This window comes from Streptomyces sp. NPDC048734, from assembly GCF_043198675.1.
In the GTDB taxonomy this organism is placed as follows: domain Bacteria; phylum Actinomycetota; class Actinomycetes; order Streptomycetales; family Streptomycetaceae; genus Streptomyces.
Genome location: NZ_JBICUZ010000012.1, coordinates 1 through 56570 on the forward strand (window position 1 = coordinate 1; position 56570 = coordinate 56570).

The following is a 56570-nucleotide window of genomic DNA, read 5'->3' on the forward strand; positions in this document are numbered from 1 at the left end:
GCCCCTCCCAATCGTCCACTGCGTCACCGGCCCAGCACTCGCCGGCCCGTCTTCCCCGCAAGGGCGCGCCTACCCCCGACCACGCCGACCATTCCTCGAAATTTCCGCGGGATGGCTCACAGAAATTTCCACCGCGCCCCGCCGACCACCGCGGCCACCGCTTCTTGCCGACCACCGCGTCCGGCCGGGCGCGCGGGAGCGGCGGACGAGTGGCGGACCGATACCCGCCCAGCTCGTCCCGATATGATCGAATTCATGATCAGATCAGTACGGCCCGGACGCCGCCACCGTCCTCCCCACGGCGGGCAACGGCAGGCCGTGCTGCTGTCCCCGGTCCTCGTCACCGTCCTGATCGCCGGTCTGGCGTTCTCCACTCCCCGGGAGATCGCCTTCAGCCGCCTCCTGCCCGCGGCGCCCGCCCTCGCGGCAGCGGTGTGGCCGGTTCTCCCGACGGTCCTGCTGGGGGCTTCATGCCTTCTGATCATGATCGGCCTCAGCTTCGTCCACTCCGATCTGGGGACGCCGTACACGGTTGCCGCGATCGCCGCCGTCACCCTCGCCGCCGCCTACGCGAGTCATCTGCGACTCCAGCGGGAGGAGACGCTCTTCCAGGTCCGGCTCGTCGCCGACGCGGCGCAGAAGGTGCTGCTGCGCCCGCTGCCGCACCGCCTCCACGACATCGAGATCGAGTCGCTGTACCGGGCGGCCCAGGAACAGGCCCGGATCGGGGGCGACTTCTACGAGGTCGCCGACACTCCGTACGGGGTCCGCCTGCTCATCGGCGACGTGCGCGGCAAGGGCCTGTCAGCGGTGGGGGCGGCCGCGGCGGTGATCAACTGCTTCCGGGAGAACGCCCACGACCAGCCCGACCTGAGGGGCCTGGTGCGCCGCCTGCAGATCACCATGTCCCGCTACAGCGCCGCGATCCCCGCCGACGACGAGCCGGAGCACTTCGCCACCGCGCTGATCGCCGAGATCCCGAACGACGGCGGGCACGTCAAGATCCTCAACTGCGGGCATCCACCACCGGTGTTCGTACGCGGCGGGCGGATCGACGTCCTCGAGCCCACCCGCCCCTCCACGCCCCTCAATCTCTCGGGACTCCTCGGGGACCACTATCACGTCGACACCGCGCCCTTCTCCCCCGGCGATCAGATGCTGCTCTACACCGACGGGGTCACGGAAACCCGGGACCGCGCCGGCGAGTTCTTCCCGCTGCCGGACTGGGTGGGCCGGCACGACGCGGCCCCGCCCCGTGAGCTGCTGGACGAGCTGCACGCGGACCTGCTCCGCTACGGCGGCGGCAGACTCGATGACGACGTCGCGGCCCTCGCCGTACGCTGCCGCCCGCGCGCCGCGACCCACGCACGCTGACGCGCTGTCCGGGCACGGGGCGCCCCGGGCGGGTGTGCGTGGCACCGCCGCCCATGAGGACGACGCCGAGGTCTTCGCCGTGCTCCGTCGGCGTCGCCTCGGCACGCTCACGCGCGGCGGCGACGGCGCCGGACGGGCCCTCGCCTCGCGCGGAACCGGCGACCGTCGGGGCGTACAGTGTCAACGACCCGAACACGGACGGGACTTGACCCGCACGCCGACCGGCTGCCGCTCTCAGCGCCGCCAGGGCACCGGCCGGCCCAGGAACGCGGCGAGCCGGTCGATGGCCGGAGCCGTCTCCGCGACGGGTTGCGGCTCGGCGAAACGACCCGTTCGCGACGAGGAGGGGAGCCGGTCCCGGGCGAACGCCAGGGACTCCTCCGCCAGGTCTTCGGGCAGCCGGGCCGGGATCCCGGTGGCCTGGGCGAGGTCCCATCCGTGAGCGAGCAGGTCGTACAGGCGGATCTGCAGGCGCTCCGCGCCGGTGGCACTCCCCAGGGGACCGTGGAAACCGCGCTCGAGCACTCCGTTCCCGGCGAAGGCGGCCCGCAGGGCGGCACCGGAGGCCCGGTAGGCCGCCACGGGGTCGTCACCGAGGGGGTCCGCCCCTCGCTCGGGCATCGGGCCGCCCTCGATCATGGCGGCGAACACCAGGTCCATGCCGACCAGATGGCGGACCACGTCGCGCACGTTCCATTCGGTGCACGGCGTCGGTGCCTCCCACTGCTCGGGGCGGATCCCGGCGATCAGGTCGCCGACGGGGGTGTACGCACGCGCGAGACGGTCCACGGAGACGGTAGTCATCCGCGCAGACTACGGCGTCAACGGCCCGTCCACCCAGGGGTTTCGCGCGGGTCCGCCCGAGGGCTTCGTGGCGCTCCGCGAAGGCTTCCGGGTCGGCCACCGAGCCGGTCACTCGCCGAGCCGGTCACTCGCCGAGCCGGTCGGTCACCGGGCCGGGAGGACACCCGCGAACGCCTCGTCCCCGGCGGGTGCCGGGGACGGGCGTGTCGAGCGCGGTCCGCTTCACGAGCGGCCGTCGACGAACGGGGGCTCGGTCGCTCGGTGCGTCAGGACGCGACGAAGCGGGCGATCTGGCCGAGCACACTCGTGTCCGCGAGGAACCCGATGTGGGTCGTGCAGAGCACGTTGTTGTTGGCCGCGCCGTCCAGCCGGGTGCTGGTGTACGGCAGGATGATGCCGTCGCACGCCGAGTACCACGTGGCGTACCTGGTGGTGCCCGGCGTCTCGTCGCCCGAGGTGATCTGGGAGATGAACGAGGAGCCCGGGTACATCTGCTGGCACGTCGTGTAGATCAGGCAGGCGCCGGCGAACGTGGTCCCGTGGTTGGCGCCGGCGATCGAGGCGAGGTGGCTGACGCTGGTGTTGCCGCCCAGCACCTTCAGGTAGTACTGGCTGACCAGGCCGCCCATCGAGTGGTTGACGATCGCGACCTTGCTCGCTCCGGTCCGCGCCTTCACGTTGTTGACGAAGGCGGCGAGGCCCTGGGCGTTGGTGATGTTGTTGCCGTAGGAGTCGTACTCGTAGGCGAAGAGGTTGGAGCCGGCCCAGCCGTTGAGCCGGAAGACGCTCATGGCGGTGACCCAGTTGGACGCGTCGCCGGTGTATCCGTGCACGAAGACGACGGGCGTGCTGGTCGACAGCACTCCGGCGGTCGTGTCCGACGACTGCGCCACGACGGCGGTGCGGGCCGCCGCGGTCGCGGAATCGGCGGCGCCGGCCGTCGAGGCCGAGGAGAACAGGGTGAGTGCGGCCGTGGCGGCGGCGAGAACGCCGAGAAGCCGATGTGGGGAACGACGACGCATGGGGTCTCCTGACAGGGGTGCGGGGTTGTGGGTGCCTGACCCGACCAGAGTCATGGGGAGGGACGCGGGCGCCATCGGCTGAATCACCAGTGGCCCGGTGAGCGTCCGCAAGGTCGCCTGTCGGCCACCGGTCACCAGTCACCGGTCACCGGTCACCGGCCCGACACCGTCGCCGACGGCGTGGTTCGTCCCCGAGACCGTCCGGGAGCCCGGCGGAGCGCGCCGGATCCCGGCGGTGGAGCCCCGCGGTGGAGCCCCGCGGTGGAGCCCGCTGTCCGGCCCGAGCGGTCGGCCGCGTCACCGCGTGGTCACCGGCGGTCCGGCATCGCCGTCGTCACCTCGCCGCGGCCTTCGCCGCACTGCGGCCGGTCCCGTCCGCGCGGCACACCACCGGGCCGGACACCCACACCGCCGAGCCGGCACACCACCGGGCCGGACGCCCGCGCCACCGGGCCGGCACTCCACGGTCCCGTCACGGCCCCCTGACGGACCGGCCTGCGGCAGCCTCGTGGCGCCGGGCCGCCCGGGGCCGCCGCGCACCCGGGCCCGATGCGCGGGTGGGCACGGCTCGCACGGCGGAGTCCGGGCGTTCGCGCTGCTCGGCGGTCAGCTCGCAGGACACCCCCGCGATCGCCTCGTCCAGTTGCTCGACCGTGCTGACGCCGACGACCGGCGTGGCGGCCGGGTTCCCTCCGGCCAGCCACGCCGGCACCACCCGGTTGCGGTTCGTGCCGGTCTCGGCGGCGGTCTCGTCGAGCGCCGCGAGGCGGCGGACGGTGCCGGGGTGGTCGTACTCCGCCGGCAGCGGCCTGTCCGCGCGGGTGTAATACCCGCCCAAAAACCTGCCCGCGGCGCCGCAGGCCCCTCCCGCCGCGGCCTCGTCGGCGCCCCCGGCGCTCCGGCGGGGCCTGGGACCACCGTCTCCCCCACCGCCGTACGACCGCGAGGCGTGGGTATCGTGACGCGCGTCCCGGCCGTACGGCCGTCCGGCAGCCGACGTCAGGATCCACGTGACCGAGACCCGCGCACCCGCCCCGCCCCGTCCCCTGCTGCTGGCCGACGGCCGGGACGCCGCGTCGGCCTGGACCCTCGATCCCGGGATGCGGCACCTCAACCACGGCTCGTTCGGGGCGGTCCCCCGCGTGGCGCAGGAGCGGCAGAGCGCGCTGCGGGACGAGATGGAGCGGGCCCCGGTCGTCTGGTTCCCGCGGCTGCCCGGCCGGATCGCCGCCGCCCGGACAGCGCTCGCCGGCCACCTGCGGGTACCGGCGCGGGACCTGGCGGTCGTGCCCAACGCGAGCGCCGGCGCGAGCGTCGTGTACGCCGCGCTCACCGCGCGTCCGGGCGGCGACGTCGTGGTCACCGACCACGGCTACGGCGCCGTCACCATGGGCGCCGCGCGGCTCGCCCGGCGCTGGGGCGGACGGGTGCGCACCGCCCGCGTACCGCTCGACGCCGACGCCGGGCAGGCGTGCGCGGCGGTGCTGTCGGAGGTGGACGAGCGGGTCGCGCTCATCGTCCTGGACCAGATCACCTCGGCCACGGCACGGCTGTTGCCGGCCGGCCGTGTCGGCGAGGAGGCGGCCCGGCGCGGCATCCCGCTGCTCGTGGACGGCGCGCACGCCCCCGGCCTGCTGGCCGCGCCGCTGGAGGGCCTGGTCTGCGACGTCTGGGTCGGCAACCTCCACAAGTGGGGGTGCGCGCCGCGGGGCACCGCCGCTCTCGTGGCCCGCGGTCCGCTGCGCGGGGAACTGCGTCCGCTGATCGACTCCTGGAGCGCCGCCGAACCCTTCCCGGACCGTTTCGACCAGCAGGGCACGCTCGACGCGACCGGCTGCCTCGCGGCTCCGGCGGCACTGGACTTCATCGACGGCACCTGGGGCTGGGACGCCGCCCGCCGGTACATGGACGAGCTGGCGGAGTACGGCGCCCGGGTGGTGGCGGACGCGTTCGAGGCGTCGGGCGGCCCGGCGGGGCCGGTCGACGTCGGGATGCCCGTGCCGGGGATGCGTCTGGTCCGGCTGCCGGAGGGGCTGGGAACCAGCCGGGTCGAGGCCGACGCCCTGCGCGACCGGGCGGCCGCGGAGCTGGGCGTCGAGGCCGCCTTCACCAGCTTCGGGGGAACCGGTTACCTGCGCCTGTCCGCCCACGTCTACAACACTCCGGGCGACTACGAGTACTTCGCCGACGCCTGTGTGCCCGTCGTCGGGAAGTGGGCGCAGGAGGCCCGCGGCCGGCGCTGACCCCCGCCGCCGGGCGGGCGGCGGGGCGGCCGGTGCGCGGGCGGAGGGCCGGCCGGTGGCGGACGTCCGAGGAGCCGAGGGATGTCCCGGCGCGGCTTTGCCGGGACGCCCGGCCCGTTCCGGCGGGCGGGTCGCGGTCGTTGTCCCGTGTGAGGGTGTGCGGAACACTCGACGACCGAAGGAGCCAAGGTGACGCTTCGCGCTGCTGCCTCTGTCGAATCGATGGAGCAACTCGCCATTGTCTGGCGGGCCATGGTGCTCGACCGGGACGCGGACGCCGACGTGCGGGATCTTCCGGGGATCGCCGTCCGCTGGGCCGACTGCCGCTTCGCGTTCTGGAACTGCGTCACGTTGACCGAGGTGGGGGTCGGTGCCGCGCTCCTGGAACGGCGTCTGGCGGAGGCGGCGGACATCATGCGCTCGAAGGAGCACCCGGGCTTTCTGTGGCTCTTCGAGGACCTCGTCGACGCCGGGGCGCGCGCGGACCTCGCGGCCGCGGCCGAGCGGGCGGGACTCGTGCACGCCTTCCCCGGCACCGGCATGGCCGCGGACCTGCTCCCCCTTCCCGAGCCGGCCCATCCGGAACTCACGTTCGTCCGTGTCCGCACCGACGAACAACTGCGCTCCTACGCGGACCTCAACTCGCGTGCCTACGGCTTCCCCCTGGCACACGGCCGCGACGGGCTCGCCGGCTCCGTGCTGTGGAAGGAGAAGGTGCACGCGTACCTGGGGCTGCGCGGCGACGTCCCGGTCACGTGCGCCGGGGCGGTGGAGGCCGACGGCCGCCTCTTCGTGATCCTCGTCGCGACGGACCCGCGGTGGGAGCGCAGGGGCTACGGGGAGGCCGTGACGCGCAAGGCGCTCCACGAAGGCGGCCGGGCCACCGGACTGACCCGCGCCACCCTGCACGCGACCGTCGCCGGCGCTCCCGTGTACCCGCGCATCGGCTTCGAACCGAACTCGCCCCTGCACTTCTACAGCCTGCGGTGAGGGGTCCCTGCCGTGTCCCGGTGCGCGCGGCTCCGGCGGCGCCCGGCACGCCCGGGAGAGGACGAGCGCCCTCCCGCCACGGGGTGCCGGTGGCCGCCGGGCGCGGCGTGGGCGGGCAGGCCGGTCAGGGGCGGCCGTGTCGCCCTCGCGGGGTCTCCTCGGTCCGCTCCGGCGTGCCGTCTTCGCTCGGCTCTCGAAGTCCGTCGGCGTCACCCGCGCTCCGGGCGGTTTCCCGCGACGCCGCATCGCGGGCGGTCGAGGATGCGGCGCCGGCGGCGAGTTCCGCCCGGACGACGTCGTCGCAGGCCGGGTCGTACACGGCGTTCGGGGCGGCGGCGGCGAGCAGCCGCTCGAGGCGTTCCCACTCCGCCAGCTCCGCCCGGCCGCGCTCGTCGTCGGCCACGGGCTCGTGCCCGGACTCCTGGCGGGCGAGGAACCGGGCGTCCTCGAGGGCTCGCGCGACTTCCACCGCGGTCATCCCCTCCGCACGCCGGCGTACCGAGCGCCGGCCGATGCGGGTCGGGTCGGCCATCTCGCGGAACGCGGCCGCGCGAGCGGCGAGGGGACGGCGGGGAGTGGTCATCGGGGCCTCGTCTTCATGGAGCGGGAGGAAAGCGGCCACCGCCGGGCCGCGGTACGACGGCCCGCCGGACACGGCCTGCGGCAGACCCGCATTCTCGCGTGGCCGGAGCCGGAACTCCACCGGCCGGACGAGGCGGCCGGCGGCCGCTCCGGTGACGGCGCCTGCCCGTCAGTCCGGTGCGCCGGCGCACCGGCGATGCCGCATCCCCCGTTCCCGGTCCCCGGCGACCGCGGTCGGCGGCGGTTCCCGCCGTCGCCGACCGCGGTGGTGCCGGGGACCGGCGTCGGGTCAGGTCAGCGGCTGGATGCGGATGTTGCGGAACCGGACCTTGTTGCCGTGGTCCTGCAACCGGATCGCTCCCGCCGCGGCGGTCTCCGGCCGGCCCGAGGCGGTGGGGCCGTCGAGGGTGATGTCGTCGTGCACCTTCGTGCCGTTCCACACCACCGTCACCCGGGCGTCGGCGGTCTTGCGGCCCTCGGCGTCGTGGCGGGCGGCGCGGAAGACGATGTCGTACGTCTGCCAGGTCTCCGGCGCGGTCGCCGCGTTGGTGTCGGGTGGCTTCTTCAGGTAGATCGCCCCGGCCTCGTTGCTGTCCGGGGAGGTGTCCCCGAAGGAGTCGAGGATCTGCAGTTCGTACCGGTCCTGGAGGAAGACGCCGCTGTTGCCGCGGTCCTGGCCGGTCACGTCCGGGGGCAGGAGCGGGACGCGGAACTCCAGGTGCAGGGCGAAGTCCTGGTAGGCGTCCTTGGTCCGGATGTCGCCGCAGCACACCTCCATCGACGCCTCCCCGGCGAGCGGCCAGGCCGTTTGCCGCCCGTCCGTGTGCTGCCACCGGTCCTGCGAGGCGGCGGTGCCGTCGAAGAGGGTGACGGCGGCGCCCTGGGGGTGCACGGTGATGAGGTCGAGGTTGACGTGTCCGGTGTCGCCGGGGTCGTACCGGTAGGAGACGGTGTTGGATCCGGCTCTCAGGGTCAGGGGCTCGGTCCGGGTGGACCAGGTGTCCCAGTCCCCGGTGGAGGGCAGTGGCGTCTGCCGCACCTTCTCCCCGTTGGCGTACAGCGAGAGGGTCTTGGTGCCCTGGAAGGGGTTCGGGCCGTTGGAGTAGCGCAGGTTCACGTCGTAGGTGCCGGCCTTCGGGACCGTGACGTCGAACGTCGTGGCCACCTCGCCCTCGGTGGCGTAACGGTCGACGAAGCCGCTGCCGGAGTAGCCGGCGTGGTCGGTGTTGATGCCCGCCCTGCCGGTGAGCCGGGCCTCCTCGGCCTCGTACAGGGTGGCGGGAGGGGGCTGCGCCCCGGGCATCGCGTTGAGCGTGTACCAGGCTTCGGTGCTCCACAGCGTCTCACCGGAGGCGGAGGCGAAGGGGCGCGGGGAGCGCACGTGCACCACGTGGCCGGGCTTGAGGCCGTCCAGCAGCAGCCGGACGGTGCGGCCGTCGCGCGAGAGGGTCGCCGAGCGTACGGACAGGCGTCGTTCGGCGATCTTCGGCCCGCCGTAGTCGGCCGTCGGCGTGTAGCGCCACTGCTCGGCCCGGTAGCGGGCGGCGAGGTCCGCGGCGGTCTCGGCGGACAGCGGCTGGGTGTACGTCAGGTCGAAGCCGCCCGGTACGGCCCGCATGGTGCGGATGTCGAAGGTGTTGCCGCCGTTGGGGGTCAGTTTCTGCAGGCCGAACCTGAGTTTGCCCTCCTGGCCCCAGTTGCCGTCGGCGCCCAGGCCGCCGGCGTAGACCGCTCCGTCGGGGCCCGTGGTGATGCGGTTGACCCCGGCCTCCAGGCCCTGCGTGTAGCGGAAGACGGCGCCCTGGTAGGCGCCCTTGACCTTCTCCAGGTAGGCCCGCTGCAGGCCTCCGTAGGTGACGTCGCCGATGAGCATCTGCCCGGCGAACGGACCCTTGGTCACGTACAGGGGTGTGGAAGGGGAGTTGGCGATCTCGTTCTGCGGCAGCCACAGCACCGGCTGGGTGACGGGGGAATCCTCGAAGGGGCCGACGGGCTCGGTGTGGTGGTTGAAGAAGCGGTCCTGCCCGATCTGGACCAGCTTCGACGAGGGCAGCCATCCGCCCTGGTTGTCGGTGGCGAACAGGCCCCCGCCCGGGCCCCATCCGATCCCGTTGGGGGTGCGCAGCCCGCCCGCGACGGGGCTGGTCCGGCCCGTCCTGGCGTTCACCTTGTACGTGGTTCCGCGGCCGGGCGCCGGCTGCGGGGTGGTGGTCGCGCCGCCGAGGTCGATGGCGACGGAGAGGTTGACGTAGAAGAAGCCGTCGCGGTACAGCAGACCGAACGCGAACTCGTGGAAGTTCCCCCCGTACGGCCAGGTGGCGACCGTACGGTACTCGTCGGTCACCTCGTCGCCGTCCCGGTCGACCAGCCGGGTCAGTTCGTGCTTCTGCGAGACGTACAGCGCGCCCTCGGCGTACTTGATGCCCATGGGCTCGCGCAGCCCGCTCGCCACCTTCTTCACGGTGACCTTGTCGCGGCTCGTCGCGCCGGTGACGTGGTCGAGCAGGTACACCTCTCCGGCGGCGTTGCCGCTGCCGCCCCACGTGCTGATGGCCAGGCGCCCGTCGGGCAGCCAGTCCATGCCGCTGACCTGCGGCTGGAAACCCTCGGGGCGCAGGTCGGTCAGTGTGAGGTCCGGCCGCACCGAGGTGAGCGGCAGGCCGTCGCCCGGGGAGTCGCCGCTCGCCTCGCACTCCTTGCGTCCCGGTGCCGTCACGCGGACGACACCGGCGTCGGTGCTCAGCGCCTCGGGCGGTACGACGGTGAAGTCGTCGGCGCCCGGCGGTTTCCAGGCGAGCCGCAGCTGCTGCCCGCCGTCCCGCTCGAAGTGGTCGATCCGCAGGGGGTGCGGCCCGGCGGTGAGGTGGACGGTGCCGTCCTTGGGTTCGGCGCCGTGGAGTCCGTCGTGGTCGATCACGGTGGCGTCGTCGAGGGCCAGCCGTGAGCCGTCGTCGCTGGTGAGCCGGAACGTGTACGACCCCTCGCGCGGGGCGACCAGGTAGCCGGTGGCCTCCGTGACGAAGTGGTCGTCGAAGCCTCCGAAGTCGGCGGTCGTGGACCAGTCGATCGTCGGCATGAGCTTGTCGTGGTTGGGGGTCTGCCCCGGTTTGAGGGTGCAGATCTCGTTCAGCGGGGTCTGCACGTCGTACACGCGGAGCGTGACTCCGGGCTCCTGCTGCGGGATGTCGGCGGGCGCGGCGGCGGCGGTCGGGACGCCCAGGGCGCCGCCGGCGAGGACGGCCGACGTCAGCAGCGGAATGAGGAGTCTTCGGGCCCGGGGGAACAGGCGTTGGCGCATTGGTCCTCCTGAACTGGGGACCGGACCGTGCCGGATGTCGCTCCGGTCTACCGCGGTAGGGGCTGCGGGTTCCGCCGCAAAGCTAAGGGACTTCCGCTTGTCATGTCCATACTTTGTCATCGATGCGGTCAAAGTCCTCCGCTCCACCGGCGCCACGTCCGGCCTCTCGTCCGGAGGGTGGCCCGACGGGTGCGGCCCCACGGGTGCGGAGCCGCTGAACTCGCCGTGCCGTGAAGCCGGTTGCCCGGACATCGGGCCGGCGCCGGCGTCACCCGCCCTGTCGGCGGGCCGGCTGCCGGGGGTCGGGGGTCGGGGGCGGAGAAGACCCCGCCCCGGCCACCGTGGTCACGGACCGGTTCGCGCGGCCGGGCCCGGGTTCCGATTCGCAGGCCCCGGTGCACCTGCGAGCCCGTCCGGACGAGGTCCGGCAGTGGGTGGGGTTCCTTCAGGTCCTCGCTCTCACGGTGGCAGGAGCAGGCGTCGCCGCGGTGCGGGAGCCGTCGGTCGCCGTCGGGGACGGCGACTCCCGCGCGTGCGGCGGTGCGACCGCCGAGGGGCACGAGCCGGATCCGCGGCGGCAGCCACCTCGCCCGCGGTGCGGCGAAGCCGGACCACTGCTCGCCGGGCCCGCCGTCGCAGGTGGTCTCGATGGTGCGCACGGAGCCGCGGTCGAGGTGACGGGTCTCCACGAGGACCGGGCCGCGGCGTGAACCGCGATTCGGGTCGAGGAGGAGCCGGTGACCGATTCGCTGCCGGACGCCGCCGAGGTCGCGGGGCGGACCGGGTCGGCGCCCCCGGCGTCGCGGTTCCACGAGAAGAAGGGCCTGATCGCCGGCGGGGGACGCGACGGCCTGCGCCGTGCCCACCACCCGGACGCGCTGGAGCGCCTGGCGCTGATCGTGTGCGCGCGCGGCGCCGGCTTCTCGGTGGCCGGGATCGGCCGGTTCCTCGTGGCGCGGCCGTCCGACGCGGATCTGCGCACGGGCACGGCGGCCAGGACCCGCGACCTCGACGAGCGGATCGGCCGGCTCACGCGACTGCGCGACAGCCTGCGGCACGCGGCCGCCTGCGGCCACGAACCGGTCGTCGACCGCCCCGACTTCAAGCGGGCCGTCGGCGAGGTGCCCCCGCCGAGGTGGTCAGCGGGCGCCTCCGTCGTTCCGCTCCGACGCCGCCCGGTCCCCGTCGCGGCTGACCGAGACCCGTCCTCCCGTGCTGGTCTCGGGCTTCAGCTCGACCTGGACCTGATGGGTCGTCTGACGGTCTACCGATCCGCCGAGTTCGGCCGTCACCACGCCGATGCGCACTCCGCCGCGGCCCGTTCCGGAGTGGTGTACCTGCACGGTGAACGTCAGGCTCACCTTCTCCACGGTGAATCCCAGGGCCCGGCCCTGCGCCTCGTCGCGGGCCCGCTCCAGTTCGCCCCGGATCTGGCGAATCACCTCGGTCAGCCCCACGAATCCCGGCCCGTCCGTCAACTCGCCACCCCCATAAGCTCGTTGATCTCGTGTCACCCCAGTATGCGACAGGACCGAGCGCTCGTATAGTCGTGGTATGGCGGCCGACGGGGGTGTCGATGATGGTTCGTCACTTGAGACGCCTTGCTGGGCGGTGCGCATCCGGCGGGCGGACGGGAGGATCGCGGGCGCCGGCATCCTGCTGAGCCCGGACCGGGTCCTCACCTGTGCGCACGTGGTCGAGGACAGGAGGGCGCGGTACACCGCGGAGTTCGTCGGAGCGGCGCCCGGCCGCGCCGTGCCCTCGGTGACGGCGTGGGTCGACGGGGACGCGTACGTGCCGAACACCCGGGACGCCGACGGGGATCCCAGCGGTGACGTGGCGCTGCTGCGGCTGGAGCGTCCGAGGTCCCCCGGCGAGACGACACCGCTGTACCGGCTCTCCGCGCCCGACCGCGCGGTGCAGATGTACGGCTTCCCCTACGACCACAACGGCGGCATCTGGTTCCGGGCCAGCATCGTCGGCGGTTGCGGCCGCGACGGGCAGGTCCAGCTCAGTCCGACCAGCCCCGGCGAGCTCGCCAGTCCGGGATGCAGCGGCTCGGGCGTGATGGACACCCTGACCGGAAAGGTCATCGGGATGCTCCTCAGCGGGATCGGCGACCGGCACGGGAACCTGTTCTCCTTCATGAGCCCGGCCGAGACCATCGTCCGGCACCTGCCCCAGACCGACCGGTGGACCCGGGGAAGGACGGCCGTCGACGACCGGCTCAGGTCCACGCGCAAGGACGCGGCGGAGGCCCTGCTCGACGAGCCGTTCGCCCAGCGCCTCGCCGACTGGCTCCAGAACGACGGACAGCAGGTGAAGATCAGCCTCGTGCCGGCCGGCGACGCGGTGCGGGCCGCCACCCTGCGCCGCGCCATCACCCTGGCCGACCGGGAGTTGCGCACCGCGGCCTCGGTGAACCGGGCTTCCCTCGACCCGCCCGGCACCGTCCCGTCGGCCGGCGGTCACGACCTGGCGGTGGACGCGGCGGGGCTCACCTCGGCCCGGATCGGGGAGCGGATCGCCGAGCGCATGGGGCTCTGGCAGCATCCGGCCGACCCGGTGGCCGATCGCATCAGGGCCGCGGACGTCACCCTCACCCTGGTCGTCGTCGGAGTCGACGAGGCCGCCGACCCGCCGGCCCTCCTGGACCTCCTCAAGACGCTGCGGGCCAAGGGCAGCCGCCTGCTGCTGGTCTTCCGCACCGCCGACGCGACCTACCACCGGGCCCGGCACGAACTGGTCGTCGAACCGGAACGGGAACGCCGCGCGCGTCTCGTCGAGCGGCTGGAACAGATCACCGGCCCCCTGGCACGGACCCTGCGCCGGCGCATGGCGGCCGTACGGGACGAGGGCGTCCGGCCCGCCGACGCGGACCTGGTGAGGGCCCATGCCGCACTGGCGGCGCTCAGGCGCGCGCAGGACGGCGACGCCGTACCGCACCAGGACCTGGTCCGGTACGAGCGGCTCGCCGACCGGGTCGCCGCGCGGATGGCCACGGCCATCGGCACCCTCGACCGGCTCCGCGAGCGGCGGGCGGAACTGGACGGCAGGCTGCGCGGCTACCACGTCCTGCACCTGGACTCCGTGCAGGGCGAGGAGGAGGACCTGGCCCTGGACGCCCTCCGGCTCCGCGCGCACGAGCTGCTGCAGGCCAGGCCGTGCGACGTGCGGGCCGCCGAGGCCGCCGTTGCGGCCTACACCCGCCACGTCGACCGCGGGACCTCCGGCGGACCGGGCCGCAAACAGGGACAGGAACAGGAACAGGGAGGTGCCTCCGCGTCATGACATCCCCACCGGCGCCGTGCCCGAGACCCGACTGCGCGGGCGGCGTCATCATGGTGACCGGCTTCTGCGACACCTGCCACCGCCGGACGCCCGGCAGGACCCGGGTGGTCCCGGCGCGGCCCGCCGCCGCCCCCGAGGCGCCCGCGCGCCCGCCGGCCGATCCGGCCGCCGACGCGCTCGACAACGACGGCCTGCTGATCCTGCCGTACGTCCCCTCCCCGGATCCGTCCGAGGCCGCGCCCGCCACCGCCAGCCCGCCCACCGGAGGCCGGCGCTGCGGCGTCGACAACTGCGCCGGCACCATCGGCGTCGCCTACGCCGGCGGCCCCGCCCTCACCCGCGGCTACTGCCCCCAGTGCGGCCGGGAGTACTCCTTCGAACCGAGGCTGAAGCCCGGCGACCGGGTCGGCGGACACTACCGGGTGCTCGGCTACCTCGACGTGGGCGGCATCGGCTGGGTCTACCTGGCGGAGGACACCAGGGTGCCGGACCTGCACGTCGTCCTCAAAGGGCTGATCAACACCGGTGACGCCGTCGCCCGGCGGTCGGCCGTCGAGGAGCGCCGCTCGCTCACCACGCTCCACCACCGGGACATCGTGCGCATCGTGACGTACGTGCGGCACCAGGAGCCCGGCGAGACGGAACCCACCGGTTACCTCGTGATGGAGTACGTGGGCGGCCGCTCGCTCGACTGGATCCGGCGCGCCCCCGAAGAGGAGCTGGCGCACCTGTTCGGCGGCTCCTTCGGCATCGGCCACGTCATCACCTACGGCTGCAAGATCCTCGGCGCCCTGGAGTACCTGCACGCCCAAGGGCTGCTGTACTGCGACATGAAGCCCGACAACGTCATCCACTACGGGCGCGACATCAAGGTCATCGACCTCGGCGCCATCCGGCGGACCGACGACCGCACCTCCAGCCTCGTCTACACGTCGGGGTACGCGCCGGCGAAGCCGGAACGCGACGAGCGCGGCTTCCACATCGACACCGACCTGTACACCGTCGGCAAGACGCTGGAGACCCTCGCCGCCCGCGCCGAGCCGGCCGCCGGGCTGGCCGCCCGTTCGTTCGACGCGCTCATCAGACGCGCCACCCACCCCGAGTGGGCGGCCCGGTTCGGTTCCGCCGCCGAGATGTCCCGCCAGTTGTGGGAGGTGCTGCGCGAGCACCGGGCGCTCAGCGGGCACGAGCCGTACCCGGAACGCTCCACCCGGTTCGAGCCGACGGCGGCGGTCTTCGGCGCGGCGCTCGGCACGGTCCCCGCGCCGGCCCACTGGACCGGGCGCTCCGGCCCCGGGGTGCCGGAGCTGCCGGTCGGCGCGCCGGATCCCGTGGACACCGCGCGGGCCCTGCCCGTGCCGATTCCCGACCCGCACGACGCGGCCGCGGTGCTGCTCGGCGGTCTCGTGTCCGGCAGCCCGGAGCGCATCGCGGAACGGGCCGAACAGGACCCGGCGCTCGACACGGTGGAGACCTCGCTGTGGCTGTGCCGTGCCCATCTCGACGCCGGGGACACGGACCTGGCGGGGCGGTGGCTCGACCGGGCCGGCCGGCAGAGCGGTGCCTACGACTGGCGGATCTACTGGCACCGGGGCCTGCGATGGCTGACGATCGGTCAGGTCCAGCGGGCGGAGGGCGAGTTCGCCGCCGTCTACGCCTCACTGCCCGGCGAGTCGGCGCCGAAACTGGCCCTCGGTTTCTGCGCGGAGCACCTCTCGGCCGCGGAACGTCAGACCGAGGCCTACTACGAGGCCGTGTGGCGGCGGGACCGCACGCAGGGCAGCGCGGCGTTCGGGCTCGCCCGGCTCCATCTGCGCCGCGGGGACCGGGCCCGGGCCGTCGCGGTCCTCGACGAGGTGCCGACCACCTCGCGGCACTACGACGCCGCGCGCGTCGCCGCGATCCGGGTGCTCACCGGCCGGCTGGACGCCTCCGGGCCCACGGTGGACCAGTTGGGCGACGCGGACCGGCGGCTGGCCCTGCTCGAGGAGCACCTGTCCGGCAGCGGGACATGGCACCGGCTGCTCGCCGAGGTCCGCGGCAGCGCCTTGGCATGCCGGCCGCCCGACGGCTGGGGGCCCGGCTTCCCGGCCGGTGACCGGTTCGGTCCGGTGGACACACCGCGGGCTCTGAGCGCGCTGCTCTCCCGCTCGCTGAAGAGACTCGCGGACCAGGCGGGTGACGCCGCCGAGCGCGGTGACCTGCTCGACCGGGCGTACGCGGTCCTGCCGCGGGCCGCCGGCCTGCGGGAGGTGCTGCACGGATGGCGGCGGACGCCGTGAAGGAGCAAGGCCCGCGGGCGGCGCGCCGGCGGGTCCGGAGCGGGCCCACGGCCCGTCGACGAGAGCGAGGAGCACGGACACCGTGAACACAGGGGCATCCGCGAACAGAGACCCGGACGGCGCGGGGGCGGCCGGCGCGGGAGCGGCCGGCACGGGAGCGGCCGGCACGGGAGCGGCCGGCACGGGAGCGGCCGGCACGGGAGCGGCCGGCACGGGAGCGGCCGGCACGGGAGCGGCGAGGAGTGCCTCGGCCGGCCTCGACATCAGCCAGTGGAAGTACCTGTCCGGCCAGGCGCGCGAACCGCAGATGCACGCCATCGTGACCGTCCGGGCGGACGGCACCGGGAACGGCGGCGGCGCCTCGGGTCCCGTGCTGGCACAGGTGCTGGCGGTGGACTGTTCCGGTTCGATGGCCTATCCGCAGGAGAAGCTGCGCGCGGCCCACCAGGCCGCCGTGGCGGCACTGCGGCTGCTCCCCGACGGCACCCCCTTCGCCGTGGTCCGGGGCACCCAGTCGGCGAGCATGGTGTATCCGCCGACGGAGACCATGGCCCGGGCGGACGCCCGGCACCGTGCGGAGGCGGAGCGGGCCGTGCACCGCCTGGTCGCGGGCGGGGGCACCTGCATCGGCAGCTGGCTCGACCTGTCGCGCCGGCTGCTGACGGAGGCGGACGCACCCATCGGACACGTCCTGCTGCTGACCGACGGCAAGAACCAGCACGACGACCTGATGCCGCTGGCGGACGTCCTGGAGGCCTGCGCGGGGCGCTTCGTGTGCGACGCCTGGGGCATCGGCGACGGCTGGGACGGCCGGGAACTGCTGCGTATCACCAGCCGTCTGCACGGCCGGAGCTCCTCCGTGCAGGACGAGGCGGCGCTCGCGCGCGAGTACGAGCAACTGATGCACCGGCTGCTCGCCAAGAGCGTTCCCGAGCTGGTGATCTCGGTGACCCCCATGGCCGGGGCCGGGGTGCGCTACCTCAAGCAGGTCTTCCCCACCGAGGTGGAACTCGATCCCGTCGGCACGGGCGACGACGGGACGCGGCGGTTCGTCACGCGGGCGTGGGGCGACGAGACCCGCCGCTACCAGCTGTGCCTGTCCGCCGATCCCACCGGGCGGCCCCGCGGGGAGGACCTCCAGCTCGCGGTGGTGTCCCTCGACGTTCCCGGCGCTGACGGGGTGGAGCTGACGCCGCCCCGGCCGTGCCTGGTGCACTGGACCGACGACGCGGCGCTGTCCGGGCACAGCGACATCCACGTCGAGCACTTCGAGCAGCACCAGCGGCTCGGCGAGGCCGTCGCAGCCGCCACCGACGCCCACCGCAACGGTGAGCGTGACGCGGCACAGCAGCACCTGGGCAGGGCCGTGCGGCTCGCCCACGTCATCGGCGCCGACCAGTCGCTCGGCCGACTGGAACGGCTCGTGGAGATCGACGACCCCGCGGCGGGGCGGGTCCGGCTGCGTCCCGGCGTGGCGGCCGTCGACTTCGAGCACCTGATCACCGCCAGCAGTCACAGCACGTACGGCCCCGCGTCGGGCACCGCCGACCCGGTGGTCGCCGGCGGACCGGGAGCGGCGATGCTGCGGTGCCCGGCCTGCGAGGGGGAGGTGCCCGCGGCGGCACGTTTCTGTCCGCTGTGCGGGCACGGACTCCAGGGGCGGCCGTGAGCACCACCGGGCGGGACCTGACCCGCAGGCTCCGGCTGCTGCTGGCCCTCGGGGCCCTCACCACCCTCGCCCTGTTCGCCGCCTACCGGGGCGTGCACGACGACACGGTGCCGCTGGCGTCGTCGAGCACCCCGGGGATCCTGGCCGTGGACACCACGAGGACCGCGCTGCAGCGGGCGCACGCGGCCGTCGACGGGCGCGGGGCGGCGGGTGACACGACCGGTGAGTTCCACACGCAGCTGTCGGTCGCCCATCAGAGCATCGCCGTCGCGGCCTCGGAGAACGTCACCGGCCCGGCGGACCGGCACACCCTGCAGACCGTCACCGGGCTGATCACCGTCTACTCGGCCTGGGTGGAGCGGGCCGGCAAGGAGACGGATGCGTCGCTGCGCGCCGCCTACCTGCACTACGCCGAACAGGGCCGGAACGACATCGTCGACCGCCTCGGCGAGCTGCGCGCCGAGCAGGTGCGGGTCGCCCGGGAACAGGCCTCCTTCCCCTGGCCGTTGTGGCTGGGCTGGGCAGCGGTCCTGGTGCTGTGCCTCGTGCTGTGCGCGGCCCTGGTGGAGGCGCAGCGGTTCGCGCGGCTCCGCTTCCGCAGCGCGGTGCACCCGCCCCTGCTCGCCGCCACGGTGCTGTGCGCGAGCGGGGTGGCGGTCCTCGGCTGGTTCACCGTACGGGCGCACGCGGCGATGCGTGACTCCCTCGCGGAGCTGGACACGACCCGGTCCGCGGACGAGATCCCCGAGACCGGTGCGGACGTGGGGCGGTACCTGGCGGATGCCGGTCTGTGGGCGTCCCTGTCCGAATGGATCCTCGTGGGAGGGGCGTTGCTGATGGCGCTGATATGGGTGGGGCTGTGGCCGCGCGTCGCCGAGTACCGGTTCCGGGTGCCGCGATGAGACGCCTTCGGCCCCGGACGCTCGGCATCGTCTGCGTCTGCCTGGTCCTGCTCGCGGCCGGGGTGGTCACGGGGGTGCGGTGGGCGCGCGGCTGGACGGGTTCGGTGACCGTGCTCGCCAACTGGAGCGGTGACGAGAGGGACCAGTTCGAGCGGGCCATGCGGCGGTTCGAGGACGAGTACCGCATCGACGTCGTCTACCAGGGCAGCTCCGCGCTGAGCCAGGTGCTGGCCGCCGACCTGGCTGCCGGGACCCAGCCCGACGTGGCCGTGCTGCCCGGCCCGGGCGAGCTGGTGGCCTACGCGGCCGAGGGCCGGCTGGAGCCGCTGGACGGCCTGTTCGAGGCCGGCGCCTACGACCGTGTGTGGATGCCGAAGGTGGCGGGCGAGGACGGCCGGGAACGCACCTACTGGCTGCCGGTCAAGACCGGTCTGAAGAGCATGGTCTGGCACGCGGGCGGCCTGTCGGCGGACCGGATCGCCCGGATCGCCGCCGACCCCGGCGGCTGGTGCCTCGCCATGGGGTCCGGCGCGACCTCCGGCTGGCCGGGCACCGACTGGGTGGAGGACGTCCTGCTCCAGCAGTCCGGCCCGCGGGTCTACGAGCAGTGGGCGACCGGCGGCATCGCGTGGACGGACCCCCGGGTGCGCAGGGCCTGGCAGACGTGGGGCGACATGGTGGGCGCGGGCGACAGGACCCGCGTCGGCCGGATGCTCCAGGACGACTTCGCCCAGGACTGCCCGCGGCAGCGCCTGGAGCACCAGGGGTCGTTCCGGGACACCCACTGGAAGCGCGTCGGGGGCGACTTCGTCCACTCCGCCGAGGTCATCCCCGGCGCGGGGGGCGGTGCGGGCCGGTGGGAGGTCTCCGGCGACCTCGCGGCCCTGCTGAACGCGACCGACGAGGCCCGGCAGCTGATCCGCTTCCTGGCCGACCCCGGCACCGCGCTGCCCGACTTCTCGGCCAACCGGAAGGCCGCGTCGCCGGACGATGGGCAAGATCCCCTGGAGCGGAAGGTCAGCTCGATCCTGCGCGGCTTTGAGCACCGTCTGTGCTGGGACGCCTCCGACACCATGCCCCCCGCCCTGCGCGACGCCTTCCACCAGGCGGTCCTGCGCTTCCTCGCCGCACCCGACCGCCTGGAGGACCAACTGCGAGCCCTGCAGGCCCTGAACGGCGGCCCGCGCCCGACGCTGCCGGTGTGCGGCACCGGCCCGGCGACGAACTGACGGCGCTGTGGCACGATTTCCCCTCAGCCACACCGTTTTGGGGGGACATCATGCGCACTCGCGCCTCGATCATCGTCGCCGCGGGGCTTCTCGCCCTCACGGCCTGCTCGTCCGGCGAGGACGACGGCCCGTCGGCGAGCGACTCCGGTCCGGCCGACGCCGAGCAGACCGTCGCCGTCCCGCAGGAGCACGAGGGAGACGACCTGGAGGCCGCCGCGGCCGTCTACACCTCGGCCTACTTCGCGGCCGACACCGACACCGCGTACGGCATGCTCTCCGCACGCTGCCGCGAGGAGATCGGCGCGGACACGTACGCCGCCGTCGTGAAGCGGGCGAAGGCCGACCACGGGCCGGACCACCCGGCGACCGACGTGCGGGCCGAGGTGTCCGGCAAGCTCGGCCGCGTCAGCTACAAGGTCCAGGGCCTGCCCGGGTTCGACCAGCGGGCGCAGCCGTGGGCGCTGGAGGACGGCGGCTGGAAGTACGACGCCTGCTGACCTCCTGCCGCGCGGGCTCTCCGTCGCGCGGCGGTCGGCCCCGTTCCCGTGCGACGGGACCGACCGGGGCGGGGTCAGGCGCCGGGGAGCACGCCGGTGCGGGCCACTTCGGAGTACCAGCGGGCGCTGGCCTTGGGGATGCGGGTGCCGGTCGGGTAGTCGACGTAGACGGCGCCGAAACGCTTGCTGTAGCCGTATCCCCACTCGAAGTTGTCCAGCAGCGACCAGAGGAAGTAGCCGCGCACGTCCGCGCCGTCCGCGATGGCCTGGTGGACGGCGGCCAGGTGGCCGCGCAGGTAGGAGATGCGGGCGGGGTCGTTGACGTTGCCGGAGGGGTCGGCGTAGTCGTCGAACGCGGCACCGTTCTCGGTGATGACGAGCGGCAGTTCGGGGAAGTCCGACGCCAGCCTGCCCAGCAGTTCGTGCAGGCCGCTCGGGTCGACGGCCCAACCCATGGCGGTGGTCTCGCCCGGGGGCTGGTGGAAGGCGACGTCGTCGGCGGCCGGCCACGGACTGTGGGCGCTCCTGCCGTGCCCGTCCGAGGTGTGGGTGCCGCTGCCGTCGGCCCGGGAGACCACGGTGGGCGTGTAGTAGTTGACGCCGAGGAAGTCCAGCGGCTGATGGATCTCCCGCAGGTCGCCGTCGCGGACGAAGGACCAGTCGGTCAGCGCCGCGGTGTCCTTGAGCAGGTCCTCCGGGTAGGCGCCCCGCAGCATCGGTCCGGTGAAGACCCGGTTGGCAAGCGCGTCGATACGGCGGACGGCGTCGACGTCGGCGTCGGCGCCGGTGAGCGGGCGGAGATGGTGGAGGTTGAGCGTGACCGAGCACTGGGCGTCGGCGGGGATGCGGCCGCGCAGTGCCTGGACGGCCAGGCCGTGGGCCAGGTTGAGGTGGTGGGCGGCGCGCAGGGCGTCGACCGGGTCGGTGCGGCCGGGGGCGTGCACGCCGGAGCCGTAGCCGAGGAAGGCGCTGCACCAGGGTTCGTTGAGCGTGGTCCAGGTCTTCACCCGGTCCCCGAGTGCGTCGGCGGCCAGGGCCGCGTACTCGGCGAACCGCTCGGCGGTGGCGCGCTCCGGCCAGCCGCCGGCGTCCTCCAGCTCCTGCGGCAGGTCCCAGTGGTAGAGGGTGGCGACGGGCTGGATGCCCTTGTCCAGCAGCTCGTCGACGAGACGCCGGTAGAAGTCCAGGCCCTGCTGCCCGGCGGGACCGCGGCCGGTGGGCTGGATCCGGGGCCAGGCGAGGGAGAAGCGGTAGGCGCCGATGCCGAGGTCGGCCATCAGGGCGACGTCCTCGCGCCAGCGGTGGTAGTGGTCGGTGGCGATGTCACCGGTGTCGCCGTTGCGGACCCGGCCCGGGGTGCGGGCGTAGGTGTCCCAGATGGACGGCGTGCGGCCGTCCTCCGCGGCGGCCCCCTCGATCTGGTAGGAGGCGGTCGCGGAACCCCAGAGGAAGCCCTCGGGGAAGGTGCGGGGGGCCTGCGGGCCGGAAGCGGTGTGCTGTTGTGCTGCGGTGACCACGTGGGTCCTTTCCAGGTGGGTGGCTGGGTGGGTGACTGGATGGGTGGATGGGTGGCGTGGACGGGCGTGCGGGACGGGACCGGTGGCCGGGCCGGCGGACCAGTGGGTCGGCGGACCGGGTCAGCCCTTGACGGCGCCCGCCATGATGCCGCTGACGATCTGACGGCCGAAGACGACGAACATCGCCAGCAGCGGCAGCGTGCCGAGCAGCGCGCCCGCCATGATCAGGGACTGGTCCCGGATGTATCCGGCACTGAGCTGGGTGAGGGCGACGGGGACCGTCGGGTTGGTCATGTCGAGCACCACGAAGGGCCAGAAGAAGTCGTTCCAGGCGTGCACGAACGTGATCATGAACAGGACGGCCATCGCGGGGCGCGCCACGGGCAGCACGATGCTCCAGAAGATCCGCAGGGAGTGCGCGCCGTCCACGCGGGCGGCCTCGACCAGCTCGTCCGGCAGCGCCTCCGACAGGTACTGCCGCATGAAGAAGACGCCGACCGCGCTCACCAGGGTGGGGAAGATGACGGCGGGCAGCTCCTGCGACCAGCCCAGCTCGGACATCATCATGAACAGCGGTACGACACCGAGTTGCGGCGGCACCATCATGGTGCCGATCACCAGCATGAGCAGCACGTTGCGGCCCTTGAACCGCAGCTTGGCGAAGGCGAAGCCGGCCAGCGTCGCGAACATGACGGTGGACAGGGCGATGGCGCCGGCCACGATCAGGCTGTTGACCATGGCCTTGCCCATCGCCGCCTCGTCCCAGGCGCGGGCGAGGTTGCCGAAGAGGTTCGGGCCGGGCAGGAACGGCGGCGGCGTCTGGCTGACGCGGGTGTTGTCGGTCGAGGCGGCCACCATGGTCCAGTACAGCGGGAAGATCGACACGACGGCCGTGATCGCGAGCAGGACGTAGGCGAGCGGGCCCGCGTGGTGCTGGCGGCCGGCGCGCGGGCCCAGCAGCCGGCGGCCGCCGCGGGCGGCGGGCTTCTTCGGAGCGGTCCGGGCCGGAGCGTCCGCCCGGACCGGGAGGCTTTCTGTGGTCATGGGGACTCCTGGTCAGGGCGTGCGGGAGCGCAGGCGCTCGATCAGGCGCTGCGTGACGAAGACGAGGACGAGCAGCAGGAACATCGCCCAGGCGACGGTGGCCGAGCGGCCCATCTGGTAGTTCTTCCAGCCCTCCTCGTACAGCAGCAGGCCCAGCGTCTGGTACTGGTTGTCCGCGCCGCCCGTCACGCCGTTGGGCCCCTGGCCGAAGATCAGCGGTTCGCCGAACAGCTGCGTCGCGCCGATGGTGGAGAGCACGATGGTGAAGACGATGGTGGAGCGGATCCCGGGCACGGTGACGTTGGTGAACTGCCTCCAGCGGGAGGCCCCGTCGATGGCGGCGGCCTCGTAGCGGTCGGCCGGGATGGCCTGCATGGCCGCCAGGTACAGCAGCGCGTTGTATCCGGTCCAGCGCCAGATGACGATGGTGGAGATCGCGGCCTGGGCGGGCCACTTGTCCGCCTCCCAGTCGACCGGGTCCAGGCCGACCAGACCGAGCGCCCAGTTGATCACGCCGAAGTCGCGTTCGAACAGCATGGTGAACACGAGGGCGGCGGCGCCGACCGAGGTGGCGTAGGGGACGAGCGAGGCGATGCGGAAGAAGAGCGAGCCGCGCATCCTGTAGTTGAGCAGGTGGGCCAGGCCGAGCGCCATCAGCAGCTGCGGCACGGTGGAGATGACGCCGATGGTGACGGTGTTCGCCGTCGCGTTCCAGAACCGGGAGTCGTTCCAGAGGTCGACGTAGTTGTCGAGCGCCACCCACTCCATGACGTCGAGGGTGGCCAGTTCCACCCGGTGCAGGGAGATCCAGGACGTGTAGACGAGGGGGTAGAAGCTGAACGCGGCGAACACGACGAAGAACGGGGCGACGAACGCGTACGGTGCGCCCTTGACGTCCAGCCGGTGCAGCAGCGCGCCGCGTCGCTGGCCCGCGCCGTCGCCGTCCGGCCGGGACGGTCCTCGACGTCCCTCGCCGGCCTGGGCCTTGGAGATGGAGGTGGCCACCGGAGTTCCTTTCTGGGAGCGGGGGTGTGAGCCGGTCGCCCGGGCCCGCGGGCGAGGTGCGCGCGGACCCGGGTGGCCGGCCCAGGGTCTGTCGTCTGGGTCGGGCCGGATCAGAAAGCGGGGTCCGGTGCCGGGGGCGCCTCCTACGCCTTTCGGGCGGTGGGGGACGTCGCGAGGCGGAGGAGGGAGTCGGGGAGGAGCCCCGGCGACCGACGACAACGCGGCGGTGGGGGTACCTCCCGCTCGGGCGGAGCCGAGAGTGGGGAGCGGTGCCGGACCCCGCGAGCCCGGCATGATCCAAACGACAGCCCTTGGCGCGACGGGTCAGCCGACCGCCTTCTCGATGCGCTCCGCGGTGGTCTTCCAGGCCTCGTCGCGCGAGGTGCCCTGCTGCTCGATGAGGGCCAGGCCCTGCGAGAAGGTGTCCTTGATCGTGCCGTCCTTGCGGCCGAGGACCTGCTTGTCGGGGATCTCCCGGGCGGCCGCGCCGAAGATCCGGCCGATCGGGGCGTTGTTGAAGTACTCGGAGGTGAGGTTCTGCACCTCGGGCATCTCCAGCGCCTTCTGCGAGGACGGGACGCTGCCCTGCTTCTCGAAGATGTGTGCCTGCTGTTCGGGCGCGGTCAGCCAGGCGACGAGCTTCTTGGCCTCCTCCCGCACCGGGCTCTGCTCGACCACCCCGAGGAAGGAACCGCCCCAGTTGGCACCCTTGGGCGCCTTGGCGACATCCCACTTGCCCTTGTGCGCGGCGCCCGCCTTCTCACCGATGTGGCCGAGCATCCAGGCCGGGCAGACGGCCGTGGCGAAGGTGCCGTTGGCCAGACCGGGGTCCCAACCGGGCTGGAACTGGCGGAGCTTGGCGGTCAGGCCGGCCTCCGCGGCGTCGGCGGCGAGGTTCCAGGCTTCCTTGACGGCGGGGTTCTTGTCGTAGATCAGGTCGCCCTCGGCGTCGTAGTACTGCTCGGAGTAGCCGTAGACCATGGCGTTGAACAGGCCGCTCGCCGCGTCCAGGTACGCCACCTTGTCACCCTTGAAGTCCTTCTTGAAGGTGCGCCCGACCTCGACGTACTTCTTCCAGTCCCCCTCCCACAGCCTGGCGACCTCCTCGCGGTCGGTGGGCAGGCCGGCCTTCTCGAAGTAGTCCTTGCGGTAACAGACGGCCATGGGGCCGATGTCGGTGCCGAGTCCGAGCACCTTGCCGTCCGCGGTGGTGATCTGGGACTGCTTCCACGGCAGGAAGTGGTCGGTGCCGGTCACGTCGGAGAAGTCCGCGAACTTGTCGGCCTGGGTGTCGACGATCTCCTTGGCCCGGCCGATCTCGATGCCCTGGATGTCCTTCAGTCCCTTGCCCCCGGCCAGCCGGGTCTGCAGGGCGGTGTAGTACGTCTGTTCGTCACCGGCCACCTCGGCCTTGATGTCGACGTTCGGGTTCTCCTTCTCGTACTGCTCGAGCAGGCCCGTCTCCTTGAAGCCCATCACCCCGTACATGCCCATGGTGATGGTGACCTTGCCGTCCTTCTTGCCGCCACCCGTCGCCGAGTCGTCACCGCCTCCACAGCCGACGACGAGCGCGAGCGCACCGGCGGCCGCGACGACCGCGGCCGCTCGTGTGCGCGGGGTCCTGTGAGTGCTCATGAATGTCCTCCTAGCGACGGCGCTGACGCACCGGAGTGGCGGGTTGCACGTGAGGGCTACGGCGGCACGACGAGCGGTGGGAACGTACCCACCAGACGGTGGGCACGTTCCCACCGGCGGATGGAAGACTCGTGGCAGCGAACGGCTCTGTCAATGACCTGAAAACAATTCGTTGCCGAACCGGACGTCCGGCGTTCCCTTCCCGACTCGGCGAGGGTGCTGCCGCCGGCGTGGCGTCTGCCACAATTGCCGCTGGTCACGTCCGCGGCGCTGCCGCCGCGGTAGCCGCCCGGAGGAGCACATGACAGGGAACCGCCAGCCCACGATCAAAACCGTCGCCGCCCGCGCCGGGGTGGGGCGGACCACGGTGTCCCGTGTCATCAACGGCTCGGACCTCGTCAGTGCGGACGCCCGGGAGCGGGTCCTGGCGGCGATCAAGGAACTGAACTACATCCCCAACTCCGTGGCCCGGGGCCTGGTGACCAGCCGCACCGACTCGGTGGCGCTGGTGATCCCGGAGTCCGAGAGCCGGCTCGGATCGGAGCCGTTCTTCGCCGCCCTGATCCGCGGCGTGAGCGCGGCGCTCGCCGAGACCGGGACCCAGCTGCAGCTCACGCTCGTCCGCGACCAGCTCGAGCGGGACCAGCTCACCACGTCGGTGGCGACCCGCCGGGTCGACGGCGTCCTGCTGGTCTCGGTCCACGCGCACGACCGGCTGCCCGGCATTCTGGAGGAGATGGGGCTGCCCACCGTGCTGGCCGGCCGCAGGGACGAGCGGGAGCGGCTCAGTTACGTCGAGTCGGACAACACCGGAGGCGCCACGGCGGCCGTCCGGCACCTGCTGGACAGGGGCCGGCGCCGCATCGCCACCATCACCGGGTCGCTCGACATGGACGTCGGCCGCAGCAGGCTGGCCGGCTGGCGCGACGCCCACCGCGAGGCGGGAGTGCGAGCCGACGAATCCCTGGTCGAGGGGGGCGACTTCACCGAGGAGGGCGGGCGCCGGGCGATGCGTTCGCTTCTTGAACGCGCGCCGGACCTGGACGCCGTGTTCGCCGCGTCGGACCTCATGGCCGTCGGCGCCATGGCCGAACTGCGCCGCCAGGAACGGCAGGTGCCCGGTGACGTCGCCGTCGTCGGGTTCGAGGACTCCGTGCTCGCCCGCCACACCGCCCCGCCGCTGACCACGGTGCGTCAGCCGGTGGAGGAACTGGGCCGGACGATGGCCAGGATCCTGACCGGCATCACCCGACACGGCGCCGACCGGCAGCAGTTGACGCTGCCGACCGAGTTGGTGGTGCGCGAGTCGTCGTGAGCGGCGTCGCGCTCGCCGGGCGCACGGCGGGAGCCTCCGCGGGACCTCGCGTTCGGGGACGAGGTGAGCGTCGGTGGAGAAAGTGAGGGGGGTGCCCGGAAGTACGGTGAAGAAACCAGATGATCCGGCCGTATGTTCTCCCGTTCGCCGGGCACCAGGAGCGGCGGAGGTTGATAACTATGGTTCCCCTGCTTCTCGTTCTCCTGCTGGCCCTGATCCTCTTCGGCGCGGGCTTCGCGCTGAAGGCACTGTGGTGGATCGCCGTCATCGTGCTGGTCGTCTGGCTGCTCGGCTTCGTCATGCGCAGCGCGGACACGGGCGGCCGCAAGGGCCGCTGGTACCGCTGGTGACCCGCTAGACGGCAGCAGGACCGTGGGCCCCGGGAACACCCGGGGCCCACGGTCCTTGCACCGAACGGGAGCGTCCGTCACGCCGGTCCGCGGGCGGCGGCACCGCTGTCGGCCGGGTCGGCCAGAGCGATGCGGGCCGTGATCCGTTTGCCGACCGGCTCCTGGTGGACCGAGAGGTCCTCGGTCACCGCCTTGACGATCTCCAGGCCGTGCTGGCCGATCCTCGCCGGGTCCGTGGCCCGCGCGGCGGGGACCGTGGGATCGCTGTCCCACACGGTCACCTCCACACTGTCGGCGATGATCCGCAGTTCCATCAGGACGGGGCCGGGGGCGTACTTGCGGGCGTTGGTGACCAGCTCGCTGACCACCAGCTGGGTCAGGTCCGTCGCGCGCGCGGACACGGCGAGCCGATGACCGTCGCGGACCTGTTCGAGGAAGGCGGTGGCGTGGTGGCGGGCTTCGGCGATGCAGCCGTCGCCCCCGCCCAGAGCGAAGCCGGCACGCAACGGACGGTCGCCGGGCGCCCTGCAGTCGCCGTCCTCGGCCCCGGATCCCACCAGCATCGCCTCACTCCCCGTCCACCCGAGCGCGGATGTCCCACCAGGTGACTACGTCTGCCCCGGATGCGCCGTCCGGAACGGCCGATCGCGTGCATCCGGCCCGGGCGGTGAGGCAGAATCGTCCACGCGTGGTCCTGACCCGGAGCAAGCGTAAACGCAGTCGAGGAGACAGTGACCGACATCCCGAAAGCAGACCGGCCGGACGGGCTCGTCATTGAGCAGAGCGTGGTCGACGGCGTACGCGTCGTGATCGTGCGCGGCGAGATCGACCACGACGTCAAGCACGTGCTCAGCGAGGCCCTGATGCCGCGGCGCGGGGCGGCGGCGCCGTCACGGGTCGTGGTGGACCTCAGCGGCGTCACCTTCATGGACTCCAGCGGCATCAACGCCTTCGTCGTCGCCCACCGGGCCGTCAGTGCCACCGAGGGGTGGCTGCGCATCGCCGGTGCGCAGGCGCCGGTCCTGCACGTCCTGCACATCGTGGGGATCGACGAGGTCATCCCCTGCCACGCCACCGTCGAGCAGGCTCTGGGCAACCCCTGACCCGCCCGTCCCGGCACGCGGTCGGCGAGTACGCCGGCGGCGACCGGGGCACCGGCGCACTGGGGCGCGTTTCGAAAGTCCCTCCCCCAGAGGGGGTGCCCCCAGCCCGGCGACGCCTGGCACGCACGCTCGCCGCGTTGTCGGGATCGCCCCGACACAACCAGTATCGGGGCGACCCTCCGCCTTGCGATCGCACGCACCAGACGCCGCCGGGCCTGCCCTTCGGGCAGACGACGCCACTTTCGGAACACGCCCTAGCAGGCGTCGTACACCGGCTGCGGCCGACGAACGGGCCACGGGCGCCGGCCGGGTCCCGCGGGAGGTCCGGGCCCCGGCGCCTCCTCCGTGGTGATCGCGGGCAGGTGCTCACCCCCGGCAGCCGTCGCGCTCCTCCCGGATCGGTGCCGGCCGCAGGCACGGGGTCGTGCCGTGGGGCACGGGAGATCTCTTTCCGGGGGCGGACAGCTCGGACGGGTCCGGCTTCAGTCGGCAGCGGGCAGGTCGGTCGACGGCCCGGCGGTGGCACCGCCGTCCAGGACGAACTCGACACCGGTCGAATAGGTGGCACCGGTGGCGACGAAGAGCACCATGCGGGCGACTTCCCCGGGCTCACCGAACCGCGGGAGCGGCTGCGCGGCCGTGAAGGAGTCGTCGAAGTCGGCCGTCATCGCGGTGCGCACGGCTCCCGGATGGACCGAGCAGACACGGATCCCGTCCGCGGCCACTTCCAGCGCCGCGGTCTTGGTCAGGCCTCGCAGCCCCCACTTACTGGCCACGTACGCCCCGATCCCCGTGTATCCGGTCAGGCCGGCGATGGAGGAGATGTTCACGATCACCCCTCCCCCGGCCCGGCGCAGGGAGGGCGCCGTCGTCCGCATGCCCAGCCAGGCGCCCTGGAGGTTGACGTCGATGACCCTGCGGAAGGACTCGGGGGACTGCTCCTCGATGGTGCCCCACTCCAGGATCCCGGCGTTGTTGACCAGTGCCGACACGGGGCCCGCTTCCCGTTCGGTCCGCGTGACGACGGTCTGCCAGTCGTCCCCGTCGCTGACGTCCAGGTGCGCGTAGCGGGAGGGAGGGCCGAGCTCCGCGGCCGGCTTCTCCCCCTCGGCGTCGGCGACGTCGGCCACGACCACAGCCGCGCCCTCGGCGGCGAACAGCCGAGCCGTCGCGGCACCGATCCCTCCGGCTCCCCCGGTGACGATCGCCACCCGTTCGTCCAGCGCTCCCATCATGGCCTCCTGAACCGATCCGGGGCCGGGTGGAGATCCGTCGACACCGCACCGGGACGCCTCGAACCGTGCTGGTCGCGCCGTGGGTCCGGCCGCGGCACGTCCGGCTCGTCGAACGAGTCCGGTCCGTGCAACACATCCGGTCCGTGAAGCAGGTCGGGGTCGGGATCTCCTGGACACAGGCCGCCCGGGGACGCTCGACGTCCAAAGTCGGCCGACCCGGTCCGTTCTCCTCCACTCCAGTGTGGCCAACCGGCATGACGGGCGCACACCGGGAGAACCGTCGCGTGCTCTGGCGCCGGTCCCGCCCCCTGCCGTCAAGCCGACGCGCTCTCCGCCTGATGGATGACCCAGGCCGCGCCGACGAGACCGATGCGGCTCAGAGCCTGCGGAAAGTCGCCGAGCAGCGCGCCGGTGAACGGTTCGGCCTCCTCGGCGAGGAGGCCCACGTCGTTTCGGCGGGACGTGCTCGGCACACTGCCCCTGTGGCCCTGGACGACGGCGACGATCACCGGGGTGCCGCCACACCCGAACGAGCCGGGTCGCGCCGATGCGTCAGTCCGACCCGGCTCGGGAAACGCGGGGGAACACCACCCGCACCGTCACTTGCTTGACTGGTGACGATTGAAGGTGAGACGATTGGTTCACCGCCCGCTCCGCCGAAGTTCGTCGACGTACGGGTTACCGGTCCGGCCGCACGTGAGCACCTCGCTCACGCACGAAGGAAGGAAGATCCCGCGATGAGTGACGACCAGCAGAAGGCGTGGCTGGCCGGCGGTTGCTTCTGGGGCATGCAGGAGCTGATCCGCAAGCTCCCCGGCGTGCTGAGCACGCGGGTCGGCTACAGCGGCGGCGGCACGCCGCATCCGACCTACCGTGATCACGGCAGCCACGCCGAGTCGATCGAGATCGTCTTCGATCCCGCCGCCACCGACTACCGCACCATCCTCGAGTACTTCTTCCAGATCCACGACCCGACCACGAAGAACCGGCAGGGCAACGACATCGGCGCCAGCTACCGTTCCGCCATCTTCTACCTGGACGACGAACAGCGACGCATCGCCGAGGACACGATCGCCGACGTCGACATGTCGGGCCTGTGGCCGGGCCCGGTCGTGACCGAGGTGGTCCCGGCCGACGAGTTCTGGGAAGCCGAACCCGAGCACCAGGACTACCTGGAACGCTACCCGGAGGGCTACACCTGCCACTTCCCCCGCCCGAACTGGCGCCTGCCCAGGCGCGACGCGGTCTGAACCCGCTCCGTCAGGCGACCGAGGCCGCCCCGTCCGACAAGGCGGGGCGGCCTCGTGGGTCTGCGGGCCGGACCGTGTCGCCCCGGGAGCGCCGACCGGCCCCGTCGGGCGTCACGTGCACCCGGCAAACCGTTCGCCCCGCCGGGGTGGGTTTCGCAGAACCGGGGGGTCTCGCAGAAGGGGAGCCGGCGAAGCCCTGTTCGGGCAGACCGCTGCCCGGCCGGAGGCCGTCGACCACGTGGTCGACGGCCTCCGGCCCCGAGCCGGACCCCGTCCGGCCGGAAGACGGGTCCGCTGAGCCGTACGGCTGGATCGAGAGCCATCGGGGCGCGGAGGCCGGCCCTGCGGGTGCGGTCGGCGGGCCGGGCGGTCAGGCTGGGACCGGGCCGTCAACGGCGCTTCCTGCTGGATCGGAACGGACTCTCCCATGGGCAAGGCGCGACTGACCAGGGCAACCACGAAGACGACGGCGGGCCGCCGGAGTGAGGCAGCGGGCGGTGGTCGCCGGCCCCGTGGCCGTGCGGACCCGACGGTGCCGGCGGACCCGGACGGCGCTTCGCCGTCGGCCTCGCACCGCGCCGAGGGCCCCGGAACCGAGGGGGCCGCCGCGTGACGAGGAACGTGAGCCCGCTGCGTGGCCGTACGGCGGTGGTGACGGGAGCGGCACGGGGGCTGGGGGAGGCGATCGCCGTGCGGCTGGCCGACCGTGGCGTCCGGGTGGCGCTGCTGGGCCGCGAGGAGGACACGCTGGCCAGAGTCCGGGAACGGCTGCCGACCGGGTCGCTGTGCTGGGAGGTGGACGTCACCGACGACGACCGTATGGCAGAGGTGGCCGCCGAGGTGAAGGAGCGTCTGGGGGCGCCGTCCGTGGTGGTCGCCAATGCCGGCCTGGCGGAGGGAGGGCCCTTCGCGCAGTCGGACCCCGCGATCTGGCGCCGGGTGGTGGAAGTGAACCTGGTCGGCAGTGCCGTCACCGCCCGTGCCCATCTGCCGGCCCTGTTCGACACCTGCGGCTACTTCCTCCAGGTGGCGTCGCTCGCCTCCATCGGAGCCGCACCGATGATGAGCGCCTACTGCGCCTCCAAGGCGGGTGTCGAGTCGTTCTGCCACTCCCTGCGCGCCGAAGTCGCCCACCGGCGGGTGGGCGTGGGTGTCGCCTACATCAACTGGACCGACACCGACATGATCCGCGACGTCGACGCGCACGCGGTGCTGCGGGAACTACGCGGCCACATGCCCCCGCCGGCCCGCAAGGTGTATCCCGCGCCCTTCGTGGCGGAACGGCTGGTCCGCGCGGTCGAGCGGCGCCGTCCCGCCGTCTACGTGCCGTCCTGGCTGCGGGCCACGCAACTGGTCCGGGCGGCCATGCCGCCGGTGGTCACCATGCTCTCCCGCAGGGAACTGCCCCGACTGGCCGCCGCGCATCCCTTCGAGGCCACAGGCCTGCTGGGAGCGGGCGGCCGGGCCGACTCCCCGGCACCGGAAGGCTCCGCCTGACAGCGGGGCGGCGGGACAGCGGGACGAGCGGTGAGGTGGCCGGGGACCCTGCCCCGGCCACTCCTGTCCGCGTCGTCGAGCGGCCGGGCCGGGCCGGGCCGGGCCGTCGTCCCCGGCCCGCGTCCCCGGCCCGCGGCCCCGGCCCGCGGTCCCGGCCCGCCGTCAGCTGCCGGGCATCAGCACGGTGTCGATGATGTACACGTCGGCGTTGGCGGTCTTGACGTTGCCGCAGACCACCTTGGCGGAGTCGTTGACCGTGTACGACTCGTCCGAGCCGGAGGTGGTCAGCTTCGACTTCTCCAGGGTGTCGAAGGAGCCGTTCTCCAGGTCCGCCGGAGCCAGCTTCTGACCGACGACGTGGTACGTGAGGATCTTCGTCAGGGCGGCCTTGTCGTTGAGGACCTTGTCCAGGTCGGCCTTCGGGATCTTGGCGAAGGCGTCGTTGGTCGGGGCGAACACGGTGATGTTCTGGGCGTTGTTGAGGGTGTCGACGAGGCCGGCCTTCTTCACCGCCGTCACCAGGGTGGACAGGGCGGGGTTGTTGGACGCGGCGGTGGCCACCGGGTCCTTGGCCATGCCGTCGAAGGAGCCGTCGCCGTCCTTCGGCACCGAGGCACAGGCCGGGCCGAACGGCTCGTCCACGGCGGAGGTGTTCGTCGAACCGTCCATGCCGTCGTCGGACGCCGTCGCCGGGGCCGCCGCCTTGCTGGAGGAGTCCGAGGAGGCGGAGTCGCCACCGTCGTCGGAGCAGGCGGTCAGGGCCAGGGGCAGTACGGCGGCGGCGGCGACGGTCATGGCGATACGACGGACACGGGTGTTCATCATGGTTCTCTCCTGATGGATGGATGCAGCGAGCGCTGCGTTCATGGGGAAAGGTGGCTTGTGCGGTCATGCGGGGGTCACTCGACGGTGACCACCACGGAGTGCCGGCCGTCGGCACCGTCGGGGACGGTGCGGGTGCGGGTGTCGGTCTGCACCGCACCGGTACGGTCGGTGGCGCGCACCGTGAGGGTGTGGCCGCCCTTGGTGGCCTGCCAGGGGAAGGACCACTGGCGCCAGGTGTCGCGCGAGCCCTCGGCGGCCAGGCGTGCCTCCTGCCAGGGCCCGTCGTCGACGCGCACCTCGACCTTGTCGATACCGCGGTGCTGGGCCCAGGCGACCCCGGCGACCATGACGGTGCCGACCCGGGGGCGGGCGAACGGTCTCGGGGTGTCGATCCGGGACTGGGTCTTGATCGGTGCCTGGCGGGCCCACTTCCGTTTGACCCAGTAGGTGTCGTAGGCGTCGAACGTGGTCAGCTCGATGTCCTCGATCCACTTGCAGGCGGAGACGTAGCCGTACAGGCCGGGGACCACCATGCGGACCGGGAACCCGTGGGCGAAGGGCAGCGGCTCGCCGTTCATCCCGACGGCGAGGAGGGCGTCCCGGCCGTCCATCACGTCCTCCACCGGCGTTCCGAGGGTCATGCCGTCGACGGAACGCGCCACCAGCTGGTCGGCGGGTCCGCCCTTCGAGGGAGGCAGGACACCGCACTCGGCGAGGAGGTCGGCGAGACGTACGCCGGTCCAGCGGGCGTTGCCTGCGTACGGGCCACCGACCTCGTTGGACACGCAGGTGAGCGTGATGTCGCGCTCGACCAGCTCCCGCCGCAGCAGGTCGTCGAAGGTGAACGTGACCGGCCTGGTGACTCCCTCGCCGTGGAGGCGCAGCCGCCAGGACGTGGCGTCCACCTTGGGCACCACCAGAGCGGTGTCCACGCGGTAGAAGTCCTTGTTCGGGGTGACGAAGGGGGTGATCCCCGGGATCCTCAACCGGGTGCCTCGGGGAAGCGGCGGAGCGGCGGATCCCGGGGACGGCAGGACGACGTCCTTCCGGGAGGCGACCGCGCCGCGGCCGCTCGATCCGTTCAGGGCGCGGCCGAGGGCGCCCGCGCCGGCCGCCGCGAGGGCCGCGGCGGAGGCGGCGATCACGAAGCCGCGGCGGTCCCGGTCCGGGACCTCGGAGGCGTCGCGCTCCGGGGCGGCCCTCGCGGCGGCCGGCGCGGGACCGCGTGACGGCAACCGGCCGGCGAGGAAGTACAGCAGCGCCGCTCCGGCGACCGCGCCCACCGCGGAGGGCAGCGCGTCGGTGAGACCGTCGGAGTCGGGCCGGCCGAGTGCGGCGGCCGCTCCGGCCACCCCGAAGAGAAGAACTCCCCCGGCGCCGAAAAGCCGATACCGCAGGGCGAGAACACCCAGCACTGTCGCGCAGAGGGCCAGTACCGCGAGAATTCCGAGCTGGAGCACCAATTTGTCGTCGGTGCCGAAATGACGGATCGCCCAGTCCTTCACGGCGGCGGGCGTACGGTCGATCGCGGCGCCGCCCACGGCGATGACCGGACCGGCCTGCGGACGCACCCACGCCGAGACCAGCTCGGCCACGGCCAGCGCCGTGCCGCCCGCCAGTACGCCGCTGAGCGCACCGAGCGCCGTCCGCATCGGCGAGCGGGTTTCCCGCGGTTTCTTCTCGTCGTCCGTCACGTGGGGAATCCGGCCCCGACGGCCCCGCGGATTGGTCGCTCATCCGATCGAGGGAATTTCTTTTTCGGACCAATCCGCGGCTGTTCGGGCAACGGATAAAAGGATCGCGTGCACGACGCCGTCGCACCGGGTACCGGCCTTCCTCACGTGTTCGCGGATCCCCTCCGGGGCGGCGGACTGCTGCCCGGCACCCGGCACCGCGTGCCGGAGGACCGCCCGCGAGGGGACGTCGACGTCAGGGGCGCGCCGCGGGGTCAGGGGTGCGCGCGGTCGTGGTGGAGCGGGTGCCGACGGCGGGGGCGAGGGCGATGGCCACGGCGGTGAAGGCGAGGACGACGGTCATGGCGGTGCGCAGGCCGTAGTGGTCACCGAGGAAACCGAGGCCGGGAGGGCCGACGAGGAACGCGACGTAACCGATCATGGCGACGAGGCTGACCCTGGCCGCCGCGTCCGGGCCGGAGTCACCGGCCGCCGAGAGCGCGACGGGGAAGCCGAGCGAGGCTCCCATGCCCCAGAGCAGCACGGCGGCGCCCGCCAGGAGGGCGGAGTCGGCGAAGGCGACGACGGCGATCCCGAGAGTCGCCGAGACGGCGCTCGCCCGTACGACGGGCGCGCGGCCGACGCGGTCGATGAGGAAGCCGCCGCCGAAGCGGCCGATCGTCATGGCGGCGGCGAACCCCGTGTAGACGGCGGACCCCAGGGCGGGGTCCACGCCGTGACCGTCGACCATGAGGAGGGGCAGCCAGTCGTTCGCGGACCCCTCGGCCAGAGCCATGGCCAGGATGACACCGCCGATCAGGAGCAGCCGCCGGTCCTTGTGGACCTGCGCCCGGGGCGACGCGGTACCGCTGTCGGGCCGCCGGTCCCGGCCCTGGGTCCTTCCCACCCCGCCGGGGACGGCGCGCAGGGCGTGGGCGAACATGCCGGCCGTGACGGCGACGACGACGGCCAGGTGCCACTGCACCGGAACGTCGGCCGCGGTGCACAGGATGCCGCACGCGGCTCCCACGACGGTGCCCAGGCTGAAGAAGCCGTGGAGCGTGGGCAGCACCGTGCGCCCCGCCAGCCGTTCGACTTCGGCACCGTCGACGTTGACCGCGACCTCTCCCCCGCCCATGCCCGCGCCGAAGAGGAACAGACCGGCGGTGACGACGGGGGCGGAGGTGAGCATCGCGCCGGCGCCGACGACCGCCATGCTGAGGATGACCAGCAGCGTCCCCGCGCCCATGACGGGCCGGGTGCCGAACCTGGCCACCAGCGCTCCGGAACCGAGGATGCCGATCATGGAGCCGACGGAGAGCCCGAACAGGATGATCCCCATCTGCGCGGTCGACGCGCCGAGCAGGTCCCTGATGTCGGGCGTCCGCGTCACCCAGGAGGAGATCGACAGACCGGGTACGAGGAACAGGAGGAACAGCGCCGTTCTGCGGCGGCGCGTGGCCAGGTCCATGGGTGAGGTGTTCTTTTCGCGTGATGTGACGGATGAGGCGGATGAGGCAGGGCGAGGATCGCCCCGCGCCGAGTCCGTTCGAACGTACACGCCAGTGGCGGGCCGAGGAAGACGATCATCCGCCGGTGCCGTGATGTCACGGACGGCGGGGCCGTCTCGTCCCGGGTACGGATCCCCCACCGTGGCGGCCTGTTCGGAGAACCGCCACGGCTGACGCCTTTCCGGGCGTCCTCGTCGTCGAGTCCGGGCGTTCTCGTCATCGAGGGGGCAGCACGCAGAACTCATGCACCGCCCGCTCGGCCGGTGCGGGGCGGTGGGACGGCGAGGAGGCTGCCGTCATCAGGTCGTGGCGGGACGCCGCCGACCCTGCGCAGGCGGCGTCATGCGGTCGACTCCTTCGTGACGGCGCCCGGTCGCCGTCGTGCCGACGGCCTCCCGTCCTTCGTCTCACGGAGCTGCCGGTCACAGGCTCCTGAGGAGGTCGTCGAGCGGGGCCGGTACCCGGTCGGGGGCGAGGGCCTCGACCAGGAGGCGGCCGTAGCGGATCTTGCGGCCCTTCTTCGTGCCGAGGAAGCGCCGCAACTGCTGCTGTCGGGGCCGGCCGTGCTGGGCGGGCTGGTTCAGGAAGGTCTGCCAGGCGCGGAGGTCGCCCTCGGCCCGGACGACCTCCTCGACCTTCGCCGGACCCAGCGCTCGGACGAGTTCGTCCTCCAGGTCCGTCACGCACACGAAGAAGTTCCGGCGCGGCACCCCCGCCCGTTGCAGGCCGCGGGCGTAGAAGGGCTGTTCGCGTTCGTCGCAGAGTCCGGCCAGGCGCAGGCCGAGACCGGGCGGGCCGAGGAGGTCGGCGTAGCGGGCGACGCTCATCGCCCCGCCCATGGACACGACGCACACCCCTTCGACGGCCAGGTCCCGGCCGCGCCGTGCGGCCAGCGTCTCGACGGCGGCCAGATCGCTCGGTCCTTCGAGCAGCACCGCGGTCCGTACCCCCAGGCGCGCCGCGAGATCCCTCGCCGGTCCGCCGGGACCGCCGGCCGCCCAGGCACTCACCTCGTCCCGGAACGCCCCCATGTCGGCCATGGGGCGAGTCTGCACCACCGTCGGTGTCCCGGCACGGCATTAATGCGACGGCCCCGCGTTCCCGACGGGGCGGGGCGGCGGGTGGTCCGTGCCCTCGTGCCGACGGGGCGGGGCGGCGGGTGGTCCGTGCCCTCGTGCCGACGGCGCGGACGCGTCGACGGCGGTGATGTCGCGTCGGGCGCCCGTGGGGGCGTCGGCGCCGTGGCGGGGGATCTCCTGCGTGCCGGAGCCTGTCGCACGAGCGGCCCTGCCGTCCGGGTGATCCACGGCGCCGCCGGGGGTGCCGGGCCGCCGGCCGGCGCCCTGCGGCTCTTACCGGGGGCGGGGGGACGGGAGCGCGTCGGCGCCCGGGGCCCCGCATGGCCCGACCCGCCTCGGGTACCGGGAAGGTGAGGCCACGCGCCGCCCGGCGCACCCCGCGCCGGGCGGTCCGGCCGGGGCCACGATGGGGTGAAGCCATGCGCGACGACAGCATCCCCGAGGAACTGCTCGTGGCGGCCGCCCAGGAGGCGCTGCGCGACCTCAACCGCACACCCGACGACCGGACGGTGCTGGACACCCTCGTCGCCTGCGACATCCTGGTTCCGGAGCCGGACGAGTTCGTCGCCCGTCGTTCCCCGCAGGACGGCAGGCTGACCCTCCCGGTGATCGACGACCCGCCGCAACCGCACACGGTTCCCGTCTTCACCTCCGTGGAGCGCATGCTGCACACGCTGCCCGAGGTGCACATCGGGCATCAGGTGCAGCTCGGTCTGCTGGCGGCCAACTGGCCCACCGACGAGGAGCTGGCGCTCGCCATCGACCTCGGCCACCCCGACGGCCTGATCTTCGCCGGCCAGGACGTCCACACCCTGCTCGTGCCGCCCCGGAGGTGACCGGCCGCTCCCCCGCCCTCCGGCGGGTGGGGGATCCCGCCCGGCCCTCACGGTCGCGTGATCGCCCTGGGCCGACCGGTCGGGGCGGTCGGTGGACGCCGCCCGCCGGACACCGCCCCAGGCGGTCAGCGGCACCGCAGGGACGGGTCGAGCAGCGCGGGCGGGGTGTCGTGCTTCTCGTGTGCGGCCAGGTCGGTGCCGGGGGCCACGACGGCGTCGATCGCGTCGAGCACGTCGGCGGAGAGCACGGTGTCGGCGGCGGCGAGCTGCGCGTGCAGGTGCCCCGGCGTGCGGGGACCGATGAGCGCGCTGGTCACGGCGGGATGCGCGGTCACGAATCCGAGGGGTTCAGCCCGTCCGGTCGAGGGCGTCGGGAGCGGGCGGCGGGCCCCGGCGGTCGAGCGGCCAGACCTTCACGACGGCCCGCCCCACGACCTCACCGACCGGACCACCGCCGCGGACCCGGCGCGGCAACGGCCCACCCGTACGGCCGCCCCGGCGACGGCGGCCGGACGCCGGTCACCCGTTTCCGGGGCTCCGGTCGTCGGGGAGGGCGCGCGGAGCGGTGCCGTCGGCCCTGGCCGCGTCGGCGAGGGCCTCGGCAGCCGCTTCCGCGGCCTGCGCGGCGTCGCTGGCCGCCTGCGCCTGTGCCTGGGCCGCCCCGCCGTCCGAGTGCTTCTCGCGCGTGGCCGGCGACTGGGGCAGGACCTCGCTGAACGCCCGTGACACGTCGCTGAGCGCGGAGGTGATCTCGCTGGGGATCACCCAGAAGTTGTTGCCCGGACCCTGCGCGAGGTGGGGCAGCGTCTGGAGGTACTGGTAGGCGAGGAGCTTGGGATCGGGATCGTTGCGGTGCACGGCCTGGAACACCTCGTCGATGGCCCGGGACTGCCCTTCGGCCTGGAGGATCGCGGCCGTGCGGTTGCCCTCCGCGCGCAGGACGGCGGCCTGCTTGTCACCCTCGGCGGTGAGGATCTGCGACTGGCGTTGCCCTTCGGCACCGAGGATCGCGGCCCGCTTGTCCCGCTCGGCCCGCATCTGCTTCTGCATGGCGTCCTTGATGGACTGGGGAGGGTCGATGGCCTTGATCTCCACCCGGTTGACCCTCAGACCCCATTTGCCGGTGGCCTCGTCCAGCACACCGCGGAGCTGGCTGTTGATGGTGTCGCGGGAGGTGAGGGTCTTCTCCAGATCCATGGACCCCACCACGTTGCGCAGGGTGGTGACGGTGAGCTGCTCCACCGCCTGGAGGAAGTTGGCGATCTCGTAGAAGGCCGCGCGCGGATCGGTGACCTGGAAGTACAGCACGGTGTCGATCTCGACGACCAGGTTGTCCTCGGTGATCACCGGCTGCGGTTTGAAGGAGACGACCTGTTCCCGCAGGTCGATCACCGGATACACCCGGTCGATGAAGGGGATCACGAGGCTGAGGCCGGGTTTCAGCGTCCGGTGGTAACGGCCGAGCCGTTCGACGTTGCGGGCGCGCGCCTGGGGCACGATGCGCACCGCCCGTACCACGGTGAGGACCGCCAGCAGGGCGACGATCAGACCGGCGACGAGGAACGCCGAAGCTTCCATGTTTCACTCCCGGGGGTAGACGAGTGCGGTGGAGCCGCTGATCTCCATGACGTCCACGGCCGTTCCAGGGGGAATCACCAACGTCTCGTCATAGGCGCGCGCCGTCCACTCCTCGCCCTCGATCCGGACTCTGCCCCCGGCTCCGGTCACCTCGGAGATGACGTAGGCGGACTTCCCGACCAGCGCGTCGACGCCGAACCGCTCCGTCTGGGGCTGCAGCACGTGTCGCAGCGCGACCGGGCGCAGGAACACCAGGCTGAGCGTGGCGACGACGGTGAAGACGAGGAGTTGGAGGGGCTCGGGCAGCCCCAGGGCAGCGGTTCCGGCCGTGATCAACGCGGCCCCACCGAGCATGCCCAGTGCGGCGGTGAGCGTGAAGATCTCCGCCAGGGCGAAGAATCCCGCGATGATCACCCAGATCAGCCACGGCTCCACAGGGCCCCCTTCCGAGGACGCGAGCGCGTGAAGGGGGGCACAGCGTCCGTGGTCACCGGTACGGCCCGTCCGTCACCCGGGAAGGCACGCGCGAGGAGTGCCCACGCACCCCACGGCCGCCCGGGCGGCTGCCTCACGCTCTCTTACGGAAAGACCCCTACCCATCCCGGCAAGACCCCTACCCATCCCGGCTCCGGAGAACCGGCGCCGACGCGGGCGATCGGCGGGCTTGGCTAATCTGCACGGGTGACCACCGACCTGACCCTGCTGCCGCGCGTCGCCTATCTCGGGAAGGAGATCACCGCGCCCCGGCTCCGTGGTCTCCTCGCACTGCTCGCGGGTGACCTGCGCGCCGGCTGCGGCACCGAGCGGCTCGTCGCGGGGCTGTGGCCGGACCGGTTGCCGGAGCGGCCGGGCAAGGCGCTCCAGGTCCTGGTGTCCAGGGCGCGGGCACAGCTGGGCGCCGACGTCATCGTCGGCACGCCGAACGGGTACCGGCTCGCCCTCGCCGCGGACCGGGTCGACAGTTCCGCCCTGTTGCTGTGCGCCGCCGCGAGCGCGGAGCGGGCCAGGGTCGGCGACCACGCGGGTTCGCTGGCCGCGGCGGAGGCGGGGCTCGCGCTGTGGGACGGCGCCCCCGGGGGGACGGGCAGCACCGATGACCCGGTGGCCGCGCTGCGCACCGCGCGCTCGCCCGTCCGCGGCACGCTCGTCCGTGCGCGGGCCCTCGCACTGGCCCGGCTGGGGCGGCACGCGGAGGCGGCCGGACCGCTGGCCGAAGCCGCGGCGGAGCGTCCGCGCGACGAGGAGGTGCTCGCCGAGCTGCTGCGGGGCGAGGCGGCCACGGCGGGGCCGTCCGCCGCGCTGACCCGGTACGAGACCTACCGCCGCCGGCTGCGCGACGAGCTGGGCACGGACCCGGGGCCCGGACTCAGGGCGGTGCAGCGGGAGTTGCTGGACGGGGAGGCGCCGGCGGTCCGGTACGGCGTACCGCACGAGCCGAACCCGCTGCTGGGCCGGGACGAGGACGTCGCGGCGGTGCGGCAACTGCTGCGTGCCTCGCGCGCGGTGACCGTCGTCGGCCCCGGGGGCCTGGGCAAGACCCGGCTCGCGCACGCCGTCAGCCGCCGGGCCGAGCAGCGCGCGGTGTACTGCGTGCCGCTCGCCGGTGTCACCGCGGACGAGGACGTCGCGGCGGAGGTGGCCTCGGTGCTCGGCGCGGGCGAGGGGCGGCACGGCACCGTGAGCGGCCACGCCTCGGCCGACCCGGTGGCCGGCGTCCTCGGTGTGCTCGGCTCCGGGCCCGCCCTGGTGGTGCTGGACAACTGTGAGCAGGTCGTCCGGGGCGTCGCCGACCTCGTACGGGTCCTCGTGTCGTCGTCCAAGGACCTGCGGGTGCTCGCCACCAGCCGGTCCCCGCTGGGCCTCACCTCGGAGGCGGTGTACGTGCTGCCGGAGCTGGGTCCCGACACCTCGGCCGAGCTGTTCACGCAGCGGGCGCGGGCCGCCCGCCCCGGCGTGGTGCTGCCGCCGTACGCGGTGGCCGAGCTGTGCCGCCACCTCGACGGGCTGCCGCTCGCCGTGGAGCTGGCCGCCGCGCGGGTACGGGTGCTGTCGGTGCCGGAGATCGCCCGCCGCCTCGGCGACCGGTTCGCGCTGCTGCGGGGCGGGGTGCGGGACGTGCCGGAGCGCCACCGCACGCTGCACGCGGTCGTGGAGTGGAGCTGGAACCTGCTCGCCCCGGACGCCCGGGCGGCGCTGCGTACGCTGTCCGTCTTCCCCGGCGGCTTCTCGGGGGACGCGGCCGAGCAGGTGCTGGGTGAGGACGCGCTGTCGCTGCTGGAGCAGTTGGCCGACCAGTCGCTGCTCACCGTCGCCGACACCCCGGCCGGTGTGCGGTTCCGGATGCTGGAGACCGTACGGGAGTTCAGCGCGGCCCGGTGCGCGGAGGCGGGTGAGGAAGAGGAGGCCGTCGGCCGGTTCCTCGCCTGGGCGCGGGACTTCGGGGTCACGTACCACGACTGGTTCTTCGGCTCGGAACCGCGGGACGCCGGGGAGCGGGTCAGGGCCGAGCAGGACAACCTCGTGCTGGCCCTGCGGTACGCGCTGGCCCGTTCGGACGGCCCCACCCTCGCCGCGCTCACCGCCGTCCTCGCCGCGCTGTGGTCGACCGACTCCAACTTCCCGCGTCTCGCCGCACTCGTCGCGGACACCGGCCCGCCGCTGTCGCACTACCGCCCCGAGCCCGATTTCGTCGAAGTGGCCCGCGCCGCCGCGGTGTTGGGCACGGCGGGCCTGTTCATGGGCCACGGCCCGGCCGCCGTACGCCAGCTCGTCACCCTCCGCCGGCTGCCCGCCGCCCCGCCGGACACCCTGCCGCGCGCCATCGCGGTGGTGCTGAGCGCGGTCCCCGGGATGCTGCCCCCCGACTACGCCGTGCTGCGGGATCTCTGCGACAGCGGGCAGCCGCTGGTCGCCGGCGTCGCCGAGTGCATCGCCACCTACGTCTGGGAGTACGAGCACGACATCGACCGTGCGCTCGCCTCGGCCCGCCGGACACTCACCGCGCTGGCTCCGGTCGACAATCCGTCCATGCGGCTCATGGGACATTCCCGGCTGAGCGAGCTGTGCCTGCGGACGGGGCGGGGCGAGGAAGCCTACGAGCACCTCAGGGCGACGCTCGAGGTGATGCCGCGGCTCGGCGACGGGCACGACTACCTCTTCATCCGCACCAGTCTGGTCCTCGCCTGCCTGCAGCGCGGCAACCCCGACGAGGCCGAGGACTGGCTGCGGCAGGCGGAGAGCCACGGCATCCCGCAGCAGGACTCCTTCCACCGGCCCGACCTCGGCGGGCGTGCCGAGATCGCACTCGCCCGCGGGCTGACCGAGGCCGGGCTCGGCCTGTGGCGCGGCGCCGTGGAGCGGATGCTCGAGGCCGGCTCCAAGCGCGGCGACGACCCCTGGCTGGACCCGTCGGCGCTGCAGATCCACTCGGCGGCTGTGACGGCCCACGCGCACGCCGGCCGTCCCGAGCTGGTCACGGAGCCGGTCGAGCGGCTCCGGCAGACGTTGCGGACCCTGCTCCGCCGCCCGGCCGGTCCGCCCATGGAGCTGCTGTTGTACGGGACGGTCCTGCACGCGGTCGGCATGGCGGGGATCGCGTCCGGCGACCCCTCGGCCGTGCGGATGATCGCGCTCGCCGAACGGCTGCGGGTGGCGCGCGAGTTCCAGCCGACGATGTCGCGGGACCGCGCCCGGCGGGCGGCCGAGCACGCCGACCGGGCGGCGTACGCCGACGCGGTGTCGGAGTACGCCGCCCTGACGCGGGACGAGCTGCGGGAGGCAGTCCGCGCGCTCATTTCGGGTCGCGGTTGAACGACGCCGTCGACCAGCGGTAGCCGAGCGCGGTCAGGCCCAGGCACCAGGCGATCGCGATCCACCAGTTGTCGCCGATCCCGGTGCCGAGCAGCAGGCCGCGCAGCGTCTCGATGGCGGGTGTGAACGGCTGGTACTCGGCGATCGGCTGGAACCAGCCCGGCATCGTGTCGGCCGGGATGAAGGCGCTCGAGATGAGCGGGAGGAGGATCAGGGGCTGCGCGCTGTTGGCGGCCGCCTCGGCGTTCGGGCTTGCCATGCCCATCCCGACCGCGATCCAGGTGAGCGCCGTGGCGAACAGCGCGAGCAGCCCGAACGCGGCCAGCCACTCCAGGGCGGTGGCGTCCGTGGACCGGAAGCCGATGGCCACCGCGACGGCACCGACGAGGACCACGCTGGCGAGCGACTGCAGCACACTGCCGACGACGTGCCCGATGATCACGGAGCCGCGGTGGATCGCCATCGTGCGGAAGCGGGCCATGAGGCCCTCGGCCATGTCGGTGGCCACGGACACCGCGGCCCCGATCACGGTGCCGCCGATGGTCATCATGAGGATGCCCGGGACGATGTAGGCGATGTAGTCGGAGCGGTCGGCGCCGCCGCCCCCGATGCCCGCGCTCATCACGTCGCCGAAGATGTAGACGAAGAGCAGCAGCAGCATGATCGGCGTGAGCAGCAGGTTCAGGGTGAGGGACGGGTAGCGGCGCGCGTGCAGGAGGTTGCGGCGCAGCATCGTGGACGAGTCGCGGACGGCGAGGGAGATCCGGGCAGGGCGGGCGGGGGTGAGGGAGGCGCTCATCGGACGGTCTCCTTGGGCTGGTCGGTGCCGCCGGTCAGGGCGAAGAACACGTCGTCGAGGTCGGGGGTGTGCACGGTCAGCTCGTCGGCCTCGATGCCGGCGGCGTCCAGCCGGTCGAGGACGGCGCGCAGTTCACGCTGGCTGCCGTCGCTGGGAATCCGCAGGGACAGCGCCTCGTCCTCGGGGGTCGCCCCGCTCGGGTGGAGCCGTGAGCCGGGGATGGTGGCCCCGCCCAGGGCGACGGCGGCGGACCGGTACGCGGCCGGGTCGGTGAACCGCAGCCGCACGTGGCCGCCGGGGACGAGCCGCTTCAGTTCGTCGGCGCTGCCCTCCGCGGCGATCCTGCCGTCGTTCAGCACCGCGATGCGGTCGGCGAGTTCGTCTGCCTCCTCCAGGTACTGGGTGGTGAGGAAGACGGTGACGCCGCCGGAGACCAGCTCGCGGATGATCCCCCACATGGTGTGGCGGCTGCGGGGGTCGAGGCCGGTGGTGGGTTCGTCGAGGAAGATGACGCGCGGGCCGCCGACCAGCGTCATGGCGATGTCCAGGCGGCGCTTCATGCCGCCGGAATAGGTGGAGACGGGCTTCCTGGCGGCCTCGGAGAGGTCGAAGCGCTCCAGCAGTTCGGCGGCGGTGCGACGGCCCTCGCTGCGGGGGAGATGGTGCAGGTCCGCCATGAGGAGCATGTTCTCCTCGCCGGTGATCAGGCCGTCGACGGCGGAGAACTGCCCCGTGACGCCGATCTCGGCACGCACCGCCTGCGGGTCGGCGGCCAGGTCGTGGGTGCCGACGCGCAGGTCGCCGGCGTCGGCGGTGACGAGGGTGGAGAGGATCTTGACGACGGTCGTCTTGCCGGCGCCGTTGGGGCCGAGGAGGGCGAAGACCGTGCCCTGCGGGACGGCCAGGTCGATGCCGTCGAGGACCACCTTCTCCCCGTAGGCCTTGCGCAGCCCCTTCACCGCGATGGCGAGTGCGGTCGGTGTCGTTGTCATGCCCCACAGCTTGGCGCGGAGCGGATTCAGTTCGCCCTCAACGCGGTTTCAGCGCCCTGAAACCGGGGGCGGGACGGGCCGCACCGGCATCCGCGGTGGCTTTCCCCTCGCCCCGGATCCAGGGGGCGGGAGCGTCACTCCCGCCCCCTGGATCCACGGCTCGAAGCGTCTTCCCGCATCGCGCCTCGCGTCGATCGCCGCGGTCGGTCCGGGGACCCGGGCGGCGTACGCGACGGCCTGCGCGGTGTGCGCGACGGCCTGCGCGGCGGCCTGTACGGAGGCGGAGGCTGCCGCGGACCGGGAGCGGGGCCGCCGTGTCAGAGCGAGGGGCCGGCGTCACCCGGCTTGACGCGGCCGCGCCAGGCTCCGGACTCGCTCCCGCGCTCCTCGACGTACTGCTTGAAGCGCTTCATGTCGCCCTTGACGCGCCGGTCGATCGTGCCGAGCACATCGGCGGCCTTCTCCACCATCCCGCTCGGCTCGATGTCCATCACGAGCTCCACCCGGGTGTGCGTGTCGTCCAGGCGCTCGAACCGGACCGTGCCCCTCTGCTGGGTGTCGCCGCTGGTGGTGCGCCAGGTGATGCGTTCGTCCGCGAGCTGGTCGACGATCTCGGTGTCGAACTCGCGCCGGGTTCCGCCGATCTTGGTCGTCCAGTGGTTGTGGCGGTCGTCCAGCTGCCTGACCTCCTCCACGCCCTCCATGAACCGGGGGAACTGCTCGAACTGCGTCCACTGGTTGTAGGCGGTGCGGACGGGGACGTCCACCTCGACCGTTTCCTTGACCCTGCTCATCTGCGCGCTCCCTTCTCCACGGCGACGCCGGGGCCGTCGGCCACCGGGGGTCGCCCACCGGGCAATCGGCCCGACCGGCAGTCGGGCCCGCGGCGACGGGTACCCGGGAGCCCGCCGGATACGACTGCATCGCCCCGTTTTCCGGATCATGTCCTTGCCCGAGGAGCCCGAGGAGGCGGACGAGGCGGAGGAGGCGGACGAGGCGGACGGACCACCCCCGCGCGAGGACACCCTCCCGATGGGTAATACTCTCCTTATGACGTCAGGTGTTACACCGCGGAGCGGACCGGTCGCCGTACGGCGGGCCGTCGCGAAGGACGCCAAGCGGCTCACGCGGCTGGTGCGTGGCTCGCGGGCCTACGAGGGGCAGTACGCGGCCATGGTCGCGGACTACCGGGTCGGGCCCGGCTACATCGAGGCCCACCGCGTTTTCGTGGCCGTCGCCGATGACGAGCACGAGGGCCGCGTCCTCGGTTTCTACTCGCTGCTCCTCGCTCCGCAGGAACTCGACCTGCTGTTCGTCGCCGACGAGGCGCAGGGCCGCGGCATCGGGCGGCTGCTCGTCGCCCACATGCGGGCCGAGGCGCGCGCCGCCGGGCTCGACCGCGTCCGGGTGGTGTCGCATCCGCCGGCCGAGGGCTTCTACCGGGGCATGGGCGCGGTGCGCACCGGCACCGCGCCCGCGAACCCACCCGCGGTGGGGTGGGAGCGCCCCGAGTACGACTTCCTCATCGCGCCGACGCCGCCCACCGCTTTGGCGGCCCCTTGAATCCGATGTGCTCAACCGCCGTAGCGGCTGTGCAGATCCCCGGCGATTCGCGACATCAGCCCGATCGGGCTTTCCGACGGCGTCTCCGACAGCGGGCCTTCTGTCCGGGTGCGTAGGCGGTCAGCCCGGTCTCCTTCTCCACGACGGCCGCAAGGGCGGAGACCTTGCCGAGCACGGCCACAGCATCGTCCCCGGCATGCCGGTACGGCACCGTGACGCCTACCTCGTCACCGAGGACGGACAAGCCGATGCCGGTGCCCGAGTGGTTCAGGTTCCACGACTCCTGCTTGTACTCCGTGATCTCCACTTCGTCCTGGTGCGCCTGTGGTGTGGGTCGCCGAAGGGACGGCCATCGCGGCGCGTGTCGGCTGTTGCCAGGCCCCGCCTGACGACGAACCAGGCTGTCGCCTCGATCCATCGGCTTCTGCCGTTCACGAGCCGAAGGCCGCTGTCCTGTGGGCGCCGGCCGGTGTGTGTCTGGACAGCCTTCTGATCCGCAACTCTCTACAGAGAGCGGTCATCGGAGGTCGTGCAGGCTGCCGGGAGGACCGCGAGGGCCGGTGTCGGGCGCTGACGACTGCTGGGACTGCCGTACTCCGTTGCCGTGCGGCAACGGCTACCAGTCCCGCCAGTCATCCGTGATCTCGGCGCGGTCGATGCCTCGTCCTGCCGCCAGCGCCGGGACGTCGACGCTGTGCTCCGTCAGGGTCTGATCGATGTAGAGGCACAGTTCTTCACGCTCCTCGGTCTCGTAACCGGCGCCGTTGTGCTCCTCGTTGATCTCGTTCAGCGCCAGAACGACGTTTTTGATCGCGTTGAAGACCTGCTCGTCGTCCTGGCCCTGGAGAGCCTCTACCTCCGACTCGAACGCGTGCAGTGCCTCGTCGGTGGCCGCCAGCAGCGACTCGGGGAAGAGCTCGGACAGGAAAGCATCGCTCGGGGCGCGCGTCCCGGCCGTGAGTTCTCTCGCCTCTTCGTCCACGCGCGCACGCCAACGTGCTGAAGGTCTGATCGCCATACCTGGACCGTAAGCCCAGGCTCTGACATTGATATTGCCAGGCAGGTTCTGGTGGCCGTGGCTCAGGCACTGACTGACGTCCTGCTGGGCTGTCCTCTGGCTGTTCTGTCCGGCTGCCGGGACCTGTTCTCATGGCTCCGGCCGGGTGGAACACGACCTGATAGGAGCTTGGTCAGAAGCCCCTTCAATGTCCTGTCCGCGCCACCCGGCCGGCGCCCGCCTCCGGCAAGGAAGGCGCCATCAGCATGACATCGGCGGCGGTACAGGACACAGCGGACCAGGATGTGTTCGTCGGGGTCGACTCCCATGCCGACACCCTCCACATCGCGGTCATCAGCGACAATGGCGGCCACCTCGCGGACGCCGAGTTCACCACCACCACCGCCGGATACGCCGCCGCCCTGGCCTTCCTGAACGCCCACGGCCACGTGATCGCGATCGGCGTGGAAGGCACCTCCTCCTGCGGAGCAGGCTTCACCCGCGCCGCGCTCTCACACGGGCAGCACGTCATCGAGGTCAACCGGCCCGACCGGGACGAACGCCGCCGCATCGGCAAGTCCGCCCCCATTGACGCCTACGCAGCCGCCCGCGCCGCCCTGTCCGGACGGGCCTCCAGTGCCCCCGAGGACGACAGCGTCACCGGCATACGCGCCCTGCACGACGCCGCCCGCTCCGCGGTGAAGGCCCGCACCGCCACCCTCAACCGACAGGACACGACACGCTGATCGCGAACGTCCTGGTGACGACCGGGTTCGTCAGTGGGCGGCTGGAAGTCTGGCTCTTGCCCAGCGACCTGGTCGAATGGGAAACAGCTCTCGACTCGTCAGCGGCGGGGCAGGACATCAGTTGGACGGGAGGTCGCGCGCCCGAGATCAGAATCCGCGTACCGGGCGTCGTACTGCTGTGCGTACGGGCGCTCTCGGATGACTCACGCCAAATGTGCCGGTAGCAGCTTTGAAGATCGCGTACGCGAGCGGAGTGCCGTGGAGCCGACCGCCCCAGCCACGACGTGTTCCGTCCTCACGCCGTGTGCCGCCGGCCGCCCACTCCCGCCCGGAGGAGCGGAGCGACGGCGGGTGCTTGAACCTGCAGAGAAAATGTGAATCGTGGTCCGGCTGTTGCCGGCTGTTGACGTCTTCCCGGGTGACGAAGGCGAGTATCGCTGCACAGGACCGGAGGGGAAGGTGATCGCGCGTTTCCTTCCCGGCTGCGCGGGCCGGCCTGCCGACGCGAAGAAAGCTCGGTTCCCCTGAAGCGAGACCGGCGACGAGTCGGGGAGCGTTCTCCGGTACTTTCGGCCGCCTGTGTCCTCAGCTCATCCTCCCAGCCCCCATTCGTCGAGGCCGGAGTAGATCAACGCAGTGCGAGCCGTGGGGAAGGACGAGCAGTCGGCCTCCCCTGAATAGACCGCCACCAGCGAGTCGGTTCCTCGCCACCAGGTGTCTGCCAGCCCCTTCACCTCTCGCACCGGCTCGTATCCGTCCAGCGCGATGCTGTCGACGTCGCCGCCGGTGACCTTGGTGATCTGCCTCGCGCGCATGGACGCACGGTGGGTCAGCGCGAGCGACTCCACCCACCCTTCGGCGGTGGCGTGCAGGGGTGTCCACCGATGTGAGTGGATGCCGAACTCGCCGGCCACGGCTCCCGGCGGCCGCGGCCTCACCCGCGCCTACGACACCCCGTCCAGCGGCCGCAGGAAGCGGCGCTCGTACCGTCTGATGCAGCGGGTGCTGCGCGCCAGTTCGAACGCGGCCAGGCACTCCGGGTCCGACATGCTGTCCGTGCGGTACTGCTCGTACGCGGCGAGGCCGGGGAAGGAGAAGAGGGCGTAGGCGATGTCGCTGTCGCCCTCGCTCGGCAGGAAGTAGCCGTGGTGCGTCCCGCCGAAGCGGTTGACGAGTCCGACCCAGCGGCGGCCGTACTCCTCGAAGTCGTCGAGCTTGTCGGGGTCGATCTCGTACTTCAGATGAATCGTGATCATGGCTGCATCATGACGTGTTCAGGACGGCTCCGGCGCCGGGCACTGCGTGGACGGCGGGCAGAACCACGCGCGCGCCGTGTCGAGCAGTTCGCGTTCGTCCTCGGCTCCGTCGTCCTGTGCGCCGTAGGCGATGAGGGCGTACCGCTCTCCGTCGACGGCCTCGAAGCGGTGGTCGATGACGTGGTACGCGGAGCCGGCGACGGGTTCACCGCTCAGTTCGTCCGCGGTGTACTCGTGCTCGGCCGCCTCGTTCCCGGACGGGTCCGGCACGTACTGCACGTGGATCTCCTGGTACCCGTCGAGTTTGCTCGCCGTCGCCTGGGCCTCGACCACCGAGGCGTGCGGGGAGTCCTCCATGAGCTGGAAGATCTGGACCCTGCGGATGCCGTCGGGAGCGCGGTACTCGACGACGTCGATGCCGTACTGCGACGGGTCGCTGTCACGGGACCATCCCTCGGGCAGGGCGATGCGGAAGCCCTCGGAGTCGTCCAGGGCCTCGTAGCCCGACGGCGGCGCCGGCGATGCCGTGACGCCCGGGTCGGCCGTCGCCCCCTCCCCCTCCTCCCCCGCGACACCGTCGTCGGTGGCGCCCGGACCGACGGGCGCCTCCTGGGCCGGCGGACGGTAGGGTTCCGGCTCGTCCTTCCAGGCCAGGGCCCACGTGCCGAAGGCGACCCCGCACACGGCGAGGACGACCGCCGTGCGCTGGAGGGCGCTCCGCTGGCGCGGCAGGTCGAGGTACTGCTCGACGTGGAAGAGGCGTTCGCGTCGTGATCCACCCCACTCCTGCCGCTCGGTGTCGAACACTCTCATCGCTGCTGTCCTCCCTGCCACGGTGGCGGGTCCGTCGTCGGGTGAAGGCGGCTCGTCAGCCGAGCAGTTGGGCGACGCCCTGGACGACGGCGGTGGCCGAGGCGACCGCGCCGACGGCGGCGCCCTGGGACCCGAGCCAACTCCGTACTCCGCCCAGCAGTCGGGTGAGCCGGCCGGTGCCGGCGGTGCCGGTCCCGACGATCTCGGCCTCGGCCTCGGCGAGTTCGCCGTCGAGCGTCGCGTCCTCGGCGCCGCGGTCCGTCACCGGCGGCAGTGCACCGCGCAAGTCGCGGATGGCGGCGAGGAGTTCGGCGTGACGGGGATCCACTACGGCGCCGGTGGTGTTGTACGACGTCGCCGTGCCGTGGCTGCCGGTGGCGACCGATCCTCCGGTCATCGAGCCGATGTTCACGCTGCCGCCGCTGCTCGGCGGCTGCTCCGGACCGCTGTGTCCGCTGCTCGGCATGGGGTGTCCCCTTCCTCAGGGCGTGTGATGCCTTGTCGGGTCGTGTGGTGCCCTTCTCAGGGCGTGGGGTGGGCGCGTGGTCGGCCCGGCGGGACTGTGTTCGCGTCTCAGGGGGTGTGGTCGGCTCGGGCCGCCGACGGGGGCGGCGTGGTGGCGTGGTGGGCCGCGCTGCCGTGGCTGCCGGTGGCCACCGCGCCGCCGGACATGTCCTTGATGAAGACGCTGCCGCCGCTGAGCTGGTAGACGTGCTGCTCGAACTCCTCGGTGCGGTAGCCGTGCGCCTTGAGGGCCTCGCGGACTCCGTTGACGATGCGTTCCTGGATCGTCTTCACGTAGCGGGTGCTGTCCATCCGCTGGAAGGCCGACAGCTGGTTGGCGCTCACCAGTTCACGGAGGGACACTCGCGGCACGTCCGGGAGTCCCTCGCCGTCCTTCCAGCCGGCCGTGACGGCGTTGGTCAGGGTGGCGAACCCGCCGGTGCCGGTGTCGACCCCGATCGCCGGCGCCTGTCGCAGGGCGCGCAGCGCGGCGCGGATCCAGGTCTCGGGAAGCTTGTCCACGAAGGTGTCGACGGAGCGGAAGTCCTTGCGGAGGGGACCGAGGACGAAGGGGAGCACTTCGAGCATGAGCATGCGGCCCTGGGTGTGCACGCGGACGAGGACGGTGACGACGACCTGTTCGTGCCAGGCGCCGACCCGGACGCGCAGGAACACGCGCCGCCCCTCGCCTCCCTCGTCGACGGCCTCGCGGAGGTGGGCGGCGACCTGGGCGGGGTCGTAGACGGACAGGCCCCGGCCGGGGCCGTGCGGGAGGGCGGCCGGGTCGGGGACACCGCCGACCTCCAGTCCCTCGTCGCGCGCCACGCCTCCCGGGAGGTAGACGAACCGCTCGACCTCCAGGTCGCGGAGCCGGTCGCGGCCGCTCAGGGCGGCGGACTCGCGCAGCCGGGTCAGCTGCGGTTCGATCATGGAGAGCGCGGAATCGGCGGTCAGGGGGCCGCTGACCTGGTGGGGCACCGGAGTGCCGTCGGTGTCGGCGGGAGCGGCGTCCGCGGTGTCGGCCCCGCCGGTCCCCGGGGCTCGCTTGCGCAGCTCCATCGCGAACGACCAGGGAGTTCCCTGGACACCGAGGCCGACGAACGGGCTGTCGTCGCCGTACAGCGTGAGCGCGGCCTCCTGCTCCCGTCGGACGTCGTCGCGCACCGTCTCGTACAGGTGCCCGGCGGGCAGCTCCGGCTGGGTGGCGGTGGGGAAGGTCCAGCGGGCCAGTCGCAGGCACAGGGCCTTGCGCTGCCAGGTCTGGTACCACCAGACGATGAGCGCCATCGCGAGGGGGAACAGCAGCGGGTACGGCGTCTGGACGTCGCCGCCGAGCACACCGCGGACGTACCAGAACCAGTAGAAGAGGGCGAACGCCCCGGCGCCCAGGGAGACCACGGAGCCGGCGCCGTCGGCGGCCTTGGCGACCGGGTCCGGTAACCCGGCGGAACGGGCGGCGCCGCCACCGCCGCGGGCGGTCCGGGCGAACCACAGCGCCAGGCAGACCATCGCGTACAGCACGGACCAGGGCAGCGGCATCCCGCCGGTGAGCCGGTCGTCGCCTTCGAAGAACGCGGCGACCACGTCGCCGAAGTCGACGTCGGCGCCGTCCCCCCAGCGGTCGGAGAGGCTGTCCCAGAACATGATCACGTCGGACAGGAAGAAGCCCACCCAGGCTCCGAGCAGCAGCAGTGCGGCGCGGGCCTCCTGCCGGGTCACCCGCAGGGCGTGGGACAGCACGGGCAGGACGTCGACCCCGTTGGGTGCGGCGACCGGCCGCTCACGGTGATCGAGCAGTTCCTCGATGACGCGTCGTCGGAAGCCCGCGTCCTGATAGACACCGGCGCACAGCAGGCGAGTGGCCTCCGTACGGCTGTAGCGGTGTTCCGGAAGGCTCACGCCGGACACGTCGCTCCCCCTGTTGGTCCGTCAATTCCCTGTCGTGGCGCGCCGTCGGGCGACTCGGGACACGTGGGCCCGCATCGGCCCCACCGGCCACTCCGGCACACGGCCGAACCCCTCGCGGACGACGCCCGGCGGGGTGACGAGCACGGCCGCCGGTCCCTCCCGTGTCGAGGGTGGTGACGGCAAAAGTACTGCCGCCGTGGTGCGGCTGGGCAGGTTTCACCCGCAGCTGCTCGATGGAGTGAAAGACGGTGAACCAACTGGACGGAACGCCCCGGCGCCGGTATGCGGCAACCTGGGTGCGAGACCGGCTCGGGGGGATTCCGGTGGCAGGCCGAGCCGTCGGGAGTCGGCCCCGTCGACGGCGGAGTCGCGGACCCGCCCCACCGCTCATGGCGCGGTGCTTTCACCGGTGAGCAGGTCGATGACCGCGCGCATGCCGCCCCGTGCGAGGGCGGCCCGTTGCCGGTCGGTACCGGTCCCGTCCTGCAGGAGGCGGTGGACGAGGGCCGTGACCTGCCGGGTGTCGCCGGCGGCGTCGAGAGCGGGGGCGATGTGCCGCAGCAGCCCGCACAGCACGTCGCCGGCGCGGCGGCGGTCGCCGTTCGGGCTGATCAGGGTGTCGTCGAGCCCGTGCCGGGCGGCGTGCCACATGGCTGCCTGCAGCAGTTCCGGCGCCGGGTCCGGCGGCGGTGTCCGGTCGGCGGTCGCCTCGGCCAGGGCCGTCTCCACCAGGGCCCGGACGATTCCGGCGAGCATGACGGCGTCGTCCGCGTGGAGCTGGACGTCCGGACAGCGCACCTCGACCGTGGGATAGCGCTCCGAGAGACGGGCCTGCCAGTACACCTGCCCGGTGTCCGAGATCAGACCGCTCTCCAGCAGGCGCTGCAACCGGCGGTCGTAGTCCGCCGCGTCACGGAACGAGGGAGTGACGCCGGTGACCGGCCAGCGGCTGAAGACCACCGTGCGCCAGCTGGCGAACCCGGTGTCGTGGCCGTCCCACAGCGGGGAGTTGGCCGACATCGCCGTCAGCACCGGCAGCCAGACCCGCATCCTGTTCAGCACCTGCACGCCCGCCTCCCGACCGGGCACGGCGACGTGTACGTGCATGCCGTTGACCAGCTGCTCAGCCACCAGCTGAGGTGCCTGCACCAGCATGGCGCGGTAACGCGCCTCGTCGGTGACGCCCACGGGCCGGCCGTCCCGCAGCGGCGGCGTCCCCACGGCCACCATCCGGCAGCCGTGCTCCTCGGCGGCCGCGCCGACCGCGTGCCGCAGACGCAGCAGGTGCCCACCGACCTCCCCCAGCGTGTCGCACACCGGAGTCCCCACCTCGACCTGGACCTGGAGCAGTTCGGACTGGACCTCCTTACCGCCCGCGAGGGCGGCCAGGTCCGCCGCCAGACGCACCTTCTCGGAGTACGGCACCGGAAGGCCCACGACGGGGTCAACCAGCAGGTATTCCTCTTCCACGCCGATCGTCGTCATCGACCGCCCTCTGTTCCCCTGAGGTCACTGCCGTGGCCGGGCTCGCGGCGCGCTCACATCCGTCAGGCGGTGTCGATCGCCTGGGAACGGGACACGGATCCGGGCCGCCTCCGAGTGCCGCGACCGCTTCCACACTAACCCGGCAGATGTGACGGCGAGAGCTCGAGCAGGGTGAGCAGACCGCTCCCGCGGCGGGCTTCGCGGGCCGGGCGCGGCCCCAGGGGTGGGTCGCCGTCCGGGTCGTCCCGGGGCCGGGCCCGCCCGGTGGCATCGGGCCGCCGACCCGCCGGAGCCGTCCGACGTCCCCGGCACGGTCGGGACCGGCACGGCCCCTCCCGGTGCGGAGGCGAGCCGGCGGCGCACGGCCGACACGCCCCGCGCCCCGGGACGCCTGCCGGCGGGGTCACCCCGCGAGGTGGCGCTCGATCCAGTCGGCCGCGGCCCGGCGGTAGATCCGCCGGCTGTCCGCACGCAGGAAGTCGTGGCCCTCGTTGCGCAGTGTCAGCAGTTCGGCCGCCACGCCGCGTTCGCGGGCCGCGCGCACGAACTGTTCGGACTCGCCGGGCGGCACGTTGGTGTCGTGTTCGCCGTGCACGGCGAGGACCGGGACCCGCAGCGCGTCGATTCCGGTCATCGGGGACAGCGCGCGGAGCAGTTCGCGGTCGTGTTCCGGGTGGCCGTACTTGTGCGCCGCCGATTCCGCGATCCACGGCTCGGTACCGGCGTAGAAGGTCGCGAAGTCGGACATCCCGCAGGCCGCGACGCCGGTGCGGAAGAGGTCCGGGTGCCGGACGAGGGAGGCCATCACCAGGTAGCCGCCGTACGAGCGGCCCATCACGGCCAGCCGCCGGGGGTCGGCGAGACGGGCCACCACGGCGTGGGCGGCGCAGTCGGCCACGTCCTGGATCGCGGCGAAGCGCCCGGTGCCGAGGTCGGCGTCGACGAACGACCGGCCGTGGCCCGAGGAGCCGCGTACGTCGGGTGCGAAGACGTCCAGGCCCCTGCCCAGCAGCTCGTGGTACAGCGGGTTGAACACCGGCCTCTCCTGCTCCTCCGGTCCGCCGTGGAGATGGATCACGCAGGGCGCCGGCTCTCCCGGCCCCCGGCCCGGCGCGCGGTAGTACCAGCCGCCCAGCGGCAGTCCGTCGCGTGCCGTCAGCCGCACCGGTACGGGACGTACGGGGGGACGACCGGGCGGGACGGCGTCCTCGTCCCGGGACGACCACGGGGTGCGCAGCGCTGCCCCGTCGGGGAGCCACCACACGCCGGGCCGGCGCTGTGATCCGGACAGTGCCAGCACCGGTCCCGCCCGGTCCTCGGCCGACGCGATGCGTGTCACCACTTCGTGCGGCAGCGGCACCGCCCGCGGCGGGCCCACCAGGGCGACCCCGACGTCCGTGGCGTCCCCTGGGACCCCGGCGTCCGCGGGGACCCCGGCGTCCGCGGCCGGTGCGAGGGCGAGGATCTCCAGCTCACTCGCGCCGCGCACGTTCCAGGCCAGGGCCGCGGTGTACCCGTCACGGCCGAAGGCCAGCAGTTCCAGTCCGCAGTCCGCGCGCTCGGCGGCGACGGCCAGTGCCCGCCTCTCCCCCTCGGGAGAGAGGCGGACGGCGAACAGCGCGGCGAACTCGCGTGCCGCGTCGCTGCGCAGCCACAGCGTCCTGCCGTCCGGCGAGAAACGGCCGACCCACGGATCACCGTCGGCGACCGGCAGCGCGTAGGTGGTCCGCAGGTCGGCGGTGCGGACCACGAGGGCTTCGCGCCGGCCGCGGGGGCCGCGCCGCACCAGTGCCAGCCGTCCGTCCCGGCTGATGTCGCAGACGCGCAGCGTGGCGGCGGCGCGCTCGACCGCCAGCAGGGCGGGGGCCGCCACCCCCTCGGGGTCGACGAGGTAGGCGGCCAGTCCCCCGCCGACCGCTCCGTCCGGACCGCCCGCGCCGTGCGGATCGGGGGCGCCCGCGCCATGGCCCGCCGCGACGCCCTCGAGTGCGGCGTCCGTACGCACCGACGCGGCGGGTACGGCGTCCGGGGCGCGGGAGGAGCCGGCGTCCAGGCCGAGGG

General features: G+C 73.0%; 50 protein-coding genes and 2 pseudogenes (1 of these 52 running past the window's edge). 20 read left to right on the top strand and 32 right to left on the bottom strand.

From position 1 onward, the window contains the following. Positions 1–255 precede the first annotated feature (255 nt). Positions 256–1374 (top strand): PP2C family protein-serine/threonine phosphatase, encoded by a 1119-nt coding sequence (locus ACGFQC_RS27185; protein WP_363093031.1) that lies wholly within the window; start codon positions 256–258, stop codon positions 1372–1374. 234 nt (positions 1375–1608) lie between these two features. Here the strand turns inward: ACGFQC_RS27185 and ACGFQC_RS27190 are convergent, their stop codons facing one another. The 3 genes from ACGFQC_RS27190 to ACGFQC_RS27200 all read right to left on the bottom strand — a co-directional run bounded on the left by ACGFQC_RS27190 (position 1609) and on the right by ACGFQC_RS27200 (position 4038). Further along, positions 1609–2178 (bottom strand): TIGR03086 family metal-binding protein, encoded by a 570-nt coding sequence (locus ACGFQC_RS27190; protein WP_363093030.1) that lies wholly within the window; start codon positions 2176–2178, stop codon positions 1609–1611. 266 nt (positions 2179–2444) lie between these two features. After that, a complete protein-coding gene (locus tag ACGFQC_RS27195; protein WP_363093029.1) occupies positions 2445–3200 on the bottom strand; it encodes an alpha/beta fold hydrolase in 756 nt (251 codons plus the stop codon). Between the two features lie 472 nt (positions 3201–3672). After that, a complete protein-coding gene (locus ACGFQC_RS27200; protein ID WP_363093028.1) occupies positions 3673–4038 on the bottom strand; it encodes a hypothetical protein in 366 nt (121 codons plus the stop codon). A 172-nt stretch (positions 4039–4210) separates the two neighbouring features. On the opposite strand from ACGFQC_RS27200, the gene ACGFQC_RS27205 reads away from it, so the two are divergent. Together ACGFQC_RS27205 and ACGFQC_RS27210 are read left to right on the top strand one after the other, a co-directional pair. Then, positions 4211–5443 carry an aminotransferase class V-fold PLP-dependent enzyme gene (locus ACGFQC_RS27205; protein ID WP_393288800.1) on the top strand — a complete coding sequence of 411 codons (1233 nt, stop codon included), beginning with the start codon at positions 4211–4213 and terminating at the stop codon, positions 5441–5443. 222 nt (positions 5444–5665) lie between these two features. Then, entirely contained in the window at positions 5666–6433 is a 768-nt protein-coding gene (locus tag ACGFQC_RS27210) for a GNAT family N-acetyltransferase (protein ID WP_363093033.1), read from the top strand. Between the two features lie 124 nt (positions 6434–6557). On the opposite strand, the gene ACGFQC_RS27215 is transcribed toward ACGFQC_RS27210, so the two are convergent. Together ACGFQC_RS27215 and ACGFQC_RS27220 are read right to left on the bottom strand one after the other, a co-directional pair. Then, positions 6558–7016 (bottom strand): hypothetical protein, encoded by a 459-nt coding sequence (locus ACGFQC_RS27215; protein WP_363093027.1) that lies wholly within the window; start codon positions 7014–7016, stop codon positions 6558–6560. 288 nt (positions 7017–7304) lie between these two features. Next, the gene (locus ACGFQC_RS27220) at positions 7305–10313 is read right to left on the bottom strand and encodes a family 16 glycoside hydrolase (RefSeq protein WP_363093026.1); all 3009 of its coding nucleotides are present in this window, start codon (positions 10311–10313) and stop codon (positions 7305–7307) included. A 737-nt stretch (positions 10314–11050) separates the two neighbouring features. Between ACGFQC_RS27220 and ACGFQC_RS27225 the strand changes: the two are divergent. Further along, positions 11051–11359: pseudogene (locus ACGFQC_RS27225) on the top strand (MerR family DNA-binding protein); the annotation flags it as partial. A gap of 93 nt (positions 11360–11452) precedes the next feature. Here ACGFQC_RS27225 and ACGFQC_RS27230 read toward each other — a convergent pair. Beyond that, the gene (locus ACGFQC_RS27230; protein ID WP_393288851.1) at positions 11453–11968 is read right to left on the bottom strand and encodes a trypco2 family protein; all 516 of its coding nucleotides are present in this window, start codon (positions 11966–11968) and stop codon (positions 11453–11455) included. On the opposite strand from ACGFQC_RS27230, the gene ACGFQC_RS27235 reads away from it, so the two are divergent. The 6 genes from ACGFQC_RS27235 (at position 11868) to ACGFQC_RS27260 (ending at position 20183) form a co-directional block, all read left to right on the top strand. Next, positions 11868–13604, top strand: coding sequence for a serine protease (locus ACGFQC_RS27235; RefSeq protein WP_363093025.1), 1737 nt, complete (start codon positions 11868–11870; stop codon positions 13602–13604). The two genes, ACGFQC_RS27230 and ACGFQC_RS27235, sit on opposite strands and share 101 nt — an antisense overlap. Beyond that, entirely contained in the window at positions 13601–15886 is a 2286-nt protein-coding gene (locus ACGFQC_RS27240) for a tetratricopeptide repeat protein (RefSeq protein WP_363093024.1), read from the top strand. Before ACGFQC_RS27235 ends, ACGFQC_RS27240 begins: the two co-directional genes overlap by 4 nt. An 82-nt stretch (positions 15887–15968) precedes the next feature. After that, a complete protein-coding gene (locus tag ACGFQC_RS27245; RefSeq protein WP_363093023.1) occupies positions 15969–17555 on the top strand; it encodes a VWA domain-containing protein in 1587 nt (528 codons plus the stop codon). Further along, positions 17552–18457 carry a hypothetical protein gene (locus ACGFQC_RS27250; protein WP_363093022.1) on the top strand — a complete coding sequence of 302 codons (906 nt, stop codon included), beginning with the start codon at positions 17552–17554 and terminating at the stop codon, positions 18455–18457. Before ACGFQC_RS27245 ends, ACGFQC_RS27250 begins: the two co-directional genes overlap by 4 nt. Continuing rightward, entirely contained in the window at positions 18454–19686 is a 1233-nt protein-coding gene (locus ACGFQC_RS27255) for an ABC transporter substrate-binding protein (RefSeq protein ID WP_363093021.1), read from the top strand. The genes ACGFQC_RS27250 and ACGFQC_RS27255 overlap by 4 nt, the downstream gene beginning before the upstream one ends. 50 nt (positions 19687–19736) lie before the next feature. Further along, positions 19737–20183: a hypothetical protein gene (locus tag ACGFQC_RS27260; RefSeq protein WP_363093020.1), complete on the top strand. Its 447-nt coding sequence runs from the start codon at positions 19737–19739 to the stop codon at positions 20181–20183. A gap of 74 nt (positions 20184–20257) precedes the next feature. Here ACGFQC_RS27260 and ACGFQC_RS27265 read toward each other — a convergent pair whose 3' ends face one another. The 4 genes from ACGFQC_RS27265 to ACGFQC_RS27280 form a co-directional block, all read right to left on the bottom strand. Then, a complete protein-coding gene (locus tag ACGFQC_RS27265) occupies positions 20258–21700 on the bottom strand; it encodes a GH1 family beta-glucosidase (protein WP_363093019.1) in 1443 nt (480 codons plus the stop codon). Between the two features lie 120 nt (positions 21701–21820). Further along, a complete protein-coding gene (locus ACGFQC_RS27270; protein WP_363093018.1) occupies positions 21821–22744 on the bottom strand; it encodes a carbohydrate ABC transporter permease in 924 nt (307 codons plus the stop codon). A gap of 12 nt (positions 22745–22756) precedes the next feature. Next, complete coding sequence (locus ACGFQC_RS27275; RefSeq protein WP_363093017.1) at positions 22757–23749, bottom strand: sugar ABC transporter permease; 993 nt, start codon at positions 23747–23749, stop codon at positions 22757–22759. Positions 23750–24073: 324 nt separating this feature from the next. Then, positions 24074–25384, bottom strand: a complete 1311-nt coding sequence (locus ACGFQC_RS27280; protein ID WP_363093016.1) for an extracellular solute-binding protein — start codon at positions 25382–25384, stop codon at positions 24074–24076. A 301-nt stretch (positions 25385–25685) separates the two neighbouring features. Here ACGFQC_RS27280 and ACGFQC_RS27285 point away from each other — a divergent pair, with 301 nt between their 5' ends. Continuing rightward, the gene (locus tag ACGFQC_RS27285) at positions 25686–26699 is read left to right on the top strand and encodes a LacI family DNA-binding transcriptional regulator (protein WP_363093015.1); all 1014 of its coding nucleotides are present in this window, start codon (positions 25686–25688) and stop codon (positions 26697–26699) included. A gap of 179 nt (positions 26700–26878) precedes the next feature. Next, entirely contained in the window at positions 26879–27049 is a 171-nt protein-coding gene (locus ACGFQC_RS27290; RefSeq protein WP_030933194.1) for a DUF5670 family protein, read from the top strand. Positions 27050–27126: 77 nt separating this feature from the next. On the opposite strand, the gene ACGFQC_RS27295 is transcribed toward ACGFQC_RS27290, so the two are convergent. Further along, the gene (locus ACGFQC_RS27295) at positions 27127–27612 is read right to left on the bottom strand and encodes an ATP-binding protein (RefSeq protein WP_363089522.1); all 486 of its coding nucleotides are present in this window, start codon (positions 27610–27612) and stop codon (positions 27127–27129) included. A 168-nt stretch (positions 27613–27780) separates the two neighbouring features. Here ACGFQC_RS27295 and ACGFQC_RS27300 point away from each other — a divergent pair, with 168 nt between their 5' ends. Then, positions 27781–28152 carry an STAS domain-containing protein gene (locus tag ACGFQC_RS27300; RefSeq protein WP_363089523.1) on the top strand — a complete coding sequence of 124 codons (372 nt, stop codon included), beginning with the start codon at positions 27781–27783 and terminating at the stop codon, positions 28150–28152. A 482-nt stretch (positions 28153–28634) separates the two neighbouring features. Here the strand turns inward: ACGFQC_RS27300 and ACGFQC_RS27305 are convergent, their stop codons facing one another. Continuing rightward, on the bottom strand, positions 28635–29384 hold the full coding sequence (locus tag ACGFQC_RS27305; RefSeq protein ID WP_363089703.1) for an SDR family NAD(P)-dependent oxidoreductase: 750 nt from the start codon (positions 29382–29384) through the stop codon (positions 28635–28637). Positions 29385–29701: 317 nt separating this feature from the next. Beyond that, positions 29702–29896 (bottom strand): hypothetical protein, encoded by a 195-nt coding sequence (locus ACGFQC_RS27310; RefSeq protein WP_363089717.1) that lies wholly within the window; start codon positions 29894–29896, stop codon positions 29702–29704. A gap of 228 nt (positions 29897–30124) precedes the next feature. Here ACGFQC_RS27310 and msrA point away from each other — a divergent pair, with 228 nt between their 5' ends. Both msrA and ACGFQC_RS27320 read left to right on the top strand, forming a co-directional pair. Then, entirely contained in the window at positions 30125–30637 is a 513-nt protein-coding gene (gene msrA, locus ACGFQC_RS27315; RefSeq protein WP_363089524.1) for a peptide-methionine (S)-S-oxide reductase MsrA, read from the top strand. Between the two features lie 609 nt (positions 30638–31246). Further along, complete coding sequence (locus tag ACGFQC_RS27320) at positions 31247–32134, top strand: SDR family oxidoreductase (RefSeq protein ID WP_363089525.1); 888 nt, start codon at positions 31247–31249, stop codon at positions 32132–32134. A gap of 162 nt (positions 32135–32296) precedes the next feature. Here ACGFQC_RS27320 and ACGFQC_RS27325 read toward each other — a convergent pair whose 3' ends face one another. From ACGFQC_RS27325 to ACGFQC_RS27340, 4 genes are all read right to left on the bottom strand, one after another. Continuing rightward, positions 32297–32956, bottom strand: coding sequence for a fasciclin domain-containing protein (locus tag ACGFQC_RS27325; protein ID WP_363089704.1), 660 nt, complete (start codon positions 32954–32956; stop codon positions 32297–32299). A gap of 77 nt (positions 32957–33033) precedes the next feature. Then, on the bottom strand, positions 33034–34653 hold the full coding sequence (locus ACGFQC_RS27330) for a sulfite oxidase (RefSeq protein ID WP_393288804.1): 1620 nt from the start codon (positions 34651–34653) through the stop codon (positions 33034–33036). Between the two features lie 235 nt (positions 34654–34888). Next, positions 34889–36103 (bottom strand): MFS transporter, encoded by a 1215-nt coding sequence (locus ACGFQC_RS27335; RefSeq protein ID WP_363089526.1) that lies wholly within the window; start codon positions 36101–36103, stop codon positions 34889–34891. Positions 36104–36565: 462 nt separating this feature from the next. Further along, entirely contained in the window at positions 36566–37183 is a 618-nt protein-coding gene (locus ACGFQC_RS27340; protein WP_363089527.1) for a TOPRIM nucleotidyl transferase/hydrolase domain-containing protein, read from the bottom strand. A 458-nt stretch (positions 37184–37641) separates the two neighbouring features. Here ACGFQC_RS27340 and ACGFQC_RS27345 point away from each other — a divergent pair, with 458 nt between their 5' ends. Next, positions 37642–38058 (top strand): SseB family protein, encoded by a 417-nt coding sequence (locus ACGFQC_RS27345; RefSeq protein ID WP_363089528.1) that lies wholly within the window; start codon positions 37642–37644, stop codon positions 38056–38058. Positions 38059–38183: 125 nt separating this feature from the next. Here the strand turns inward: ACGFQC_RS27345 and ACGFQC_RS27350 are convergent. From ACGFQC_RS27350 to ACGFQC_RS27360, 3 genes and pseudogenes are all read right to left on the bottom strand, one after another. Further along, positions 38184–38402, bottom strand: a pseudogene (locus ACGFQC_RS27350) (aldo/keto reductase); the annotation flags it as partial. Between the two features lie 175 nt (positions 38403–38577). After that, a complete protein-coding gene (locus ACGFQC_RS27355) occupies positions 38578–39636 on the bottom strand; it encodes an SPFH domain-containing protein (RefSeq protein ID WP_363089529.1) in 1059 nt (352 codons plus the stop codon). A 3-nt stretch (positions 39637–39639) separates the two neighbouring features. After that, on the bottom strand, positions 39640–40071 hold the full coding sequence (locus ACGFQC_RS27360) for an NfeD family protein (RefSeq protein WP_363089530.1): 432 nt from the start codon (positions 40069–40071) through the stop codon (positions 39640–39642). A 246-nt stretch (positions 40072–40317) separates the two neighbouring features. Between ACGFQC_RS27360 and ACGFQC_RS27365 the strand changes: the two genes are divergently transcribed. Then, a complete protein-coding gene (locus ACGFQC_RS27365) occupies positions 40318–43446 on the top strand; it encodes a BTAD domain-containing putative transcriptional regulator (RefSeq protein ID WP_363089531.1) in 3129 nt (1042 codons plus the stop codon). On the opposite strand, the gene ACGFQC_RS27370 is transcribed toward ACGFQC_RS27365, so the two are convergent. The 3 genes from ACGFQC_RS27370 to ACGFQC_RS27380 all read right to left on the bottom strand — a co-directional run bounded on the left by ACGFQC_RS27370 (position 43427) and on the right by ACGFQC_RS27380 (position 46031). After that, a complete protein-coding gene (locus ACGFQC_RS27370; protein ID WP_363089532.1) occupies positions 43427–44245 on the bottom strand; it encodes an ABC transporter permease in 819 nt (272 codons plus the stop codon). The genes ACGFQC_RS27365 and ACGFQC_RS27370 overlap by 20 nt on opposite strands. Further along, positions 44242–45237: an ATP-binding cassette domain-containing protein gene (locus ACGFQC_RS27375; RefSeq protein WP_363089533.1), complete on the bottom strand. Its 996-nt coding sequence runs from the start codon at positions 45235–45237 to the stop codon at positions 44242–44244. Before ACGFQC_RS27375 ends, ACGFQC_RS27370 begins: the two co-directional genes overlap by 4 nt. A gap of 317 nt (positions 45238–45554) precedes the next feature. Further along, the gene (locus tag ACGFQC_RS27380) at positions 45555–46031 is read right to left on the bottom strand and encodes an SRPBCC family protein (protein WP_363089534.1); all 477 of its coding nucleotides are present in this window, start codon (positions 46029–46031) and stop codon (positions 45555–45557) included. Positions 46032–46269: 238 nt separating this feature from the next. Here ACGFQC_RS27380 and ACGFQC_RS27385 point away from each other — a divergent pair, with 238 nt between their 5' ends. Next, a complete protein-coding gene (locus tag ACGFQC_RS27385; RefSeq protein WP_393288853.1) occupies positions 46270–46800 on the top strand; it encodes a GNAT family N-acetyltransferase in 531 nt (176 codons plus the stop codon). A gap of 55 nt (positions 46801–46855) precedes the next feature. On the opposite strand, the gene ACGFQC_RS27390 is transcribed toward ACGFQC_RS27385, so the two are convergent. After that, positions 46856–47107 (bottom strand): hypothetical protein, encoded by a 252-nt coding sequence (locus tag ACGFQC_RS27390; protein WP_363089535.1) that lies wholly within the window; start codon positions 47105–47107, stop codon positions 46856–46858. Between the two features lie 309 nt (positions 47108–47416). Continuing rightward, positions 47417–47782 (bottom strand): hypothetical protein, encoded by a 366-nt coding sequence (locus ACGFQC_RS27395; RefSeq protein ID WP_363089536.1) that lies wholly within the window; start codon positions 47780–47782, stop codon positions 47417–47419. A 281-nt stretch (positions 47783–48063) separates the two neighbouring features. On the opposite strand from ACGFQC_RS27395, the gene ACGFQC_RS27400 reads away from it, so the two are divergent. Next, positions 48064–48543, top strand: a complete 480-nt coding sequence (locus tag ACGFQC_RS27400) for a transposase (protein ID WP_363089537.1) — start codon at positions 48064–48066, stop codon at positions 48541–48543. 14 nt (positions 48544–48557) lie between these two features. Next, complete coding sequence (locus ACGFQC_RS27405) at positions 48558–48767, top strand: DUF5959 family protein (RefSeq protein ID WP_363089538.1); 210 nt, start codon at positions 48558–48560, stop codon at positions 48765–48767. A 366-nt stretch (positions 48768–49133) separates the two neighbouring features. Here the strand turns inward: ACGFQC_RS27405 and ACGFQC_RS27410 are convergent, their stop codons facing one another. The 7 genes from ACGFQC_RS27410 to ACGFQC_RS27440 form a co-directional block, all read right to left on the bottom strand. Then, positions 49134–49457: a hypothetical protein gene (locus ACGFQC_RS27410; RefSeq protein ID WP_363089539.1), complete on the bottom strand. Its 324-nt coding sequence runs from the start codon at positions 49455–49457 to the stop codon at positions 49134–49136. Positions 49458–49487: 30 nt separating this feature from the next. After that, positions 49488–49799: an NIPSNAP family protein gene (locus ACGFQC_RS27415; protein ID WP_363089540.1), complete on the bottom strand. Its 312-nt coding sequence runs from the start codon at positions 49797–49799 to the stop codon at positions 49488–49490. A gap of 18 nt (positions 49800–49817) precedes the next feature. Continuing rightward, positions 49818–50612, bottom strand: coding sequence for a hypothetical protein (locus ACGFQC_RS27420; protein WP_363089541.1), 795 nt, complete (start codon positions 50610–50612; stop codon positions 49818–49820). Between the two features lie 55 nt (positions 50613–50667). Further along, positions 50668–51078: a hypothetical protein gene (locus tag ACGFQC_RS27425; protein WP_363089542.1), complete on the bottom strand. Its 411-nt coding sequence runs from the start codon at positions 51076–51078 to the stop codon at positions 50668–50670. Positions 51079–51185: 107 nt separating this feature from the next. Further along, a complete protein-coding gene (locus ACGFQC_RS27430) occupies positions 51186–53015 on the bottom strand; it encodes a hypothetical protein (protein WP_363089543.1) in 1830 nt (609 codons plus the stop codon). A gap of 396 nt (positions 53016–53411) precedes the next feature. Then, entirely contained in the window at positions 53412–54509 is a 1098-nt protein-coding gene (locus ACGFQC_RS27435; RefSeq protein WP_363089544.1) for a glutamate--cysteine ligase, read from the bottom strand. A 403-nt stretch (positions 54510–54912) separates the two neighbouring features. Then, positions 54913–56570 carry the 3' portion of a S9 family peptidase gene (locus ACGFQC_RS27440; protein ID WP_393288855.1) on the bottom strand. 796 nt of this gene lie beyond the right edge of the window, so only the last 1658 of its 2454 coding nucleotides appear in the window; its start codon lies beyond the right edge, outside the window; the stop codon is at positions 54913–54915.

Excerpts from the sequence above, each read along its gene's own strand:
- ACGFQC_RS27185 (WP_363093031.1), top strand. The coding sequence starts at position 256 with ATGATCAGATCAGTACGGCCCGGACGCCGCCACCGTCCTCCCCACGGC.
- ACGFQC_RS27190 (WP_363093030.1), bottom strand. The coding sequence starts at position 2,178 with ATGACTACCGTCTCCGTGGACCGTCTCGCGCGTGCGTACACCCCCGTC.
- ACGFQC_RS27195 (WP_363093029.1), bottom strand. The coding sequence starts at position 3,200 with ATGCGTCGTCGTTCCCCACATCGGCTTCTCGGCGTTCTCGCCGCCGCC.
- ACGFQC_RS27210 (WP_363093033.1), top strand. The coding sequence starts at position 5,666 with ATGGAGCAACTCGCCATTGTCTGGCGGGCCATGGTGCTCGACCGGGAC.
- ACGFQC_RS27215 (WP_363093027.1), bottom strand. The coding sequence starts at position 7,016 with ATGACCACTCCCCGCCGTCCCCTCGCCGCTCGCGCGGCCGCGTTCCGC.
- ACGFQC_RS27220 (WP_363093026.1), bottom strand. The coding sequence starts at position 10,313 with ATGCGCCAACGCCTGTTCCCCCGGGCCCGAAGACTCCTCATTCCGCTG.
- ACGFQC_RS27235 (WP_363093025.1), top strand. The coding sequence starts at position 11,868 with ATGGCGGCCGACGGGGGTGTCGATGATGGTTCGTCACTTGAGACGCCT.
- ACGFQC_RS27230 (WP_393288851.1), bottom strand. The coding sequence starts at position 11,968 with ATGCCGGCGCCCGCGATCCTCCCGTCCGCCCGCCGGATGCGCACCGCC.
- ACGFQC_RS27240 (WP_363093024.1), top strand. The coding sequence starts at position 13,601 with ATGACATCCCCACCGGCGCCGTGCCCGAGACCCGACTGCGCGGGCGGC.
- ACGFQC_RS27255 (WP_363093021.1), top strand. The coding sequence starts at position 18,454 with ATGAGACGCCTTCGGCCCCGGACGCTCGGCATCGTCTGCGTCTGCCTG.
- ACGFQC_RS27260 (WP_363093020.1), top strand. The coding sequence starts at position 19,737 with ATGCGCACTCGCGCCTCGATCATCGTCGCCGCGGGGCTTCTCGCCCTC.
- ACGFQC_RS27270 (WP_363093018.1), bottom strand. The coding sequence starts at position 22,744 with ATGACCACAGAAAGCCTCCCGGTCCGGGCGGACGCTCCGGCCCGGACC.
- ACGFQC_RS27280 (WP_363093016.1), bottom strand. The coding sequence starts at position 25,384 with ATGAGCACTCACAGGACCCCGCGCACACGAGCGGCCGCGGTCGTCGCG.
- ACGFQC_RS27285 (WP_363093015.1), top strand. The coding sequence starts at position 25,686 with ATGACAGGGAACCGCCAGCCCACGATCAAAACCGTCGCCGCCCGCGCC.
- ACGFQC_RS27290 (WP_030933194.1), top strand. The coding sequence starts at position 26,879 with ATGGTTCCCCTGCTTCTCGTTCTCCTGCTGGCCCTGATCCTCTTCGGC.
- ACGFQC_RS27295 (WP_363089522.1), bottom strand. The coding sequence starts at position 27,612 with ATGCTGGTGGGATCCGGGGCCGAGGACGGCGACTGCAGGGCGCCCGGC.
- ACGFQC_RS27305 (WP_363089703.1), bottom strand. The coding sequence starts at position 29,384 with ATGGGAGCGCTGGACGAACGGGTGGCGATCGTCACCGGGGGAGCCGGA.
- msrA (WP_363089524.1), top strand. The coding sequence starts at position 30,125 with ATGAGTGACGACCAGCAGAAGGCGTGGCTGGCCGGCGGTTGCTTCTGG.
- ACGFQC_RS27325 (WP_363089704.1), bottom strand. The coding sequence starts at position 32,956 with ATGAACACCCGTGTCCGTCGTATCGCCATGACCGTCGCCGCCGCCGCC.
- ACGFQC_RS27335 (WP_363089526.1), bottom strand. The coding sequence starts at position 36,103 with ATGGACCTGGCCACGCGCCGCCGCAGAACGGCGCTGTTCCTCCTGTTC.
- ACGFQC_RS27340 (WP_363089527.1), bottom strand. The coding sequence starts at position 37,183 with ATGGCCGACATGGGGGCGTTCCGGGACGAGGTGAGTGCCTGGGCGGCC.
- ACGFQC_RS27345 (WP_363089528.1), top strand. The coding sequence starts at position 37,642 with ATGCGCGACGACAGCATCCCCGAGGAACTGCTCGTGGCGGCCGCCCAG.
- ACGFQC_RS27355 (WP_363089529.1), bottom strand. The coding sequence starts at position 39,636 with ATGGAAGCTTCGGCGTTCCTCGTCGCCGGTCTGATCGTCGCCCTGCTG.
- ACGFQC_RS27370 (WP_363089532.1), bottom strand. The coding sequence starts at position 44,245 with ATGAGCGCCTCCCTCACCCCCGCCCGCCCTGCCCGGATCTCCCTCGCC.
- ACGFQC_RS27375 (WP_363089533.1), bottom strand. The coding sequence starts at position 45,237 with ATGACAACGACACCGACCGCACTCGCCATCGCGGTGAAGGGGCTGCGC.
- ACGFQC_RS27380 (WP_363089534.1), bottom strand. The coding sequence starts at position 46,031 with ATGAGCAGGGTCAAGGAAACGGTCGAGGTGGACGTCCCCGTCCGCACC.
- ACGFQC_RS27385 (WP_393288853.1), top strand. The coding sequence starts at position 46,270 with ATGGGTAATACTCTCCTTATGACGTCAGGTGTTACACCGCGGAGCGGA.
- ACGFQC_RS27400 (WP_363089537.1), top strand. The coding sequence starts at position 48,064 with ATGACATCGGCGGCGGTACAGGACACAGCGGACCAGGATGTGTTCGTC.
- ACGFQC_RS27415 (WP_363089540.1), bottom strand. The coding sequence starts at position 49,799 with ATGATCACGATTCATCTGAAGTACGAGATCGACCCCGACAAGCTCGAC.
- ACGFQC_RS27420 (WP_363089541.1), bottom strand. The coding sequence starts at position 50,612 with ATGAGAGTGTTCGACACCGAGCGGCAGGAGTGGGGTGGATCACGACGC.
- ACGFQC_RS27425 (WP_363089542.1), bottom strand. The coding sequence starts at position 51,078 with ATGCCGAGCAGCGGACACAGCGGTCCGGAGCAGCCGCCGAGCAGCGGC.
- ACGFQC_RS27435 (WP_363089544.1), bottom strand. The coding sequence starts at position 54,509 with ATGACGACGATCGGCGTGGAAGAGGAATACCTGCTGGTTGACCCCGTC.